General features: G+C 73.0%; 52 protein-coding genes (2 of these 52 only partly in view). 17 read left to right on the top strand and 35 right to left on the bottom strand.

Annotation, left to right across the window (positions count from 1 at the left end):
- The 7 genes from pheT to infC all read right to left on the bottom strand — a co-directional run.
- Positions 1 to 31 carry the start of a phenylalanine--tRNA ligase subunit beta gene (pheT, locus tag ACIQ87_RS11470; protein ID WP_402404985.1) on the bottom strand. Its footprint begins 2,471 nt before the window's first position, so the window shows 31 of its 2,502 coding nt (coding positions 1-31); its start codon is at positions 29 to 31; its stop codon lies off the left edge, out of view.
- Positions 31 to 1,152: a phenylalanine--tRNA ligase subunit alpha gene (pheS, locus tag ACIQ87_RS11465; protein WP_380700496.1), complete on the bottom strand. Its 1,122-nt coding sequence runs from the start codon at positions 1,150 to 1,152 to the stop codon at positions 31 to 33. Before pheS ends, pheT begins: the two co-directional genes overlap by 1 nt.
- 127 nt (positions 1,153 to 1,279) lie before the next feature.
- Positions 1,280 to 2,383 carry an ATP-binding protein gene (locus ACIQ87_RS11460; RefSeq protein ID WP_402404981.1) on the bottom strand — a complete coding sequence of 368 codons (1,104 nt, stop codon included), beginning with the start codon at positions 2,381 to 2,383 and terminating at the stop codon, positions 1,280 to 1,282.
- Positions 2,384 to 2,501: 118 nt separating this feature from the next.
- Positions 2,502 to 3,368, bottom strand: coding sequence for a TrmH family RNA methyltransferase (locus ACIQ87_RS11455; RefSeq protein WP_402404978.1), 867 nt, complete (start codon positions 3,366 to 3,368; stop codon positions 2,502 to 2,504).
- A gap of 98 nt (positions 3,369 to 3,466) precedes the next feature.
- The gene (gene rplT / locus ACIQ87_RS11450; protein ID WP_030055649.1) at positions 3,467 to 3,862 is read right to left on the bottom strand and encodes a 50S ribosomal protein L20; all 396 of its coding nucleotides are present in this window, start codon (positions 3,860 to 3,862) and stop codon (positions 3,467 to 3,469) included.
- 109 nt (positions 3,863 to 3,971) lie between these two features.
- Complete coding sequence (gene rpmI, locus ACIQ87_RS11445) at positions 3,972 to 4,166, bottom strand: 50S ribosomal protein L35 (protein ID WP_030055648.1); 195 nt, start codon at positions 4,164 to 4,166, stop codon at positions 3,972 to 3,974.
- Between the two features lie 143 nt (positions 4,167 to 4,309).
- A complete protein-coding gene (gene infC / locus ACIQ87_RS11440) occupies positions 4,310 to 5,065 on the bottom strand; it encodes a translation initiation factor IF-3 (protein ID WP_402405147.1) in 756 nt (251 codons plus the stop codon).
- A gap of 465 nt (positions 5,066 to 5,530) precedes the next feature.
- Here infC and ACIQ87_RS11435 point away from each other — a divergent pair, with 465 nt between their 5' ends.
- Positions 5,531 to 5,908 (top strand): DUF1844 domain-containing protein, encoded by a 378-nt coding sequence (locus tag ACIQ87_RS11435; protein ID WP_224281591.1) that lies wholly within the window; start codon positions 5,531 to 5,533, stop codon positions 5,906 to 5,908.
- 55 nt (positions 5,909 to 5,963) lie between these two features.
- Here ACIQ87_RS11435 and ACIQ87_RS11430 read toward each other — a convergent pair whose 3' ends face one another.
- Positions 5,964 to 6,737, bottom strand: a complete 774-nt coding sequence (locus ACIQ87_RS11430; protein ID WP_402404975.1) for an SseB family protein — start codon at positions 6,735 to 6,737, stop codon at positions 5,964 to 5,966.
- Positions 6,738 to 6,828: 91 nt separating this feature from the next.
- Here ACIQ87_RS11430 and ACIQ87_RS11425 point away from each other — a divergent pair, with 91 nt between their 5' ends.
- From ACIQ87_RS11425 to ACIQ87_RS11415, 3 genes are all read left to right on the top strand, one after another.
- Positions 6,829 to 8,052 carry an amino acid deaminase/aldolase gene (locus tag ACIQ87_RS11425; RefSeq protein WP_402404972.1) on the top strand — a complete coding sequence of 408 codons (1,224 nt, stop codon included), beginning with the start codon at positions 6,829 to 6,831 and terminating at the stop codon, positions 8,050 to 8,052.
- Positions 8,053 to 8,111: 59 nt separating this feature from the next.
- Entirely contained in the window at positions 8,112 to 8,543 is a 432-nt protein-coding gene (locus ACIQ87_RS11420) for a hypothetical protein (protein WP_402404969.1), read from the top strand.
- Between the two features lie 243 nt (positions 8,544 to 8,786).
- Positions 8,787 to 9,701 (top strand): lytic polysaccharide monooxygenase, encoded by a 915-nt coding sequence (locus ACIQ87_RS11415; RefSeq protein ID WP_402404966.1) that lies wholly within the window; start codon positions 8,787 to 8,789, stop codon positions 9,699 to 9,701.
- Between the two features lie 132 nt (positions 9,702 to 9,833).
- On the opposite strand, the gene ACIQ87_RS11410 is transcribed toward ACIQ87_RS11415, so the two are convergent.
- The 4 genes from ACIQ87_RS11410 to ACIQ87_RS11395 form a co-directional block, all read right to left on the bottom strand.
- A complete protein-coding gene (locus ACIQ87_RS11410; RefSeq protein WP_402404963.1) occupies positions 9,834 to 10,991 on the bottom strand; it encodes a DUF2510 domain-containing protein in 1,158 nt (385 codons plus the stop codon).
- A gap of 110 nt (positions 10,992 to 11,101) precedes the next feature.
- Positions 11,102 to 11,902, bottom strand: coding sequence for a 3-oxoacyl-ACP reductase (locus tag ACIQ87_RS11405; protein WP_402404960.1), 801 nt, complete (start codon positions 11,900 to 11,902; stop codon positions 11,102 to 11,104).
- Between the two features lie 7 nt (positions 11,903 to 11,909).
- Positions 11,910 to 13,229, bottom strand: a complete 1,320-nt coding sequence (locus tag ACIQ87_RS11400; RefSeq protein WP_402405146.1) for an aldehyde dehydrogenase family protein — start codon at positions 13,227 to 13,229, stop codon at positions 11,910 to 11,912.
- Positions 13,230 to 13,337: 108 nt separating this feature from the next.
- Entirely contained in the window at positions 13,338 to 14,741 is a 1,404-nt protein-coding gene (locus ACIQ87_RS11395) for a glutamine synthetase family protein (protein WP_402404957.1), read from the bottom strand.
- Positions 14,742 to 14,952: 211 nt separating this feature from the next.
- Here ACIQ87_RS11395 and ACIQ87_RS11390 point away from each other — a divergent pair, with 211 nt between their 5' ends.
- The 3 genes from ACIQ87_RS11390 (at position 14,953) to ACIQ87_RS11380 (ending at position 17,908) form a co-directional block, all read left to right on the top strand.
- Positions 14,953 to 15,681 carry a gamma-glutamyl-gamma-aminobutyrate hydrolase family protein gene (locus ACIQ87_RS11390; RefSeq protein WP_402404954.1) on the top strand — a complete coding sequence of 243 codons (729 nt, stop codon included), beginning with the start codon at positions 14,953 to 14,955 and terminating at the stop codon, positions 15,679 to 15,681.
- Between the two features lie 194 nt (positions 15,682 to 15,875).
- The gene (locus ACIQ87_RS11385; protein ID WP_402404952.1) at positions 15,876 to 16,946 is read left to right on the top strand and encodes a cation diffusion facilitator family transporter; all 1,071 of its coding nucleotides are present in this window, start codon (positions 15,876 to 15,878) and stop codon (positions 16,944 to 16,946) included.
- Between the two features lie 59 nt (positions 16,947 to 17,005).
- Positions 17,006 to 17,908 carry a 5'-3' exonuclease H3TH domain-containing protein gene (locus ACIQ87_RS11380; RefSeq protein WP_402405144.1) on the top strand — a complete coding sequence of 301 codons (903 nt, stop codon included), beginning with the start codon at positions 17,006 to 17,008 and terminating at the stop codon, positions 17,906 to 17,908.
- 59 nt (positions 17,909 to 17,967) lie between these two features.
- Here ACIQ87_RS11380 and ACIQ87_RS11375 read toward each other — a convergent pair whose 3' ends face one another.
- From ACIQ87_RS11375 to ACIQ87_RS11360, 4 genes are read right to left on the bottom strand one after another with little or no spacing between them, the layout of a single operon-like run.
- Positions 17,968 to 19,062 (bottom strand): radical SAM protein, encoded by a 1,095-nt coding sequence (locus ACIQ87_RS11375; protein WP_402404949.1) that lies wholly within the window; start codon positions 19,060 to 19,062, stop codon positions 17,968 to 17,970.
- A gap of 13 nt (positions 19,063 to 19,075) precedes the next feature.
- A complete protein-coding gene (locus ACIQ87_RS11370; protein ID WP_402404946.1) occupies positions 19,076 to 19,609 on the bottom strand; it encodes a class IV adenylate cyclase in 534 nt (177 codons plus the stop codon).
- On the bottom strand, positions 19,596 to 20,204 hold the full coding sequence (locus ACIQ87_RS11365; RefSeq protein WP_402404943.1) for a hypothetical protein: 609 nt from the start codon (positions 20,202 to 20,204) through the stop codon (positions 19,596 to 19,598). The genes ACIQ87_RS11370 and ACIQ87_RS11365 overlap by 14 nt, the downstream gene beginning before the upstream one ends.
- A complete protein-coding gene (locus ACIQ87_RS11360) occupies positions 20,201 to 21,625 on the bottom strand; it encodes an ATP-binding protein (RefSeq protein ID WP_402404941.1) in 1,425 nt (474 codons plus the stop codon). The genes ACIQ87_RS11365 and ACIQ87_RS11360 overlap by 4 nt, the downstream gene beginning before the upstream one ends.
- Before the next feature lie 280 nt (positions 21,626 to 21,905).
- Here ACIQ87_RS11360 and ACIQ87_RS11355 point away from each other — a divergent pair, with 280 nt between their 5' ends.
- A complete protein-coding gene (locus ACIQ87_RS11355) occupies positions 21,906 to 23,282 on the top strand; it encodes a Tat pathway signal protein (RefSeq protein WP_402404939.1) in 1,377 nt (458 codons plus the stop codon).
- Between the two features lie 41 nt (positions 23,283 to 23,323).
- Positions 23,324 to 23,812 (top strand): SAM-dependent methyltransferase, encoded by a 489-nt coding sequence (locus tag ACIQ87_RS11350; protein ID WP_402404936.1) that lies wholly within the window; start codon positions 23,324 to 23,326, stop codon positions 23,810 to 23,812.
- 390 nt (positions 23,813 to 24,202) lie between these two features.
- On the opposite strand, the gene ACIQ87_RS11345 is transcribed toward ACIQ87_RS11350, so the two are convergent.
- Both ACIQ87_RS11345 and ACIQ87_RS11340 read right to left on the bottom strand, forming a co-directional pair.
- A complete protein-coding gene (locus ACIQ87_RS11345; RefSeq protein WP_402405142.1) occupies positions 24,203 to 27,058 on the bottom strand; it encodes a DEAD/DEAH box helicase in 2,856 nt (951 codons plus the stop codon).
- A 163-nt stretch (positions 27,059 to 27,221) separates the two neighbouring features.
- Positions 27,222 to 28,394 (bottom strand): aminotransferase class V-fold PLP-dependent enzyme, encoded by a 1,173-nt coding sequence (locus ACIQ87_RS11340; RefSeq protein ID WP_402404933.1) that lies wholly within the window; start codon positions 28,392 to 28,394, stop codon positions 27,222 to 27,224.
- 104 nt (positions 28,395 to 28,498) lie between these two features.
- On the opposite strand from ACIQ87_RS11340, the gene ACIQ87_RS11335 reads away from it, so the two are divergent.
- Both ACIQ87_RS11335 and ACIQ87_RS11330 read left to right on the top strand, forming a co-directional pair.
- Positions 28,499 to 30,565, top strand: coding sequence for a prolyl oligopeptidase family serine peptidase (locus ACIQ87_RS11335; RefSeq protein ID WP_402404930.1), 2,067 nt, complete (start codon positions 28,499 to 28,501; stop codon positions 30,563 to 30,565).
- 182 nt (positions 30,566 to 30,747) lie between these two features.
- A complete protein-coding gene (locus ACIQ87_RS11330) occupies positions 30,748 to 33,114 on the top strand; it encodes an immune inhibitor A domain-containing protein (RefSeq protein ID WP_402404927.1) in 2,367 nt (788 codons plus the stop codon).
- 68 nt (positions 33,115 to 33,182) lie between these two features.
- On the opposite strand, the gene ACIQ87_RS11325 is transcribed toward ACIQ87_RS11330, so the two are convergent.
- Entirely contained in the window at positions 33,183 to 34,640 is a 1,458-nt protein-coding gene (locus ACIQ87_RS11325; RefSeq protein ID WP_402404925.1) for an MFS transporter, read from the bottom strand.
- Positions 34,641 to 34,700: 60 nt separating this feature from the next.
- Here ACIQ87_RS11325 and soxR point away from each other — a divergent pair, with 60 nt between their 5' ends.
- Entirely contained in the window at positions 34,701 to 35,174 is a 474-nt protein-coding gene (gene soxR / locus ACIQ87_RS11320) for a redox-sensitive transcriptional activator SoxR (RefSeq protein WP_402404923.1), read from the top strand.
- Positions 35,175 to 35,416: 242 nt separating this feature from the next.
- Here the strand turns inward: soxR and ACIQ87_RS11315 are convergent, their stop codons facing one another.
- The 5 genes from ACIQ87_RS11315 to ACIQ87_RS11295 are packed head-to-tail and all read right to left on the bottom strand — an operon-like array spanning position 35,417 to position 41,099.
- Positions 35,417 to 36,394 carry an ABC transporter ATP-binding protein gene (locus tag ACIQ87_RS11315; RefSeq protein ID WP_402404920.1) on the bottom strand — a complete coding sequence of 326 codons (978 nt, stop codon included), beginning with the start codon at positions 36,392 to 36,394 and terminating at the stop codon, positions 35,417 to 35,419.
- Positions 36,391 to 37,392: an ABC transporter ATP-binding protein gene (locus ACIQ87_RS11310; protein ID WP_402404917.1), complete on the bottom strand. Its 1,002-nt coding sequence runs from the start codon at positions 37,390 to 37,392 to the stop codon at positions 36,391 to 36,393. The genes ACIQ87_RS11315 and ACIQ87_RS11310 overlap by 4 nt, the downstream gene beginning before the upstream one ends.
- Positions 37,392 to 38,378, bottom strand: coding sequence for an ABC transporter permease (locus ACIQ87_RS11305; protein ID WP_402404914.1), 987 nt, complete (start codon positions 38,376 to 38,378; stop codon positions 37,392 to 37,394). The genes ACIQ87_RS11310 and ACIQ87_RS11305 overlap by 1 nt, the downstream gene beginning before the upstream one ends.
- Entirely contained in the window at positions 38,375 to 39,337 is a 963-nt protein-coding gene (locus ACIQ87_RS11300; protein WP_402404911.1) for an ABC transporter permease, read from the bottom strand. The genes ACIQ87_RS11305 and ACIQ87_RS11300 overlap by 4 nt, the downstream gene beginning before the upstream one ends.
- Before the next feature lie 13 nt (positions 39,338 to 39,350).
- The gene (locus ACIQ87_RS11295) at positions 39,351 to 41,099 is read right to left on the bottom strand and encodes an ABC transporter substrate-binding protein (RefSeq protein WP_402404909.1); all 1,749 of its coding nucleotides are present in this window, start codon (positions 41,097 to 41,099) and stop codon (positions 39,351 to 39,353) included.
- Positions 41,100 to 41,259: 160 nt separating this feature from the next.
- Here ACIQ87_RS11295 and ACIQ87_RS11290 point away from each other — a divergent pair, with 160 nt between their 5' ends.
- Positions 41,260 to 42,711 (top strand): aminopeptidase P family protein, encoded by a 1,452-nt coding sequence (locus ACIQ87_RS11290; RefSeq protein WP_402404906.1) that lies wholly within the window; start codon positions 41,260 to 41,262, stop codon positions 42,709 to 42,711.
- Positions 42,712 to 42,714: 3 nt separating this feature from the next.
- On the opposite strand, the gene ACIQ87_RS11285 is transcribed toward ACIQ87_RS11290, so the two are convergent.
- Genes ACIQ87_RS11285 through ACIQ87_RS11275 form a run of 3 tightly spaced genes read right to left on the bottom strand, consistent with a single transcriptional unit; the run spans position 42,715 to position 45,614 of the window.
- Positions 42,715 to 43,737, bottom strand: a complete 1,023-nt coding sequence (locus ACIQ87_RS11285; RefSeq protein ID WP_402404903.1) for a nitronate monooxygenase — start codon at positions 43,735 to 43,737, stop codon at positions 42,715 to 42,717.
- A 48-nt stretch (positions 43,738 to 43,785) separates the two neighbouring features.
- Positions 43,786 to 44,412, bottom strand: a complete 627-nt coding sequence (locus ACIQ87_RS11280) for a response regulator (RefSeq protein ID WP_402404900.1) — start codon at positions 44,410 to 44,412, stop codon at positions 43,786 to 43,788.
- The gene (locus ACIQ87_RS11275; RefSeq protein WP_402404898.1) at positions 44,409 to 45,614 is read right to left on the bottom strand and encodes a sensor histidine kinase; all 1,206 of its coding nucleotides are present in this window, start codon (positions 45,612 to 45,614) and stop codon (positions 44,409 to 44,411) included. The genes ACIQ87_RS11280 and ACIQ87_RS11275 overlap by 4 nt, the downstream gene beginning before the upstream one ends.
- Positions 45,615 to 45,777: 163 nt before the next feature.
- Here ACIQ87_RS11275 and ACIQ87_RS11270 point away from each other — a divergent pair, with 163 nt between their 5' ends.
- Both ACIQ87_RS11270 and ACIQ87_RS11265 read left to right on the top strand, forming a co-directional pair.
- Positions 45,778 to 46,854, top strand: coding sequence for an ABC transporter permease (locus ACIQ87_RS11270; protein WP_402404895.1), 1,077 nt, complete (start codon positions 45,778 to 45,780; stop codon positions 46,852 to 46,854).
- A complete protein-coding gene (locus tag ACIQ87_RS11265) occupies positions 46,851 to 47,534 on the top strand; it encodes an ABC transporter ATP-binding protein (protein WP_402404892.1) in 684 nt (227 codons plus the stop codon). Before ACIQ87_RS11270 ends, ACIQ87_RS11265 begins: the two co-directional genes overlap by 4 nt.
- Position 47,535: 1 nt before the next feature.
- Here the strand turns inward: ACIQ87_RS11265 and ACIQ87_RS11260 are convergent, their stop codons facing one another.
- From ACIQ87_RS11260 to ACIQ87_RS11250, 3 genes are all read right to left on the bottom strand, one after another.
- Positions 47,536 to 47,721 (bottom strand): hypothetical protein, encoded by a 186-nt coding sequence (locus tag ACIQ87_RS11260; RefSeq protein WP_402404889.1) that lies wholly within the window; start codon positions 47,719 to 47,721, stop codon positions 47,536 to 47,538.
- Between the two features lie 48 nt (positions 47,722 to 47,769).
- Positions 47,770 to 48,480, bottom strand: coding sequence for a GntR family transcriptional regulator (locus ACIQ87_RS11255; RefSeq protein ID WP_402404886.1), 711 nt, complete (start codon positions 48,478 to 48,480; stop codon positions 47,770 to 47,772).
- A 204-nt stretch (positions 48,481 to 48,684) separates the two neighbouring features.
- Entirely contained in the window at positions 48,685 to 49,566 is an 882-nt protein-coding gene (locus tag ACIQ87_RS11250) for an NAD(P)-dependent oxidoreductase (RefSeq protein WP_402404884.1), read from the bottom strand.
- Positions 49,567 to 49,686: 120 nt separating this feature from the next.
- Here ACIQ87_RS11250 and ACIQ87_RS11245 point away from each other — a divergent pair, with 120 nt between their 5' ends.
- A complete protein-coding gene (locus ACIQ87_RS11245; protein WP_402404881.1) occupies positions 49,687 to 50,322 on the top strand; it encodes a TetR/AcrR family transcriptional regulator in 636 nt (211 codons plus the stop codon).
- 179 nt (positions 50,323 to 50,501) lie between these two features.
- Positions 50,502 to 50,831, top strand: a complete 330-nt coding sequence (locus ACIQ87_RS11240) for a hypothetical protein (RefSeq protein WP_402404878.1) — start codon at positions 50,502 to 50,504, stop codon at positions 50,829 to 50,831.
- A gap of 4 nt (positions 50,832 to 50,835) precedes the next feature.
- Here ACIQ87_RS11240 and ACIQ87_RS11235 read toward each other — a convergent pair whose 3' ends face one another.
- From ACIQ87_RS11235 to ACIQ87_RS11215, 5 genes are all read right to left on the bottom strand, one after another.
- Complete coding sequence (locus tag ACIQ87_RS11235; protein WP_402404875.1) at positions 50,836 to 51,768, bottom strand: ornithine cyclodeaminase family protein; 933 nt, start codon at positions 51,766 to 51,768, stop codon at positions 50,836 to 50,838.
- Positions 51,765 to 52,793 (bottom strand): proline racemase family protein, encoded by a 1,029-nt coding sequence (locus ACIQ87_RS11230; RefSeq protein WP_402404873.1) that lies wholly within the window; start codon positions 52,791 to 52,793, stop codon positions 51,765 to 51,767. Before ACIQ87_RS11230 ends, ACIQ87_RS11235 begins: the two co-directional genes overlap by 4 nt.
- Positions 52,793 to 54,148: an aldehyde dehydrogenase family protein gene (locus tag ACIQ87_RS11225; protein WP_402404870.1), complete on the bottom strand. Its 1,356-nt coding sequence runs from the start codon at positions 54,146 to 54,148 to the stop codon at positions 52,793 to 52,795. The genes ACIQ87_RS11230 and ACIQ87_RS11225 overlap by 1 nt, the downstream gene beginning before the upstream one ends.
- Positions 54,149 to 54,197: 49 nt before the next feature.
- Positions 54,198 to 55,202, bottom strand: coding sequence for a proline racemase family protein (locus ACIQ87_RS11220; RefSeq protein ID WP_402404867.1), 1,005 nt, complete (start codon positions 55,200 to 55,202; stop codon positions 54,198 to 54,200).
- A gap of 104 nt (positions 55,203 to 55,306) precedes the next feature.
- Positions 55,307 to 56,079 carry the 3' portion of a dihydrodipicolinate synthase family protein gene (locus ACIQ87_RS11215; RefSeq protein ID WP_402405141.1) on the bottom strand. Its footprint extends 91 nt past the window's final position, so the window shows 773 of its 864 coding nt (coding positions 92-864); the start codon falls outside the window, past its right edge; the stop codon is at positions 55,307 to 55,309.

The raw sequence follows: 56,079 nt of genomic DNA, 5'->3' as shown, positions 1-56,079 counted from the left end.
ACTCGCGCAGCCAGGAAAGCGGGACGCGCATCAGATCTCCATCCCGAACGGGAGGGTGAAGCGGACGTCACCCTCGACCATGTCGCGCATGTCGGCGACGTTGTGACGATTCATCAGGATCCGCTCCAGGCCCAGGCCGAAGGCGAAGCCGCTGTAGCGGTTGGGGTCGACACCGCAGGCGACCAGCACCCGCGGGTTGACCACGCCGCAGCCGCCGAGCTCGATCCAGCCCTCGGAGGAGCAGGTCCGGCACGGCCGGTCCGGGTTGCCGACGCTCTCGCCGCGGCACACGAAGCACTGGAGGTCGATCTCCGCGCTCGGCTCGGTGAACGGGAAGTACGAGGGGCGCCAGCGCAGCTCCAGGCCGCCGCCGATCAGCTTCTCGACCAGCACCTCGATGGTGCCCTTGAGGTCGGCGAAGGTGATGCCCTCGTCCACCGCGAGGCCCTCGACCTGGCGGAAGACCGGGGTGTGGGTGGCGTCCAGCTCGTCGGTCCGGTAGACCCGGCCCGGGCAGACCACGTAGACAGGGGGCTCGCGGTCGAGCATGGTGCGGGCCTGGACCGGGGAGGTCTGGGTGCGCAGCACCACGCCGGAGTCGGCGGAGCCGTCCGGGGCCTGGACGAAGAACGTGTCCTGCATCGAGCGGGCCGGGTGGTCCGGGCCCAGGTTGAGGGCGTCGAAGTTGAGCCACTCGGCCTCGACCTCGGGGCCCTCCGCGACCTGGTAGCCCATCGCGACGAAGGTGTCCTCGATGCGCTCGGCCATGGTGGTCAGCGGGTGCCGGGCGCCGCGCGGGGCGCGGTCGTACGGCAGCGTGACGTCCACCGCCTCCTCGACCAGCACGCGGGCGTCCCGCTCGGCCTCCAGCTCGGCCTGCCGCTTGGCGAGGGCCTGGTTGACGGCCCCGCGGGCCTGGCCGATCAGCTTTCCGGCGGCCGCCTTGGCATGCGGGGGCAGGGCGCCGATCTCGCGGTTCGCGAGCGAGAGCGCGGAGCGGTCGCCGGTGTGGGCGACCTTGGCCTGCTTCAGCTCGTCCAGGGAACCGGCGGCGGCGAACGCGGCGATCGCCTCGTCCCGCGCCTGCTCCACCACCTCGGGCTTGAGAGCCTCGACCTCGACCGGGTCGTACGACTTGTTGGGTGCCGACATCTCTATCTTTCCCGTGCTCCTGCTCGTCCGTGCTCAAGGTCTTGGGGTCAACGCCAAAGGTCGAGTGTAGTCGCAGCGTGTAGCGCCGCTCGGCGCCGCTTCCCCACAGCCCGCCCCCGCGGAGTCCCTAGAGCATGAAGTCCGGGATCCCGGCGGGCAGGATGAATCGGAACCGGGCGCCGGCACCCGGGGCCCGGTCGACGCGGATCGAGCCGCCGTGGGCTTCCACGATGCCCTTGACGATGTAGAGGCCCAGGCCGGTGCCGCCGCGCTTGGAGCCGCGCCAGAAGCGGGTGAAGACGCGGGGCACCGACTCCTCGGGGATCCCGCCGCCTTCGTCGCTCACGGTGACCGCTGTGCCCTCCACGATGCGGGGTGGGGTGCCGTCGCGCTCCCAGAGGGGCGCCTCGACGACCTCCTTGGCCGGTGCCACCTCGATGGTGACAGTTCCGTCACCGTGCCGCACCGCGTTTTCCAGCAGGTTGGCGAGCACCTGGTCGACCTTGTCCGGGTCGGCCCACAGGACGGTCAGCGGCTCGCTGATCCGGATGTCGAAGCGGTCCTCGGGGATGCCGGTGGCGACCTTGCGCTCGACGTGCCGGCGCACCGCCGCGGCCAGGTCGACCACCTGCTTGCGCAGCTCCAGCCGGCCGGAGTCGATCCGGGAGATGTCCAGCAGTTCGGCGATCAGCCGGGTGACCCGGTCGGCGTCGGCGTCGACGGTCTCCAGCATCAACCGCTTCTGCCCGTCGGTGAACCGCTCCCACTTGGCCAGCAGCGTCGCCGTGAAGCCCTTGACGCTGGTGAGCGGGGAGCGCAGCTCGTGCGCCACGGTGGCGATCAGCTCGGCGTGGCTGCGCTCGGTGCGGCGCCGGGCCTCGGTGCCGCGCAGGGCGATCACCAGGCGCTCCAGCGGCCCGCCCGGCGCGCTGCGCACGTACCGGGCGGAGACCAGCACCTCGCGCCCCCCGGGCAGCAGCAGGTTGCGCTCCGGCTGGCGGGTACGGATGGCCAGGCCGCCGTACGGGTCGGTCAGCTGCCACCAGCGGCGGCCGTCCAGGTCCTCCAGCGGGAGGACGTCCTCCAGCTCACTGCCGAGCGCGGCCTGCGGGAGCACGCCGGTGAGCCGGGCCGCGACCCGGTTGAAGCAGACCACCCGGCCCAGCGCGTCGGCGACCACCAGGCCGTCCGGCAGGTCGTCCGGGTCGAGCTCGGGTCCGCTGCCGACCATGGGTTGCCTCCCCGATTACCCACCGTGCCGTTCCCCCCACAGAGGCAGACCCTAGCGCCTCCCGAGCCCGTGCAGTAGGGCTTGCAAGGGGGTGATCCGGACGCGCCCCCGGGGTGCGTCAGGCGTTCGAACGGCAGCCGCCGGGCGAACGCTGGGCGCGGGCCGAGGCGTACAGGCAGACGGCCGCCGCCGTGGCCAGGTTGAGGCTCTCGGCGTGGCCGTGGATCGGGACGCGCACGACCTCGTCGGTGAGCGCGCGGGTCTCCTCCGGAAGCCCCCACGCCTCGTTGCCGAACACCCATGCGCCGGGCGCGCCCAGGGTGCCCTCGTCCAGCTCCCGGTCCAGGTCGCGCTCCCCGGCGCCGTCCGCGGCGAGCACCCGGACGCCGGCCTCGCGCAGCCTGCCGACGGCCTCCTCGACCGGCACGCCGACCGCCACCGGCAGGTGGAACAGGCTGCCCACGGAGGCCCGGACGGCCTTCGGGTTGTAGAGGTCCACCGAGGCGTCGGTGAGCACCACGGCGTCCGCGCCGGCCGCGTCGGCGGTGCGCAGCACGGTGCCGGCGTTCCCGGGGTCGCGCACGTGGGCGAGGATCGCGACCAGCTTGGGACGGGCCTGGAGCACCTCGTCGAACGGGGTGTCGATGAAGCGGCAGAGCGCCACGATGCCCTGCGGGGTCACCGTGTCGCAGATCCCGGCGATCACCTCGTCGGTGGCGGTCAGCACCGGCAGCCCCTCGGCCAGGGCGGCCTCGACGATGCCGGCGTGCCGCTCGGCGGCCTCCACGGTCGTGTAGACCTCGACCACGGCGTGCTCACCGGTGCCCGGCAGCCTGCCGAAGGCGATGGCCTCCCGGACGGCCTGCGGGCCCTCGGCCAGGAAGCGGCGCTCCTTGGTGCGCTGGTTGCGCTTGGCCAGCCGGCGGGCGGCCACGACGCGCGGCGAGCGCAGGGAGGTCAGCAGGGGGGTGTCGGTGCTCGGCATGGTCTCGTTCTCCGGAGGCGCTGAAGGAGGGGGCAAAGCAGGACCGGACCCGCAGGCGAGCCTGCGGGTCCGGTCAGAGCTCAACCGATCTCGGAAGATCAGGCGGCGTCGGCGGCGGCCTTCGGGGCGTTCACGTCGGCCGGCAGCGCCTTCTGGGCGACCTCGACCAGGGAGGCGAACGCACCCGGGTCGTTGACGGCCAGGTCGGCCAGCATCTTGCGGTCGATCTCGACGCTGGCGGCCTTCAGGCCCTGCACGAAGCGGTTGTAGGTGATGCCGTTGGCACGGGCCGCAGCGTTGATGCGCTGGATCCACAGCTGACGGAAGTCGCCCTTGCGCTTCTTGCGGTCGTTGAAGTTGTAGACCAGCGAGTGGGTGACCTGCTCCTTGGCCTTGCGGTACAGGCGCGAACGCTGGCCACGGTAGCCGCTGGCGCGCTCCAGGATGACCCGGCGCTTCTTGTGGGCGTTGACTGCCCGCTTGACGCGTGCCACTTGATTACTCCTTGGGTTGGACCACGGACTACTTCACGTGGTCCGTCATTCGAATGGGTCGGGAAGGATCAGCTGCCCCGCTCGCGGCTCGCGCCGGGCGGGAGGGCGATCACTTGCCGAGAAGCTTCTTGATCTTCTTGGCGTCAGCGGGGGCCAGCTCGACGGTCCCGGCCAGCTTGCGGGTCAGCGTCGAGGGCTTGTGCTCCAGGAGGTGGCGGCGGCCGGCGCGCTCGCGCAGCACCTTGCCAGAGCCACTGATCTTGAAGCGCTTGCTGGCGCCACTGTGCGTCTTCTGCTTCGGCATTTCGCCGTATCTCCTCGTCGGTCCCGTCCACGCCCGCGCGGCGGTTGCCACGCGGGCGTGAACTGGATGGATCTGCGGTGACCGGGCGGGCCGCCCCGTCACCCTGTGGGCCGGTCTCCCGGGCCCTCCTGGCCGGTGAAGGCTCAGGCGCCCTGGGAGGCGGCCGGCTGCTCGACCGGAGCGTCGGCCTCGACGGCCGGCGCCTCGGCCGGGGCGTCCTGCGCCTCGGTCACGGCGTCCTCGGTCACGGCGTCCTCGACCTCGGCGTCCTCGGTCACGACGTCCTCGACCTCGGCGTCCGCAGCGGCGTCGGAGCCGGGGGTGCGGCCCTGACGCTCGGCCTTGCGGGCGTCCGCGAGGGCGCGGGCCTCGGCCATGGCCTCGGTCTTCTTCTTGTGCGGGCCAAGGACCATGATCATGTTACGGCCGTCCTGCTTGGGCGAGGACTCGACGAAGCCCAGGTCCTGGACGTCGTCGGCGAGCCGCTGAAGCAGACGGAAGCCCAGCTCGGGGCGGGACTGCTCACGACCGCGGAACATGATCGTGATCTTGACCTTGTCGCCCTGCTTGAGGAACCGGACGACGTGACCCTTCTTGGTGTCATAGTCGTGCGGGTCGATCTTCGGCCGGAGCTTCATCTCCTTGATGACCGTGTGCGCCTGGTTCTTGCGCGCCTCACGGGCCTTCATGGCCGACTCGTACTTGAACTTGCCGTAGTCCATGAGCTTGCACACCGGCGGCCGGGCGGTCGCCGCGACCTCGACCAGGTCGAGGTCGTACTCCTGCGCGAGCTCCAGCGCCTTGGCAAGCGGCACGATGCCGACCTGCTCGCCGCTGGGACCGACGAGTCGCACCTCGGGGACGCGAATCCGGTCGTTGATGCGGGGCTCGGTGCTGATGGGGCCTCCTCGGTTGCACCTTCTGCGATGCGGCCGTCGGACGGCGGTCGCACGTAGTGGACTCGACCACTGGGCGGGGCTTCATTCGTGCTGCGCTGTCCGGTACGTACACCGCCACACGAAAAAAGCCCCGCTCGGTACAAGCGGGGCTCCACACAACCGGGGGCTGCGCCCGGTGAGGGGCGCTGCGGCGACTCGGCACCAGGGGCGCCCGTCGCGGACCGGGACCCGTCGACCCGGAAGCCGATCGGGTGGGAGACTTTCGCGGTTGCCCTCTCGGGCCTCCTCAGTGGAGCCTCCACTTGCTGGCCGAGCGCCCATGCGGGATCCCGGCCGGTCAGTCTCGAAGCTTACAGCGTCGGGGGGTCGAACGCTATTCCGCCCCGGCATACTGCCTCGTCCGCGTCCTCCGGGGCCCTTGTACGCTCCACGTGTACCCACACGGCACGAAGGAACGAGCCCCCCTTGAGCAGCGAGCCCACCCAGACCCCCGGCGCGGACGACGACGCGATCGGCTTCGACGACCTCACCCGCGACATCGCCGAGGTCCCGGCCGTCGAGGTGATCACCACCGTCGCGGTGCACCTGATGAGCGCCGCCGCCGTCAAGTGCGGTCTCGCCGAGGGCGGCGAGAAGGACAAGGACCTGGACGAGGCCCGCAAGCTGATCACCGCGCTCGCCGGGCTCGTCACCGCCGGCGCCCCGGAGATCAGCAACTTCCACGCCGCGCCGCTGCGGGACGGGCTGCGCTCGCTGCAGCTCGCCTTCCGCGAGGCGTCCATCGTCCCGGACGCCCCGGGCGCCGGGCCGGGCGAGAAGTTCACCGGGCCGGTCTACTCCTGAGACCGGACCCCGAAGGGAGAACCTACTGGGCCGGTAGGTTCTCCCTTCGGCGTTCTCAACGCCTGTAGAGCGGCTCCCCCGGCAGCTCCGCGCTCGCCGGCAGCACCGCGAGGTCCAGCCCCCGGTCCAGCCGCACCCGCAGCACCGGGTCGGCGGCCACCGCCTGCCCGACGCGCTGCGCGGCCGCCTGCAGCCCGGACTGGTCCAGCGCCGGGTCGAACACCACCGCGAGCACCCCGTCCGAGCCCTCCGAGGCCGCCAGCAGCCCGCTGACCACCTGCGGCTCGGCCGCCAGCAGCGCACGGACCGCCTCGCGCACCTCCGGGTCGCGGACCGGCGGCAGGAACGGGCGGTTCTCCGCGAGCGCCCGCAGCCGGGCGCCGCTCAGCTGGAACGCCACCGGCCCGGCCGGGTCGATCAGCAGGGTGTCGGCGCGCTCCGAGTAGGCGACCATCGCGGCCTGCGGGGCCGCCGTCGGCGCCGGGCGGGCGTCGGCCCGCCAGCGGGTGAGCGCCTCGAGCGACGTGAAGGCCGGCAGCGCGCGGCGCCCGTCCGGGGCCTCCAGCACCGGGACGGCCATGTCGCTGGTCTTCTCGTGCCGGTGCCCGTCCGGGCTCACCTCGACCTCGCCGAGGATCGCGACGATCGGGACCATCAGCCGGGTGGGGGGCAGCGCCGCCAGCACCTCCGGCTCGGCCGCGCGGTCCTGCGACCAGCGGACGAGGGCCTCGGCGAGCGCCGGGTCGGCGCTGCCGTCGTCGTCGGAGAAGCCGGGGTTCGGGATGCTCTTGCCGACGAACGCCGGGTTGGAGAAGTCTTTGCGGTCCACCCGCCCGACCCTATGCCACCGCGCGCGGACGGCCCCATTTCCCTGCACGCGGCCCCTACCCACCGGTAGCGCGCTGTGGCACCCTGCGCCCATGGTGATCCTCGACGCGCCCGCGACCGCACCCGCCCCGGTTTCCGACCGCCTCCGGTACGACCGCGCCACCGCCCACCTGGACGGCCCTGTGGCCGTCGTGGACCTCGCCGCGTTCGACGCGAACGCCGCCGACCTGGTCCGCCGGGCCGGCGGCAAGCCGATCCGGCTGGCCAGCAAGTCGATCCGCTGCCGGGCCCTGCTGGACCGGGCGCTGGCCGTGGACGGCTTCCTCGGGGTGATGAGCTTCACCCTGGACGAGTCGCTCTGGCTGGCCCGCACCGGCGTCCGCGACATCCTGCTCGCCTACCCCTCCGCCGACCGGGCCGGCTTCGCCGAGCTGACCGCCGACCCGGAGGCCGCCCGCGAGATCACCGTCGTGCTGGACGACCCGGCCCAGCTGGACCTGATCGACGAGGCCCGCGGCGGCGACGCCGAGGTGCGGGTCTGCCTGGAGCTGGACACCTCGCTGCAACTGCTCGGCGGCCGGGTCCGGGTCGGCGCCCGCCGCTCGCCGCTGCGCACCCCCGAGGACCTCGGCGCCTTCGCCGAACTCGTCCAGCGCCGCCGGGGCTTCCGGGTGGTCGGCCTGATGGCGTACGAGGGGCACGTCGCCGGAGTGGGAGACCGGGTGCCCGGGCGGCCGGTGCGCTCCGGGCTGATCCGGCTGATGCAGGCCAGGGCCAGGACGGAGCTGGCCGAGCGGCGCGCGGCGGCGGTCCGGCGGCTGCGGCGGGTGGCCGACCTGGAGTTCGTCAACGGCGGCGGCACCGGCAGCGTGGAGTCCACCGTGGCCGAGCGCGCCGTCACCGAGGTGGCGGCCGGCTCCGGGCTGTACCAGCCGCAGCTCTTCGACAACTACCGCGCCTTCCGGGGCCGCCCGGCCGCGCTGTTCGGCCAGCCGGTGGTGCGCCGCCCCGGCCTCGGCGTGGTGACCGTCCTCGGCGGCGGCTACCCGGCCTCCGGCGCGGCCGGCCCTGACCGCTCCCCCGTGCCGTACCTGCCGGCCGGGCTGCGCTACGACCCGATGGAGGGCGCCGGGGAGGTACAGACGCCGCTGCTCGGCTCGGCGGCGGACGACCTGCTGATCGGCGACCGGGTCTGGTTCCGGCACGCCAAGGCGGGTGAGCTGTGCGAACGCTTCGCCGAGCTGCACCTGGTCGAGGGCGACCGGATCGTACGGACCGTGCCGACGTACCGCGGCGAGGGGAAGACGTTCCTCTGACGCCTTGTCCGCCTTTGCCCTACCGTGGTGCCGACACTGCGGTACGACAAGGGAGCAGCATGGACCCCGAACTCACGGACATTGCCACGAGGGGCGCGGCCGCCCTGGCCGGGCTCATGGTCACCTCGGCCTGGGACCGGGTGAAGCCGCGCGTTGCCGCGATGTTCGGCCACAGGGCGGATTCGATCTCCGAAGAACTGGACGAGACCCAGGCCGAGTTGGCCGCAGCTCCGGACAACGGCCGCGAGTCCGCCCTCCAGAGCGCCGAGGGCGAGTGGCAGCCGAAGCTGCGCCGACTGCTGGTCAACGACCCGGCCATGGCCGCCGAACTCCGTTCCATCCTCGACGAGTTCGCTCCCAAGGCGACCGAGCAGGCGCCCATCGTGTACCACAACGAGCTCAAGGACATGACGGTCCACGGCACCGTCCTCCAGGTCGGCCACGGCAAGGTCGTCCAGGCCGACACGATCAACGGCGACCTGAACTTCTGAACCTTTCCGGAGCCTTAACGGGGCCCGATGGAACGGCTAACCCCAGCCGTCCGTCGGGCCTTTGCGCTGCTCGGGGGCCTACAGTCCGTCAACAGGCGCAGCACGCGCGGCTATTGCCTTCTGGTCCAGACCAATCCTACGCTTCGGCCCGGGGGCCGCGCGCCGGGCCGGCGGCTCCCGAACGGGCAGGCGTGCCCGTTCCCCCACGCACGCCCGGAACGACGGTCAAGGAGTCCCCACCCCATGTCCATCAAGCGAAGTGCCCTGTCCGTCGGCGTGATCGGCGCCGCGGTCGTCGCGGTGGCCGGTGCCACCGCCGGCACCGCCAGCGCCCACGGCACGATGACCAACCCCGTGAGCCGCGTCGCCGCCTGCTACGCCGAGGGCCCCGAGCACCCGGTGTCCCAGGTCTGCAAGGACCTCGTCGCCGCCAGTGGCACCCAGCCGCTGTACGACTGGAACGAGGTCAACATCGCCAACGCCAACGGCAACTCCCAGGCGCTGATCCCGGACGGCAAGCTCTGCTCGGCCAACCGGGACAAGTACGCGGCGCTGGACTGGCCGCGCACCGACTGGCCGGCCACCGCGGTGAAGGCCGGCGCCTTCACCTTCCAGTTCCGCACCACCGCGCCGCACGTCGGCACCCAGACCGTCTACATCACCAAGCCGAGCTACGACCCCACCAAGCCGCTGAAGTGGTCGGACCTCGACCCGGCCCCGGTCGCCCAGGTGCAGGTCGACCGCAACGCCGTCAACGGCTTCTACACCTACTCCGGCACCCTGCCGCAGCGCACCGGCCGTCAGGTCCTCTACACGGTGTGGCAGCGCAGCGACAGCCCGGAGGCCTTCTACTCCTGCTCCGACGTCGACTTCGGCGCCTCCACCACCGCCGTGTCGGCGCTCGCCGCCCAGGCTCCGGCCGCGCCCAGCGACGCCCAGATCGCGGCCGACGCCTCCAAGTCCACGGTCGCCCACCACGGCCACGGCGGGGACCCGGACTCCCCGGCCGGCCGGGTGATCCCGACCGCCTCCGCGGCCGTGGGCGGCACCTCGGCCACCGGTCCGCTGCTGCTCGCCGGCGCCGCCGCGATCAGTGTCGGCTGGGCCGGCATGGTGCTCCGGCGCCGTCGCGTCGAGGCTGTTCGACGCGACTCCTGAGGCCGGGCACGGGACCGGGCCGGCCACTCCCCCGTCCGGCCCGGTCCCGTGACACCACCCCGCGCGACGACGAACGGCGGCCCACCCGGTCTTCCCTCCGGGTGGGCCGCCGCCGTGTGAGGAGCGAGGGGCTCAGGTGGTGGTGCCGCCGGTGCCGCCGCCCGCGCCGGCCCCGCCGGAGCCCGTACCGGGCAGGCCGGGGATGGCCGGGAGCTTGCCCTTGTAGGTGGTGATGCCCTGGACGATGGTGTCCATCACCGCGACGTCCGGCGACTTGTCGGCGATGTCGAAGCCGAAGTGCACCGAGACCAGCGACTTCCCGTCGGCGGACGGGAAGACCACGGTCTGCACGTAGCCGCTGTTGCCCTTGGCCACGTCCACCTTCCAGCGGACCAGGTAGCCGTCCTGGCCGTTGACCTTCACGGCCTCGGACTTGAGCTCCTGGTGACCGGTGACGTCGCCGTACGAGTCCTTGGCCGCCGACGCGATGTCGGCCTTGGCCGCCGCCTGGGCGTCGGTGCCGCCGCCGGTGATCCGGCCGGTGTTGGCGCCGCCGAGGGAGCACTCGCTCTTGCCGTCCACGCAGGTGTACGAGCCGACGGTGAGCATGGCGTAGCCCTTGTCGGTGGTGCCGGCCTGCCAGCCGTCCGGGACCGGCAGGACGATCCGGTTGACCACGTCGATCGCCTGGTCGGCGCTCGGGCGGGTCCGGCCGCCGCCGTTGCCACCCCCGCCGCCGTTGCCGCCCTTGCCGTTCCCACTCCCGCTCCCGCCGTCGCCGGGGTCGCCGAAGCCCGGGATGCCGCCCCACGGGCCGGAGCCGTCCTGCGGGGCCGGGCGGGCGCTGCGCGGGGCGCGGTCCCGGTGGCCGTCCATCGCGAGGTAGGTGATCCCCGAGCCCGCGCCGAGGCCGAGCAGGGCGGCGAGGGTGGTCGCGACGACCAGCTTGGAGGGCTTGCGCCGGGGCTTGCGCGGGGGCCCGGCGGGCGAGCCGTAGGCGGTGCCGAAGGGCGGCGGCTCCGGGTAGCGGACGGTCGGGCCGCTGTCCAGCACCTCACCCTCCAGCACCCTGGGCTGCTCGGCCGTCCCCGGCTGCGGGGCCGCGGCGGCCGTCGGCTCCGCCTCCGGGGAGTCCGGAGTGCCCGCCGGGGCGCCCGGCGCCGGGGCGTCCGAGGGCGCGGGCCGGGTGTCGGCCGTCCAGCCCCTGCCGTCCCACCACCGCTGCGGCCTCGGGTCGCCGGAGGTGTCCTTCGGGTCCGGGTACCACCCGGCGGGAATCTGCTCGCTCACGGTAGAGAATCTAAAGCCAGCCGGATAAACGCGAAATCAGCGCAGCCGGGAATTCCCGCCGTTTTCGATGAGATTCCGGTGAGAACCCCGGTGTGCCGACGGGGAGGGGCCTACAGCGGGGTCACGTACGCCCCCGAGATACCGCCGTCCACCAGGAACTCGCTCGCCGTGATGAACGAGGAGTCGTCGCTGGCCAGGAACGCCACCGCGGCGGCGATCTCCTCGGCCCGGGCGAACCGGCCGAGCGGGATGTGCACCAGCCGGCGGGCGGCCCGCTCCGGGTCCGCGGCGAACAGCTCGCGCAGCAGCGGGGTGTCCACCGGCCCGGGCGAGAGCGCGTTGACCCGGATGCCCTCCCGGGCGAACTGCACGCCCAGCTCGCGGGACATCGCCAGCACCCCGCCCTTGGAGGCGGTGTAGGAGATCTGCGAGGTGGCCGCGCCCATCCGGGCCACGAAGCTGGCGGTGTTGACGATCGAGCCCCGCCCGTGCCGGCGCATGTACGGCAGCGCGGCCTTGCAGCACAGGTAGACGGAGGTCAGGTTGACCTCCTGGACCTTCCGCCAGGCGTCCAGTCCGGTGGTCAGGATCGAGTCGTCCTCGGGCGGCGAGATGCCCGCGTTGTTGAAGGCGACGTCCACGCTGCCGTAGGTCTCGTACGCCTCGTCGAACAGCGCCTCGACCATGTACGGGTCGGTGACGTCGGTGTGCACGAACAGCCCGCCGACCTCCTTGGCGGCGGCCCGCCCGGTGTCCTCGTCGAGGTCGGCGCAGACCACCTTCGCCCCCTCCGAGGCGAGCCGGCGGGCTGCGGCCAGGCCGATCCCGCTGCCCGCGCCGGTGACCACGGCGGTGCGGCCGACCAGCCGGCGGCAGACGGCGTCGTCCCGCGCGGCGTGCTTCTCGCTCATCGGGCTGTCACTCCTCGCTGTGGATGAAGACGTTCTTGGTCTCGGTGAAGTGGCGCAGCGCGTCCGGCCCCAGCTCGCGGCCCACCCCGGACTCGCCGTAGCCGCCGAAGGGCGTCCAGTAGCGCACCGAGGAGTGCGAGTTGACCGACAGGTTGCCCGCCCGCACGCCCCGGGCCAGGCGCAGCGCCCGGCCGACGTCCCGGGTCCAGATCGAGCCGGACAGCCCGTAGCGGGTGGCGTTGGCCAGCCGCAGCGCGTCGGCCTCGTCGGTGAACGGCAGGACGGCGGCGACCGGGCCGAAGATCTCCTCGGTGACGGCCGGGACCTCCGGGTCCTCGGGGGCGATCACCGTCGGCGGGTACCAGTAGCCGGGCCCGTCCGGGACCTTTCCCCGGGCCAGCACCGGCAGGTCGGGGGTGACGTAGGAGGACACCCGGCGGACCTGGGCGGCCGAGATCAGCGGGCCGAGCTGGGCCTGCGGGTCGGCCGGGTCGCCGGTGCGCAGGGACTCGACGGCGGGCAGCAGCAGGGCGAGGAAGTCCTCGTACACCTCACGCTGGACCAGGATCCGGCTGCGGGCGCAGCAGTCCTGGCCGCTGTTGTCGGCGAAGGACATCGGGTCGGCGGCGCGGGCCAGATCGGCGTCGGCGAAGACGATGTTGGGGCTCTTGCCCCCGAGTTCCAGGGTGACCCGCTTGGCGTGGGCGGCGCAGCGGGCGGCGACCTCCTTGCCGACGACGGTCGAGCCGGTGAAGACGATCTTGCGGACGGCCGGGTGGTCCACCAGGGCCCGGCCGGTGGTGGCGCCCGCGCCGGGGACGGTCTGGAACAGGCCCTCGGGCAGGCCTGCCGCGAGGGCGAGTTCGGCCAGCCGCAGGGCGGTCAGCGGGGTGGCCTCGGCGGGCTTGAGCAGGACGGCGTTGCCGGCCGCCAGGGCGGGGGCGAAGCCCCAGGCGGCGATCGGCATCGGGAAGTTCCACGGCGCGATCACCCCGACCACGCCCACCGGCTCGTGGAAGGTCACGTCCAGGCCGCCGGGGACGGGGATCTGCCGGCCGGTCAGCCGTTCCACTCCCCCGGCCGCGTACTCCAGGAGGTCCCGGACGTTGCCGGCCTCCCAGTGGGCGTTGGCCAGGAGGTGGCCCGCCTCCGCCACCTCCAGGGCGGCCAGTTCGGGGACGTGCACCTCGACCTGGTCGGCGAACCGGCGCAGCAGCCGGGCACGTTCGCCGGGGGCCAGCGCGGCCCAGCCGGCCTGGGCCTTCAGCGCGCGCCGGACGGCCGCGTCCAGCTGCCCGGGGGTGGTGTCGGGGACGGTGGCGAGCACCTCGCCGGTGGCGGGGTTGCGGACGGTGCTGCTGCTCTCGGCGTCCGCGGACGCGGACGCGGACGCGGTCGTCTTCGCGGTCGTCTTCGCGGTCGGCTCGGTCACGGGTCACATCCGTTCGAAGGATCGGTAGCGCTCCCAGTCGGTGACCGCCCCGTCGTAGGCGGCCTGCTCGACCCGGGCCATGTTCAGGTAGTGATCGACCACGTCGTCGCCGAAGGCCTCCCGGGCCAGGGCGCTCTGCGCCCACAGGTCCGCCGCCTCGCGCAGCGATCCGGGCACCCGGGCGTACTCCTCGACCGCGTAGGCGTTGCCGAGGCAGGGAGCGGGCAGTTCCAGCTTGCGCTGCACCCCGTGCAGGCCGGCCGCGATCATCCCGGCCACCGCGAGGTACGGGTTGACGTCGCCGCCCGGCACCCGGTTCTCCATCCGCAGGCCGGGGCCGTGGCCGACCACCCGGTAGGCGCAGGTGCGGTTGTCCCGGCCCCAGGCGACGGCGGTCGGGGCGAAGGAGCCCGGGCGGTAGCGCTTGTAGGAGTTGATGTTCGGCGCGTACAGCAGGCTGAACTCGCGCAGCGCGACCAGCTGGCCGGCCAGGAAGTGCCGCATGGTGTCGGTCATCCGGCCGTCCCGGTCGGCGAAGGCGGGGGCGCCGACGGCGTCGCGCAGCGAGAGGTGGATGTGGCAGCTGTTGCCCTCGCGCTCGTCGTACTTGGCCATGAAGGTGAGCGCGCAGCCGAGTTGGGCGGCGATCTCCTTCGCGCCGGTCTTGTAGACGCTGTGCTGGTCGCAGGTGGTGAGGGCGTCGGCGTAGCGGAAGGCGATCTCGTGCTGGCCGAGGTTGCACTCGCCCTTGGCGGACTCCACCACCAGGCCGGCGCCGGCCATCTCGGTGCGGATCCGGGACAGCAGTGGCTCGACCCGGGCGGTGCCGAGCATCGAGTAGTCCACGTTGTAGAGGTTCGCCGGGGTCAGGCCGCGGTAGCCGTCCTGCCAGGCCTGCTCGTAGGTGTCGCGGAAGACCAGGAACTCCAGCTCGGTGCCGATGTCGGCGGCCAGGCCGTGCTCGGCGAGCCGGGCGATCTGGCGGCGCAGCAGCTGGCGCGGGGCGGCGTCCACCGGGTGGCCGCCGTGCCGGGCGAGGTCGGCGGTGACCTGGGCGGTGCCGGGCTGCCAGGGGGTCAGCCGCAGGGTGCCGAGGTCGGGGCGCATCGCGAAGTCGCCGTAGCCGGTGGCCCAGGAGGAGAAGGCGTAGCCGTCCACGGTGTTCAGGTCGACGTCGACGGCCAGCAGGTAGTCGCAGGCCTCGGCACCGTGCTCGGCGACCTCGTCGAGGAAGAACCGGGCGGCGAAGCGCTTGCCCTGGAGGCGGCCCTGCATGTCGGTGAAGGCGAGCGCGACGGTGTGCACCTCGCCGGCGTCCACCAGGGTGCGCAGGCCGTCCAGGGTCAGCGGCGGCCGGGACGGCGCGCCGGCGGCGGCCCGTTCGGACAGTTCGGGCGTGTCGGACATGGCCGAGCCCTCCTCCTCGATCACTCTTCGAGATCAAGCGGTCACAGCGAACCGTACGGCCTGCGGCTCGCGGGGCGGAAGAGGGCGGGCGGGTGTCGGAAGGGCCCCGAGGGGACGGGCCGGCGTCGGACCGGCGGACGCCGCCCGGCCGTGGCGCGCCGACGCGCGTGGCTGACGGTGGATCAGCCGCTTCGGGGGGAGAATGCGCGCCATGGATCGCAGGCCTTTGATCGGCGTCAGCACCTACCTGGTGGACGCGAGTTGGAGCGATTGGCGGGGCCGCCGGGTGGCCCTGTTGCCCGAGCGGTACACCGCGCAGGTCCGGGACTCCGGCGGGATCGCGGTCCTGCTGCCGCCGGACGCCCCGGAGCGCGCGCCGGAGGTGCTGACCCGGCTGGACGGTCTGGTGATCGCCGGCGGGCCGGACATCGACCCGGCCTACTACGGGGAGCCGGCCCACCCGGCGACGGAGGTGGACTCGCCGGAACGGGACGCCTGGGAGGTCGCGCTGCTGCGGTCGGCGCTGGCGGCGGGGATGCCGCTGCTGGCGGTCTGCCGGGGGATGCAGATCCTGAACGTGGTGTGCGGCGGGACGCTGGTGCAGCACCTGCCGGACGTGGTGCCGGTGGACGTGCACGGCGGCTCACCCGGCCACTACGGCTCGCACCCGGTGCGCCCGGTGCCGGGGACGCTGCTGGGCGGGCTGCTGCCGGAGAGCGAGCTGGAGGTGCCGACCTTCCACCACCAGGCCGTCGACCGGGTGGGGTCGGGTCTGCGGGTGAGTGCCCACGCGCCGGACGGGACGGTGGAGGCGGTGGAGGGGCCGGGGTTCACGCTCGGGGTGCAGTGGCACCCGGAGCAGGGGGACGACCTGCGGCTGATGCGGGCCCTGGTCCGGGCGGCCACCGCGGCGGTCCTCGACACGCTGGTGCTGGGGTAGCACAACTGGGCGCGGGGGCAGGGGATTTCGGCTGTTCGGCGGGGTGCGGAACGCACCGGGTGCGCCCCTCTGAACGGCAACGACAACGGTCACCAGTACAGCCTTTGGATCTTTGTCGATTCTGCGGTTCACTTCGGTTGCGGGACGGTCGCAACGCGCCCCCTTCCCCACCCGTGCGCCCAGAGAGGACTTCCATGGCCGGGCACGAGCATTCGCACGATGATCATGCGCATGACTACAAGCACTCGCATGCGCACGGCTCAGGCGGGCACGCGCACGGCTCCGGTGGGCACGGAGGCCACTCGCACGGTGTCTCCGCCGACGCGGACCGCCGCTGGCTGCTCGGCGCCCTCGCCCTGATCGTCGTCTTCATGGCCGGCGAGGTCGCGGTCGGCTTCGCCGCCCAGTCCCTGGCGCTGATCTCGGACGCCGCGCACATGCTCACCGACGCCGCCTCGATCGCGCTCGCGCTGGTCGCCATGCGGCTCGCCGCCCGCCCGGCCCGGGGCGGCTACACCTACGGCCTCAAGCGCGCCGAGATCCTCTCCGCCCAGGCCAACGGCGTCACCCTGCTGGTGCTGTCGGCCTGGCTGGGCTACGAGGCGATCACCCGGCTGTTCGAACCGCCGGAGGTCACCGGCTCACTGGTGCTGGTCACCGCGCTGGTCGGGATCGTGGTCAACCTCGCGGCGACCTGGTGCATGTCCAAGGCCAACCGCAGTTCGCTGAACGTCGAGGGCGCCTTCCAGCACGTGCTGACCGACCTGTACGCGTTCATCGCCACCGCCGTCGCCGGCGCCGTCGTCCTGACCACCGGCTTCGCCCGGGCCGACGCCATCGCCTCGCTGATCGTCGTCGCGCTGATGCTCAAGGCCGGCATCGCGCTGGTCCGGGACTCCGGACGGATCTTCCTGGAGGCCGCCCCGGCCGGGATCGACCCGGACACGGTGGCCGACCGGATGGTCACCGAGCCGCTGGTGGAGGAGATCCACGACCTGCACATCTGGGAGATCACCTCCGGCCAGCCCGCCCTGTCCGCGCACATCCTGGTCACCCCCGGCGGCGACTGCCACGCGGTGCGGCGGTCCCTGCAGCGCCGGCTCGCGGACGAGTACGGCATCACCCACTCCACCCTCCAGGTCGACCACGTCGGCGAGGACGAGGCCGGGGCGCTGCTGCAGATCGCCACCCCGTCCGACGCCGCCGCCGAACACTGCGCCGACGCCCACGGCCCGGTCCACCGGGCCGGCCCGCACGAGCACTGAGAACCGTCCGTCCGTCATCCCCGTACGGCATGATTCGACACGTGACCGCACCGCGACTGATGCTGCTCGACTCCGCCAGCCTCTACTTCCGGGCCTACTACGGCGTACCGGACACCCTGCGCTCGCCGCAGGGTGAGCCGGTCAACGCCGTCCGCGGCCTGCTGGACTTCATCGCCCGGCTGGTCCACGACCACCGGCCCGACCAGTTGGTGGCCTGCATGGACGCCGACTGGCGCCCGCAGTGGCGGGTCGACCTCGTCCCCTCCTACAAGACCCACCGGGTCGCCGAGGCGGCCGAGGACGGCGAGGAGGAGGTGCCCGACACCCTGGCCCCGCAGGTGCCCGTGATCGAGCAGGTGCTGGACGCCCTCGGCATCGCCCGCGTCGGCTCCCCCGACTACGAGGCCGACGACGTCATCGGCACCCTCACCGCCCGCGCCACCGGGCCGGTGCAGATCGTCACCGGCGACCGCGACCTCTTCCAACTGGTCGACGACGCCCGCGGGATCACCGTGCTCTACCCGGTCAAGGGCATGGGCAACCTCCAGGTCACCGACGACGCGCTGCTGCTGGAGAAGTACGGCGTGCGCGGCGCCCAGTACACCGACATGGCCGCCCTGCGCGGGGACCCGTCCGACGGCCTGCCCGGCGTCAAGGGCATCGGCGAGAAGACCGCCGCCCAGCTGATCAACGAGTACGGCGACCTCGCGGCCATCCGCGCCGCCGCCCTCGACGTCGCCTCCAAGCTCACCCCCGCCCGCCGCCGCAACATCGTCGAGGGCGCCGCCTACCTCGACGTCGCCCCCAAGGTCGTCCGCGTCGCCGACGACGCCCCACTGCCGGACTTCGACCCGGTCCTCCCCCGCGAACCCCTCTACCCCATGACCCTCGAGGAACTCTCCACCCGCTGGGGCCTCGGCACCTCCCTCGACCGCCTCCTCGAATCCCTCGCCACCCGCTGAGCAGCCACGGCCGGCCCCGCCCGGGCCGGCCGCGGAGCGCCTCCTGGTTCGACCTCCTGTCAGGCGGCCGTGCCGTACTCACGCGTCAGCCGCAGGACTTCGGCGTCCTTGAAGGCCCGTACCTCCTCCACGATCCCGCTCCTCGGCAACTCGGCCACGGGAACGCAGAGGTCCATCCGCTGGATGCAGACACCCACCATGTACTCCCCCTGGTCGGTGAGGTACACGCGGATGCCGTAGTAGCCCTCCTCGCAGTCCGTGTCGTTGTTGAACCGGCACGACGCGCAGGTACCGGGGAGCCGTACGGGCAGCAGCCGCTTGACGTACACCGCCCGACCGCCGAGCGCCCGGTACAGGGTGCGCTCGTCGGAGGTCCCGGCGGTGAACGTCCGGAGCACCGGTTCCGCGCCGACCCGGGCCAGCACTTCGGAGATCGCCGCCACCGACTCCGGTCCGTGCTGGATGCTCGTGAGCATCCGCACGTCCGCGAACTGGCCGTACGACTCGACCAGGTTGACGACCCGGTCCACGTGCGCCGTCCCGGGAACGACGATGTTCACCGAGACCTTGACGCCGTTGGAGACGGCGGCCCGGACGGTCTGCTCCGCGGCACGGATCTTCGTCCCGGCCAGACCCGCCGACCTGAACCGCTCGGACTGCACGGCCCCGAGCTCCTCGGCGGTCGTGCCGAAAACCGAGACGTTGACCCGGTTGAGTCCGGCCGCCGAACACTGCGGCATCACCTGCCGACCGCGCTCCCCGTTGCTGGTCATCCCGACGCCCAGCCCCATGCCGGTGAGCGCCGCGACCAGCGCGGGCACCTCCGCGTGGAGGGTGGGTTCCCCTCCGGTGAGGTGGACCTCGTCGGCGTCGAACGCCCTCGCCACGGTTCGCACCGCCCGCCGGAAGGCCATGTCCGGGGCCATCCTGGCGGCCAGGAAGTCGACCCCGTTCGTCTCGCTGTAGATCGACACCCGCCCGGTCCTGCCAGGGCCCGCGGCGAAGGGCAGGAGCGTGCGGCCCCGGTTGTCGGCGGTGACCGGCGTCCCCTCGTTGTGGCAGAACGTGCAGGCCAGTCCGCAGTCGTCGATCACCTTGATGCGGATGGTCCTGTCCCGGACGACCCGGACCGCCGGACGTTGGGTAGCTGACAAGGTTCGTCTCCTGTCACTCGAACGTGAGCCGGGGAATCGTCTCGATGTCGATCCCGTACCGGCGGTAGACCTTGGTCGTGTTCTCGCTCGTCAGCTCCTCCGGCGAAAGCCCGAGCGTCAGAGCGGTGGCGTGGACGTGCTCGACGCTGACGCCCTCGATCTCCAAGTACGGGGGGATCAGCGGCCAGTGGTCGATCTCGACGGCCGCACCACCCAGCCTCCAGGAGGACCGACGGTTCTCCTGGTACGCCTTCGGCTTGTAGCCGAGCTTGCCGAGGAGCGTGTTCGTGGCATCGAAGTCGCCGACGGTCGTCTCCGTCTCCGTCACACCGTCGATCGCGTCGGAGTGGATCTCCTTGACGCACAGCGTGACGTCGGTACCGGTGTCACGCAGCCGGACCCATGCGCCGGTCCGCCCGGGGATGTCGTAGACGTAGCGGCGCTGGAAGCGGTCCCCCAGGTGCTCAGCCCCGGCCCCGGTCAGGAGCGCGCGCATCGCCTCCGGCTCGATGCCGAGGACCTTTGCCTCGAACTCAGTTACGGTCATGGAGATTTGCCTTCCTCGATGCGGTACGGACATGCGAGCGCACGACCTCGACGATGCCGCGCGCCACCTCCTCGGGCGTACGGGCGGTGCCGGACACCGGCAACAGGCCGAACGCCCGGTAGACGCGGGCGCTCTCTGCCACGTTCGGCTCCTCACGCTGGTGCCAGTAGGTCAGCGTCCCTTGCTCGGCCCTCCGGCGAAGTCGTTCCTGGCGCACGTGTTCGTCCGCTTCCAGGAGGATCGGCACGTCCGGGACGAGGGCCTCGGACGGATACGCCGGCGCGCAGCCGTACCCCATCGCCGTATGCGTGGCGATCGTGCGCGGGAAGTAGGACTCGACCACGACCGTTCGGCCGGTCTCGATGAGCGCGCGGGCGGTCTCGGACTTGATGTGGTTGGCCATCATCCACCAGTGGAAGCGCGCCGGCAGGATCCCCGTGGCGTCGACCTCCGCACGCGTGCGGGGGAACGTCGGCAATGTCCCGTCCGTGAGGTGAACGCCGTCGAGGAGGACGGCGACCAGCGGGACGACGGTGGTCTTCCCGCTCGCGCTGAGACCGTCAACGGTGATGAAGAGTCCTCGGGTCACATTCATGTGGACTCCATTCGCGGGCCCCAGTTCCAGGGGGCCTGGTGGGCTCCGCGCAGGCAGGCGACGCGGTGGGCGGCCTGTCGGCGGGTGTCGGTGTCGAGGTGGGCGCGGCGCGCCGTGTCCATCACGGTGGTGAGAACGACGAGGTCGCGAACGACCTGGTAGCCGGACCAGGCGCCGATGTAGGGGTGCGGTGGGAGCCGGTCCTCGCGTTCGTACGAGAGGTAGGTGTCGGCGTAGGTCCGGTGGTCATCACGGGGGCCGGTGAGCAGTTCGGAGCGCCAGCGGGCAGCGACGAGGTCCCATTCGCGGTGGCCGCGCTGGAGCGGGCGGCGCAGCAGGAGGCCGACGTGGACGCCGTCGTCATGGACCGGGGCCATGCCGAGGACGCCCAGGATGACGGTGTCCGGTGTCGGCCAGTCGAGGTAGTCCCACTCCTCGCGCAGCTGGGTCGCGCGCTCGCGCAGGAACCGGCGGGCGGCCACGTCCAGCGGGGCGTCGTCCAGGCCGTCCAGCACGCCGGAGAACGGGTCGTGCTCCCCCAGCCACGGCCTCGACGCGGCGTCGATGCGGTGAATGAGGGCGGTCACCCAGGCTGACAGCGACGTATCCGGGCTCCGCCGCCCCGGGCGGTGCCAAAAGGTGACGGCCTGGCCGTCGGCAGCCACCCGGACCTCGGCGTACTGGGGGGAAGTGACGGCGACCCGGTTCCTCTTCAGCAACTGCGCGCTCTTGACGAGCGCCCACGCCTCATCCACGTGCTGGTGCACGATGGCGAGCGCGTGCGAGCGCAATCCGAGCGACCACAGGTGGTTCGGGCTGTCGCTGACCAGCTCGGCCTTCGCAACGTCGTCGCCGGTGAACACGCAGGCTTGCGTCAGTGCCTCATAGGAGGCCGCGATGTCCAACCTGCGGGCCGGGGCGACGGTCTTGAGCAGCGCTCTGGTGCGCGGTCCGACACTCACGGCGCAGTCCTCGGGTACGGAGCGGGTGGATGGGAGAGAGGCGAGATCGGTCCGGTTCGACCCACGCCAGGTCGTGTGCCGAGACGGGCGAGCGAGCGACGATCTGCTCGACCGCACCGGACGAGGCAGCTCGATCTCGGCCCAGATCTCCTTGCCGCCCTCGGTGAGGCTCTCGACGCCGAAGCGGGACACGACCCCCATCACCAGCGTCAGACCACGGCCGCAGGTCGCCTCATCACTCGCCGACCGGTATTCGGGCGTACCCCCGCCCGGATCAGCCACGGACACCCGCAGCACACCCGGGGCGCACATCAGAGAAGCGGTCAGCTTCACGTCCGGCCGGTCGCCACCGCAGCCGTGCAGGACGGCGTTGGTGCCGAGTTCGGACAGGACGAGCTCGACGTCGTCCAGCACGTCACCGTGCTGCCGGGCGTCCAGGCCGAGATCGAGTACCGGCATGACCGTCCTGGCCCAGCAACGAAGCTCGCCGATCCGTTCCCGTTCGGCGGGGAACCTCGTCGTGATGATGCGTGATCCGGGATCCATGGGGCGCCTCACTCGCTCGGGGTCGGGACAGTTCGAAGACAGGCCTCACCGCCGCCCGGACATGACGGAACGTTCGCAGTACGAGCCCTGCAACTGCCTTGCACGAACAGCAAACCGTCCGAGTTGGCTGAGAGTAAGGTATTGGCGACCGTCCGTTGTTAAACCGGTTAAACGGCATCTCCAGGAGACCCCCATGGGGCGTACTCACCAACCCAATGAGCGGCTGGGCCGGCTCATTCGGGAAACCGGCCGGCCCAACGAAGCCCTCTTCCGGGCCTTGTGCGGCGTCGCGGCCCGCCACAACGATCCGGCACGCCCGAGCCGGGCATCCGTCACGCAGTGGGTCCGCCAAGGCGTGATGCCCTCCGGGAACATCCCTCAGTACCTCGCGGAGGTGCTCACCAGCTGGCTGAACCGTGACATCACCCTTGCGGCGATGGGGTTCGGGGACGAGCAAACGGATCTACGAGACTGGGACTTGGATACGCTGAAGGCTCTGGCGGCTCTTGGACGGATCGACGTTGACGTGGAACGCAGACAGCTCCTCCGCACGCTCACGTACTCGCTCGGGGCACTGAACATTCCCCCCGGCAGCTGGTGGGAACACATGGCCCGCACGGACAGCCGTGGCATCACCCACCGCCGTGCCGGTCAGGCCGACGTGGACGCCGTTCGGGAGATGACGGGGCTCTTCTCCCAGCTCGACCAGCGGCGCGGCGGCGGACACGGACGCACGGCGGTCGCGCAGTATCTCCTCACGGACGTCGGAGAGTTCCTCCAAGGCACCTTTTCGTCCGACCGAATCCGGCGTGACATGTTCTCCGCGGCATCCGAGCTCGCCTACCTGGCTGGATGGACGGCGTTCGACAACGGCGAGCACCCCACCGCTCAGCACTACTACACCGTCGCCGTGAAGCTGGCGGCCGAGGCCGACGACCCCGCGATGGCCGGCCACGTCCTGCGCGCCATGGCCCACCAAGCGGTCGACCTTCACAAGCCGCGCCACGCCGTCCGAGTTGCTGAGGCGTCCTTGGCCGGCGACCGATACCGGCTCGCCAGCTCGCGCGAGCGTTCCCTGCTCGGCGTCGTCCACGCGCGTGCCCTGGCCGCCGCGGGCCGCACCGCCGAAGCGAACGCCGCGCTGCTCCAGGCCGAACGCGACCTGTCAGCGGCTTCGGCCGGCGACGACGAACCGGCGCGGGTGTTCTTCTTCGGCGAGGCGTCCTTGGCACACGAGACGGCATCGGCGCTTCGTGACATCGGCGATCTGGAAGGTGCAGCAAGGGAGTTCGAACGCAGCGTCGTGACCCGCCGGGTCTCGTCCTTCACCCGGACCCACGCGGTCACCCTCGGCCACCTCGGCCTCGTGAAGGCCAAGCAGCATTCCATCGAGGAGGCCTGCACGATCTGGTCCCAGTCGCTCGACGCCATGCAGACCGTCCGCTCCGCCCGTACTCGAGACGTCGCATTGCAGATTCGCAGTGCTCTGTCCCCTTACCGCGGGCGGAAAGTGTCGACCATCGACACCGTCGACAGGCGCGCCGCCGAGTACTTGGCCGCCACCACCTGACCCGCTGTCCTGGCGCGGTCCGTTCAGAGGAGGGGAAGCACGTGGGTGATGTCTTCAGCGTGGAAGCGCTCGGACACGTTGTGGGAGGCCGCACGGAACCGACCGACGACTACTGGGGAGGAACCCGCGCCATCATCCGCCTCGACGGAGACAGGTTCCCGCTCGACGCAACGAAGGGGCTGGAGGAGTTCTCCCACCTCGACGTGATCTTCCGGTTCCACAGGACCGACCCGACCGACCTGAACTTCGGTGCGCGCCGCCCCCGGGACAACCCGGACTGGCCCGAAGTCGGTGTGTTCGGCCACCGGAACATGCGGCGGATCAACTGGCTCGGGTCTTCGCGCTGCCGTCTCGTGAAGGTCGATGGCCTGGACCTGCACGTCGAGGACCTGGACGCCATCGACGGCACTCCGGTCCTCGAAGTGAAGCCCTGGTTCAAGGAGTTCGGACCGCGCGGAGATGTGCGCCAACCCGCATGGACCACCGAGATGCTCCGCGACTACTTCGCCCCGATGCCTCCCACGTCCTGACGGTCCGGCATCACCTCGTTCGTTCCGGCTGCCTCTTCTCCGTGGGAAGTCGACCGTATCGACCTCCCGCACAACCCCTCACAATCCCGTTGCCGCTTCGGCCCCGCCGAAGCGGCAACGGAAAAATCCTCGCTTCTACCGTCACATGCCTCTGCCCCCGCCGTCGGCGGGGGCAGAGGCATTTTCTGCGCGGGAAGTCGGCTGGGCCGACTTCCCGCGCAACGGTGTGGAAGCTCCAGCGGCGAGGCGAAGCCGAAGCCGCACGGGGGGTGGGGGGTGGGGGGTGGGGGGCCGCTGGGGTACCGGCGGCCTCCCCTCCCTTTCGCCGTGTGGAAGCAAAGAGGCCCGGCACGTTCGGTGTGAACGTGCGGGCCCCTCTTGCCGGAAGGGTCAGCCGACGGAGGAGTAGGCGATGATGCCGCGGCGGAGGCCGTCGACGGCCTTGCGGGCCGTCCTGCGGAGTTCGGCGTCCTCGCCGGCGGCGTCCTGGATCTGGCCGAGGACGTCGATCAGCTGCTTGGTCCAGCGGACGAAGTCGCCCGCCGGCATGTCGGCGTCGCGCAGGACCTGGTCGAGGTTGTGGCCGAGCGCCCAGCGGTAGGCGACCCAGGCGAAGCCCAGGTCGGGCTCGCGCTGGCCGACCCCCTCGGCGGTGTTGATCCGGTGCTGCTCCTCCAGGGCGTCCAGGTGGCCCCAGATCCGGACCATCTTGCCGAGCGCCTCCTTGGCCGCGCCCTCCGGCACCCGGGGGGCGCCGGCGTCGTCGGACTGGCGGGCCTCGTACACCAGCGCCGAGGCGCAGGCGGCGAGTTCGGCGGCGGCCAGGCCGCTCCAGACGCCCTCGCGGATGCACTCGGAGGCGAGCAGGTCGAGTTCGCCGTAGAGCCGGCCGAGCCGCTTGCCGTCGTCGGTGACGGTGTCCCCGCTGAGGTAGCCGAGGTCGGTGAGCAGCGCGCAGACCCGGTCGAAGGTGCGGGCGATGGTGTGGGTGCGCGAGCGCATCCGGCGTTCCAGCAGGTCGGTGTCGCGGTGCAGCCGGTGGTAGCGCTCGGCCCAGCGGGCGTGGTCCTCACGGTCGGAGCAGCCGTGGCAGGGGTGCTGGCGCAGTTCGGTGCGCAGCCGGGTGATCTCCGGATCGTCGGCGGCGGCCGCGCGGCCGCGCCGGAAGCGCTCGGGCTCCAGGTGTCCGGCCTTGGTGCGCAGTGCCGAGGCGAGGTCGCGCCGGGACTGGGGGCTGCGCGGGTTGAAGGACTTGGGGATGCGCAGCCGTTCGATGGCGGCGACCGGGTGCGGGAAGTCGATCATGGCGAGCCGCTTGACCTGCCGCTCGGCGGTGAGCACCACCGGGCGCGGGCCGTCCTGGTAGTCGGGGTGGCGCGGGCCGCCCCGGCCGGAGCGGTTGACCGGCGGCAGGCCCGGGTCGAGGACCAGGGCGAGGCCGGCGAACTTGCCGGTGGGCACGTGGATGACGTCACCGGGCTTCAGCTGCTCGATGGACTCGACGGCGGCCGCGCGGCGCTGGCTGGTGCCCTCGCGGGCCATCTCGTTCTCGCGGTCCTTGAGCCGGCGGCGCAGCTCCATGTACTCGTCGAAGTCGCCGAGGTGGCAGGTCATCGACTCGCGGTAGCCCGCCAGCCCCTCCTCGTTGCGCTGCACCTGGCGGGCGATGCCGACCACCGAGCGGTCCGCCTGGAACTGGGCGAAGGACGTCTCCAGCAGTTCGCGCGAGCGGTGCCGCCCGAACTGGGAGACCAGGTTGACGGCCATGTTGTACGAGGGCCGGAACGAGGACTTCAGCGGGTAGGTGCGGGTGCCGGCCAGGCCGGCCAGCGCCTCCGGGTCGAGGCCGCGCTGCCAGAGGACCACGGCGTGGCCCTCGATGTCGATGCCGCGCCGCCCGGCCCGGCCGGTGAGCTGGGTGTACTCGCCGGGGGTGATGTCGGCGTGGGTCTCGCCGTTCCACTTGACCAGCTTCTCCATGACCACCGAGCGGGCGGGCATGTTGATGCCGAGCGCGAGGGTCTCGGTCGCGAAGACGGCCTTGACCAGGCCCTTCACGAAGAGCTCCTCGACGACCTCCTTGAACCGGGGCAGCATCCCGGCGTGGTGGGCGGCGATGCCGCGCTCCAGCCCGTCCAGCCACTCGAAGTAGCCGAGGACGTGCAGGTCCTCGTCGGGGATGTCGGCGCAGCGCTCCTCGACGACGGCCCGGACCTGGGCGCGCTCGGAGTCCTTGTTGAGCCGCAGCCCGGAGCTGAGGCACTGCTGGACGGCGGCCTCGCAGCCGGCCCGGCTGAAGATGAAGGTGATCGCGGGCAGCAGGCCCTCGGCGTCGAGCCGGTCGATGACGTCCACCCGGCCCGGCGTCCAGACCCGGCCGGGACGGCCGTTGGGCATCGAGCGGCCCCGGCCGCGGCCGAAGCGGTCGCGCGGGTTGCGGTCGAGCTCGGAGCGGGCGAGCCGGACCAGCTCGGGGTTGACGGCCTTGCCGGGGTTCTTCAGGTTGTTCTTGGGGCGGCCGTCCCGGTCGGGGTCGGCGAACAGGTCGTACATCCGGTTGCCGGCCATCACGTGCTGCCACAGCGGCACGGGGCGGGTCTCGGAGACGATCACCTTGGTGCCGCCGCGCACGGTGTCCAGCCAGTCGCCGAACTCCTCCGCGTTGGAGACGGTCGCGGAGAGCGAGACGAGGGTGACCGACTCGGGGAGGTGGATGATGACCTCCTCCCAGACGGCGCCGCGGAAGCGGTCGGCGAGGTAGTGCACCTCGTCCATCACGACGTAGCCGAGCCCGTCGAGGGTGCTGGAGCCCGCGTAGAGCATGTTGCGCAGCACCTCGGTGGTCATGACTACCACGGGTGCGTCGCCGTTGACGCTGTTGTCGCCGGTGAGCAGGCCGACCTTGGCGGCGCCGTAGCGCTTGACCAGGTCCCCGTACTTCTGGTTGGAGAGCGCCTTGATGGGCGTGGTGTAGAAGCACTTGCGGCCCGAGGCCAGGGCCAGGTGCACGGCGAACTCGCCGACGATGGTCTTCCCGGAGCCGGTGGGGGCGGCGACCAGGACGCCGGATCCGGCCTCCAGCGTCTCGCAGGCCTCCAGCTGGAAGTCGTCCAGCGGGAAGTCGTACAGCTGCTGGAAGCCGTACAGGGCGGTGGCCTGCTCCTGGGCCCGGCGACGGCTGGCCGCGTACGCCTCGGCGGGGCTGAGCTCCTGGTCGTCCTGGGGCTCTGGATCGGGGGTGTTCATCGCCGTCCGGGTGTGGTTGGTGTGATCTCGCATCTCAGCGAGAGGTTACCCGGGAGGACTGACATCGATAGCACCGTTTTTCCGTGCGACCGGATCACTCCTCTCCCGGTTCCATGGTCGCAAATGTCTCCGGGTGATCGGGAAGGCGTCGGATTCGAACCGACTAGCCCTTCAGCAGCTCCACCAGCCCGTCCGCCAGCCGCTCGTACTCCCGCGGCCGGTTGTAGAGCTGCGCGCTGACCCGCAGCACCCCTCCGCCCTCCCAGGGGCGGACGGCGATCCGGGCGCCGAGCCGGTGCCACACCTCGGCCATCAGCGCCTTCACCTGCGGCTCGCTCTCGCCGTACCCGGCGGGCAGCCGGACGGTGCTCATCCACACCCCGGGCGTCACGGGCAGCGGGGCCAGGCCGGCCCGCTCGGCCAGCACCCGGCGGCCGTACCCGGCGAGGGCGGCGTTGTGGGCGGCCACCGCCGCGTGGCCGAGTCCGCGCAGCAGCTCGAAGCCGGCCGGGGCGGCCAGCCAGGGCGTGTAGTCGCAGGTGCCGCGCCACTCGACGTTGCCGGGGAAGCCCTTGTCGTGCTCCCAGGACAGCGCCAGCGGGCGGATCCGGGCGGTCCACTCGGGGCGGACGGCGAGCACCCCGGTGGCGCGCGGGGCGAAGGCCCACTTGTGCAGGTTGCCGAACCAGAAGTCGGCGTTCGGGTCGATCGGGGCGGGCAGCATGCCGGGTGCGTGGGCGCCGTCCACCACGGTGGTGACGCCGCGGGCACGCAGGTCGGCGAGCAGCGCCGGGCCGGCCACCAGGCGGGCGGTGGGCGAGCTGAGCTGGTCGAGGATCGCGACGGTGGTGCGGTCGTCCACGGCGGCGAGCACGGCCTCCCGGACGGCCTGTTCGTCCGGGGCGTCCAGGGGGACGGGGGCCACCACGACCTCCGCGCCCGTCTCGGCGGCCTTGCGGGCCGCGGCCCGGGTCACCGCGCCGTAGCCGTGGTCGGTGACCAGGATCCGGTCACCGGGCGCGAAGGGGATGCTGTCGAGGGCGATCGCGACCGCCTCGGTGACGTTGGAGACCAGCGCGAGCCGGTCCGGGTCGGTGGCCAGCTCGGCGGCGAGCAGGCTCCTGGCCGCGGCGATCCGGGCCGGGAGGTCGGCGAAGAAGCCGTCCGGGTCCTGCTCGTGCTCGACGCGCAGGCGTTCCTGCGCCCGCTGCACCGGGACGGGCACGGCCCCGAACGAGCCGTGGTTCAGGTGCGCCGCCCCCGGCGACACGCTGAACAGCCCGTCGGAGGCGGGCAACGGGGCCGGGGGTTCGGCGGTCCGCAGGTCCTCGATCACGGTTTCCTCCGCTGGCTGACGCTGGCTGACACTCACACTGATGTGTGACATTTCACATGACAGACTACTGGTCGGGGCGCGCACCTCGCGACCACCATCGGGCCGTGACCATCACCGACGCCTTCCTTGCCCTCAGCGCCCGTACCGGCCGGTTCACCTTCGGCGCGCCGCGTGCGTACACCTTCGCCGAGGACGGTACCCGGCTGCTGCTGCTCCGCTCCACCGGTCCGGAGGACCCGGTCGACCGCCTCCACCTGCTCGACGCCACCACGGGCGAGGAGCGGCTGGTCGCCGACCCGGCCGCACTGCTGCCCGGCCGCACCGGCCGGCGCGACGACCTGCCCGCCGTCGAGCGCCGGCTGCGCGAGCGCACCCGGCTGGTCGCCGCCGGGATCGGCACGTACGCCGCCACCGCCGACCTCTCCACCGCCGTCTTCACCCTGGACGGCCGGCTGTTCCGCACCGACACCGCAGCCGGCACCAGCGACGAACTCCCGGTCGCCGGGCCCGCGTTCGACCCCCGGCCGGACGCCACCGGGCAGCGCGTCGCCTACGTCGCCGGGGACGCCCTGTTCGTCACCCCCGCCCTCGAACCGCTCTCCCCCGCCGACGGCGCCCGCTGGGGCGTCGCCGAGTTCGCCGCCGCCGAGGAGCTCGGCCGCCACCGGGGCCACTGGTGGCGGCCGGACGGCCGCGCGCTGCTGGCCGCCCGGGTCGACGAATCCGCCGTCCCCCGGCGGTACTTCGCCGACCCGGCGAACCCCGGCAAGGCACCCGAGGACTTCGCCTACCCGCAGGCCGGCGGCCCCAACGCGGACGTCCAGCTCTGGGTGCTCGGCCTCGACGGCACCCGGGTCCGACTGCACTGGGACGCCGAGGAGTTCCCGTACGTCTGCGCCGCCTCCTGGGCCTCCGACGGGGAGGTGCTGCTCACCGTCGCCGACCGCCTGCAGCAGAACGTGCTGCTGCTGAGCGCCGACCCGGAGACCGGCAGGACCGACGAACTCTCCCGCACCACCGACGAGTTCTGGGTGGACGACCTGCCCGGCACCCCCGCCCGGCTGGCCGACGGCCGGCTGCTCACCGTCCACGACACCCCGCAGGCCCGCGGCCTCGCGCTGGACGGCAAGCCGCTGGACACCACCGGCCTGCAGATCCGCCGGGTCGTCGGCCGGCTGCGCGGCCGACTGCTCTGCGAGACCGGCGAGGGCGACCCCTTCGACCAGTACGTCCACCTGATCGACCCGGACGGCGGCGCACCCGAGCCGCTCACCTCCGGCCCCGGCCTGCACTCGGCGCTCGCCGCCGCCGACACCCTGCTGCTCACCTCGGCCGACGCCGGCGGCGTCCGGCGCGTCGTCAGCCTCGACGGCCACGAGCTGGCGCTCACCGACCTCAGCGCGCCGCTGCCCCACCGGGTGGAGCCGCAGCGCTCCCGGGTCACCGAACGCGCCCTGCCCGCCGCCGTGGTGTACCCGCGCGACCACGTCCCCGGCCGGCGGCTGCCCGTCCTGCTGGACGTCTACGGCGGGCCCGGCTACCAGGCGGTGGCCAACGAGCCGCGCCGCTGGCAGCTCAAGCAGTGGTGGGCCGACCAGGGCTTCGCGGTGGTCACCGTCGACAACGGCGGCACCCCGTTCGTCTCCCCGGACTTCTCCCGCACCATCTTCCGGCGGATGTCCCAGGTGGCGCTGGACGACCAGGTCGACGCCTTGCACGCGCTCGCCGAGCAGCACCCGGACCTCGACCTCGGCCGGGTCGGCGTGCGCGGCTGGTCGTACGGCGGCTACTTCGCGGCGCTCGCCGTACTGCGCCGCCCGGATGTCTTCCACGCCGCCTGCGCGGGCGCCCCGCCCACCGACTTCCGGCTCTACGACACCGCGTACACCGAGCGCTACCTCGGCCTGCCGCAGGAGAACCCGGAGGGCTACGCCGACGACTGCCTGCTCCCCGACGCGCCCGGCCTGAGCAGGCCGCTGCTGCTGATCCACGGGCTGGCCGACGACAACGTCCACCCCTCGCACACCCTGCTGCTCTCCCAGGCGCTCACCCGGGCCGGCCGCCCGCACAACGTGCTGCCGCTGCCCGGCGCCACCCACATGACCCCGGGCGGGCTGCTGGAGCAGCTGGCCCAGGCCGAACTCGCCTTCCTGCGAGCCTCCTTGGGCTGATCCACCACGGCGCCGGGGCCGCCGACCGACGGTCCGGCAGTCGAAGGGCGCCGCACCTCCGGGTGCGGCGCCCTTCCGCTTGCCGCACACCTCTTTCACGTAACCCGTGACATGTGAAATATTACCTGCGCTTCACCCACCGATGACCGAGGCACCCCCATCCCCCGGAAAGGACCGGTCAGTTGCGCAGACTGTCCGCGGCCCTCGCCGCCGCACTCACCACGAGTGCGATAGCGGCCACCCTGCTGGGCACCCCCGCCCAGGCCGCACCCCCGACCCCCGCCACCCTCGCCGCCGCGTCCGCCGACGCCCAGCAGGGCGCCGAGGCCCCGCCGGCTCCGCTCGCGCCCCAGGAGCGCGAGCGCCAGGCGCTGCGCGGCAAGGCCCTGGAGCAGCTCAACAAGGGCACCGTCGCCAAGGCCGCCGGCAAGCGGGCCCCGGCGAAGGTGAAGGTGGGCAACGACTACGTCCAGCTCGCGCACCAGCGCACGGACAAGGTCTTCGTGATCCTCGCCCAGTTCGGCGACCAGGTGGACGGCACCACCCAGTGGAACGGCCAGCCGCGCTACGGCGGCACCCCCGGCCCGCGCCACAACCAGATCCCCAAGCCGGGCCAGGACGACAACCACACCCTGTGGTCGGCGGACTTCGACCGCGCGTACTACCAGAAGATGTTCTTCGACGACACGCCCGGCGCGGTGTCGATGCGCAACTACTACCGCACCCAGTCCTCCGGCCGGTACGACGTCGAGGGCACCGTCAGCGACTGGGTCACCGTCCCGTACAACGAGGCCCGCTACGGCAGCAACAAGGGCCCGCAGGGCTCCGGCGCCTGGACCCAGGGCCAGGAGTTCATCCGGGACGCCGTCAAGGCCTGGTACGACGGCGAGATCGCCAAGGGCCGCTCCGCCGCCGACATCAAGGCGCAGCTCGCCCAGTACGACGTCTACGACCGCTACGACCACGACAAGGACGGCGAGTTCGCCCAGCCGGACGGCTACCTGGACAACGTCGTGGTGGTGCACGCGGGCGTGGACGAGACCTGGGGCGGCGGCGCCCAGGGCGCCGACGCGCTGTGGGCGCACCGCAGCTGGACCTTCCCGGACGCGACCGGGCAGACCGGCCCGGAGGGCAACAGGATCGGCGGCGCCCCCGTCGGCGACACCGGCCTGTACGTCTACGACTACGTCCAGGCGGGCGAGAACAGCGGCGTCGGCCTGTTCGCCCACGAGTACGGCCACAACCTCGGCCTGCCCGACCTGTACCCCACCAGCGGCGGCGACAACAGCGTCAACTTCTGGTCGCTGATGTCCTCCGGCTCCTACCTGGGCAAGGGCCCGAACACCACCGGCGGCTACCCCGGCGACCTCGACGCCTGGAGCAAGCTGCAGTTCGGCTGGCTCGACTACGACGAGGCGCAGGCCGCCACCCGCTCCACCCACGCCCTCGGGGTGAGCAGCTACAACACCGACCAGGCCCAGGCGGTCCTCGTCCACCTGCCGGACGGCACCACCAGCACCGACCTCGCCGACCCGTACGAGGGCGGCCGGCAGTGGTGGAGCGACACCGGCGACAACCTCGACAACTCCCTCGCCCGGGACGTCGACCTGCGCACCGCCGCCGGCCCGGCCGCCCTGGACGCGGCGGTCTGGTACGACACCGAGCAGGACTACGACTTCCTGACCGTCGAGGCCTCCACCGACCAGGGCAAGCACTGGACCGCCCTCGGCGGCACCGTGGACGGCGCCCCGATCGGCAACACCAGCGCCAACACCCCCGGGCTGAGCGGCAGTTCCGGCGGCTACAAGCAGCTGCACATCCCGCTGGACGGCTACCTCGGGCAGCAGGTGCGGCTGCGCTTCCACGTCACCTCGGACAGCAACACCCACGGCCGGGGCGTGCTGGTGGACGCCGTGAAGGCCACCGCCGGCGCCGCCGTGCTGTTCGCCGACGGCGCCGAGAACGGCACCGGCGGCTGGACGGCCGGCGGCTTCACGGTCATCACCGGCCGCACCGCCGTCAAGCAGCACCCGCGCGCGTACCTCGCCGAGAACCGCCGCTACACCGGCTACGGGGCGTTCCTGAAGACCGGCCCGTACAACTTCGGCTACGGCGGCGTCGCGGGCAAGGCCAACGTGGTGGACAACTACCCGTACCAGGAGGGCGTCCTGGTCTGGCTGTGGGACACCTCGTACGGTGACAACAACACCAAGGACCACCCCGGCGGCGGGCTGATCCTGCCGGTCGACGCCCACCCGGCGCCGGTCCGCTTCGCCGACGGCAGCCTGGTCAACGGGCGGGCGCAGACGTACGACGCGCCCTTCTCGCTCAAGCCGACCACGCCGTTCACCCTGCACAAGGGCGGCGTCGCGGTGCGCGTCCCGGCGAAGCCGGCCGTGCCGGTGTTCAACGACCACACCGGGGTGTACGGCGACCCGGCGACGCCGCAGCTGACGGTGAAGGTGCCGGACACCAACACCAAGATCGAGGTCGTCCGGGAGTCCCAGGGCGGGAAGATCACCACCGTCCGGGTCGGCCCGGCCTCCTGACCCGCGCAACCGTGTGAAAGCGGCCCCGGATCCCCCCGACGAAAGGGATCCGGGGCCGGTCCGTGTCCTCACCTCCCCAGGCTGCGGGCGGTGCGGGCCGCGGTCGCCACCCCGAGGACGGTGATCGCGGCTGTCCCGAAGGTCATGTACCGAGCCGAGTCGACCGGGGTGTCGCCGCCCAGGTTGACCAGCGTGCCGGCCAGCGCCGAGGTCACCGAGAAGGCGATCAGCTGGGTGGTGTTGATCGCCGCGGCCGCCTTGCCGCCCTCGGCCGGGTCGCTACTGCTGCGCATCGCGGCCACGCTCAGGTGCGGGAAGGCCAGCCCGATCCCGGTACCGGCGCCGAACAGCGCCACCGCCCACAGCAGGACCCGCGGCCCGGAGGCGTGCCCGGTCTGCGACAGCCCGTAGACCAGCAGACCGGCGACCAGCACCAGCGGCGCGGTGCGGATCGCCAGCGCCCGGCCGCGGGCCGACTCGATGCCGACGCTGAACAGCTGGGCGGTGGTCCAGCCGGCCGAGGTCGTGGCGCCGAGGAACCCGGCCACCAGCGGGGAGAGCCCGCCCAGCTCCTGGCCGAACAGCGGGATGAAGTTCTCCGTCACCACGCCCGCGCAGAGCACCGCGACGGTCAGGTAGAGCCACTTCAGCGGGTTGCCGGCCCGATAGGTCTGCTGCGGCAGCACCGTCACCGCCGCGCGCCGCTCGACCGCGACGAAGCCCGCCAGCAGCGCCAGTCCGGCGAGCAGGCAGAACGCCGTCGGCCAGCCGCTCGGCACGGTCGAGCTGACGCTGAAGACGGCCGCCGCCAGGGTGAGCAGCAGCAGCGAGGGCAGCGGCACCGGGCCGCCGCCGTGCCCCGCCCCGGAGCGCCCGGGCAGCACCCGGCGGGCCAGCACCGCCAGCACCAGCGCGGCGGCCAGCAGCAGGACGTACGCCCCGCGCCAGACGCCGAGCTGGGCGAAGAGTCCGCCCAGCGACGGGCCGACCAGGGTGCCGACGCCCCACATCGCGGAGACCAGCCCGGCCGCGCGGGTCCACAGCCGCTCCGGCAGGGCGCTGCGGATCACGGCGTAGCCGAGCCCGGCGACCAGGCCGCCGCCGAGGCCCTGCACCACCCGGCCGGCGATCAGCGCCGCCATCGACGGGCTGAGCGCGTTGACCACCGCGCCGGCGCCGAAGACCAGGAAGCCCAGCACGTAGGCCCGGGCGGCGCCGAGCCGGTCCAGCAGCCGGCTGACCAGCATCGAGGCGATGACGGCGGCCGTCAGGAAGCCGGTGGCCACCCAGGCGTAGTACCGCTCGCCGCCGATGTCGGCCACGATCGAGGGCATCAGGGCGGCGGTGAAGTAGAGGTTCATCGCGTACAGCGCGACGCCGCCGGCCAGGATCGAGGCGGGGGCGGCGTAGCGGCGGGAGAAGAGTTCGCGCCACCCACCGGTGGCTCCCGCGGACGGCGACTCCGTAGGGTAACTTCCCAGCTCTGGCCGGGTCGTGTCGTTCTTGGCGGCAACTGATTCGGTCACGTCCGGTACGCTAGGACTTCAACAAAACTTGAAGTCAAGACCGACCGCCGAGGAGCCGCCATGACCACCGCACCGGTCGATCTGCTGAGCGTCGGCGAGGTGGCCCGGCGGGCCGGGATCGCCACCTCGGCGGTGCGCTTCTACGAGGACCAGGGGCTGATCTCCTCCGAGCGCACGGCGGGCAACCAGCGCCGCTACCGGCGGCACGTGCTGCGCCGGATCTCGCTCATCCTGGTCGCCAAACGGCTCGGCATCCCGCTCTCCGAGGTCGCCGAGGTGTTCACCGGACTGCCCGAGGACCGGATGCCCGGCAAGCACGACTGGGAGCGGATCTCCCGGCGCTGGACCGAGCAGCTGCGCGCCCGCCGGGCCGAGCTGGAACGGCTGGAGGAGGAACTGACCGGCTGCATCGGCTGCGGCTGCGTGTCGCTGCGCCGCTGCCGGGTGCTCAACCCGGGGGACGAGCTGGCCGCCGAGGGGCCGGGCCCGCGCCGGCTGCTGCCTGGGGACGGCCTGCTGCCTGTCGAGGACTGAGACCAAAGGGCTGGGACGGGAGAGGCCCGGGACGGGAGAGGCCCGGGACGGGAGAGGCCCGGGACGGGAGAGGCCCGGGACGGGAGAGGCCCGGGACGGGAGAGGCCCGGGACGGAAAGGGTGGAGCCCGGTCGGACGCGGCCCTCGCAGGGTTCCCCGCCGCGTCCGACCGGGGGTCATGGGTGCCCCGGGCCGTGTCCCGCGGATCCGGGCCGGGGCCGACGGGATCCGCGGGACACGCCTCAGGCCTCCGGGAAGTGGCAGGCCGCCTGCCGCTCGCCGGCCCCGGCGATCCTCAGCAGCGGCCGCTCGGTCCGGCACAGGTCCTGGGCCTTCGGGCAGCGCGGGTGGAAGGTGCAGCCGGGCGGCGGGTCGGCCGGGCTCGGCGGGTCGCCGAGCAGCACGATCCGCTCCCTGGTCCGCTCCGCCTCCGGGTCGGGCAGCGGGACGGCGGACAGCAGCGCCCTGGTGTACGGGTGCGCGGGGTTGTCGTACACCTCGGCCTTGTCGCCGATCTCCACGATCCGGCCCAGGTACATCACCGCGACCCGGTCGCAGACCCGCTTGACCACCGAGAGGTCGTGGGCGATGAACACGTACGCCAGCCCCAGCTCCTTCTGGAGCCGCTCCATCAGGTTGACCACCTGGGCCTGGATGGAGACGTCCAGCGCGGAGACCGGCTCGTCGGCGATCACCAGCCGCGGCGAGGTGGCCAGCGAGCGGGCGATGCCGATGCGCTGGGCCTGGCCTCCGGAGAACTCGTGCGGGTAGCGGTCCAGGTGCTCGGGGATCAGCCCGACCAGCTCCATCAGCTCGGCGGCCCGCTTGCGCGCGGCCGTCGCGCTCTCGCCCTGGACCAGCAGCGGCTCGGAGATGATCCGGGCCACCGTCTGCCGGGGGTTGAGCGAGGAGTACGGGTCCTGGAAGACCATCTGGAGGTCGCGCCGGTGCGGCCGCAGCCGCGCCTGGGAGAGCCCGCCGATCTCGGTGCCGTCGAAGGTGACGGTGCCCGAGGTCGGGTCGAGCAGCCGGACGATCATCCGCCCGGTGGTGGACTTGCCGCAGCCGGACTCGCCGACCAGGCCGAGCGTCTCGCCCGCGCCGACGTCGAAGCTCACTCCATCCACCGCCCGGACCGGCGCACCGGGCCGCCCGGTGCGCCCGCGCCGGCCGGGAAAGGTCTTCACCAGGTCCCGTACCGAGAGCAACGGCTGAGTCATCGCGACACCCCTTCCGGCACCAGCGGCAGGTGGCAGGCGGCCTGGTGGCCGGGGGCGAACAGGCCGAGCAGGGGGCGCTCGGCCAGGCAGCGGGCATGCTCCTCGGCGGACGCGGCGGTGGTGCGGGCGCAGCGCGGGGCGAAGGAGCAGCCGGGGGCGGGGGCGATCAGCGACGGCGGGCTGCCGGGGATGGCCCGCAGCGGGGCGTCGTCGGTGTCGTCCAGGCGCGGCAGCGAGTCCAGCAGGCCGCGCGTGTACGGATGCGCGGGCTGCGCGAACAGCCGGTCCACCGGGGCCTGTTCGGCGGCCCGGCCGCCGTACATGACCAGGACCTCGTGGGCGACCCGGGCGACCACGCCGAGGTCGTGGGTGATCATCACGACGCCGAGGCCGCGCTCCTGCTGGATCCGGGCGATCAGGTCGAGGATCTGCGCCTGGACGGTGACGTCGAGCGCCGTGGTGGGCTCGTCGGCGATCAGCAGCTCGGGCTCGCAGGCGAGCGCCATGGCGATCATGACGCGCTGGCGCATGCCGCCGGAGAACTGGTGCGGGTACTCGTCGACCCGGCGGGCCGGCTCCGGGATGCCGACCTCGGCCAGCATCTCCACCGCCTTGGCCCGCCCGGCCTTGCGGTTGGCCTTGAAGTGCACCCGGTAGTGCTCGGCGATCTGCTCCCCGACGGTGTAGAAGGGGTGCAGGCTGGACAGCGGGTCCTGGAAGATCATCGCGATCCGGCGGCCCCGGACGGTGCCCAGCTCCCGCTCCCCCAGACCGTTCAGCTCCTGCCCGTTCAGCCGGATCGAGCCGCTGACGGCGGCGCCGCGGTGCAGGCCCATGACGGCGAGCGAGGTGACGGACTTCCCGCTGCCCGACTCGCCGACCAGCCCGAGGGTGCGCCCGGCCTCGACGGTGAAGGAGATCCCGTCCACCGCGCGGACGGTGCCGCGCGGGGTGTCGAAGGCGACCTTGAGGTCCTCGACCTCCAACAGCTCGGCCATCAGTACCTCACTCTCGGGTCGACGAACGCGTACAGCAGGTCGACCAGCAGGTTCGCCGCGACGATGAAGAAGGCCGCGAGCAGGGTGACGCCGAGGATGACGGGCTGGTCGGATCGGGCCAGGCCGTCGTAGAAGAGCCGGCCGACGCCGGGCAGGCCGAAGATCGACTCGGTGATGACCGCCCCGGCCAGCAGCCCGCCGAGGTCCATCCCGAAGATGGTCAGGATCGGCGTCATCCCGGAGCGCAGTCCGTGCTTGACGGTGACCGTCCGCGACGGCAGGCCCTTGGCCCGGGCGGTGCGGATGTACGGCTCGGCCATCGTCTCGATCATCGAGTTGCGGCTCTGCCTGGCGTACATCGCCGCGTACAGCAGGGCCAGCGCGATCCACGGCAGCAGCAGGTTGGAGCCCCATTCGAAGGGGTTCTCGGTGAACTTGTGGTACGAGGGGTAGGGCAGCACGCCGGCCGTCCTGACCAGGCCCCAGATCAGCATGATCGAGGTGAAGTAGACCGGCAGCGAGGCGGTGCCGACGGAGAGCACCATCAGCGCCTTGTCGATCGGCCGGCCCTTGCGCAGCGCCGAGGTGACGCCCGCGCCGAGGCCGAGGACCAGCCAGAGCACGGCCGCGCCGAGGGCCAGCGAGATGGAGACCGGCAGCCGGTCGGTGAGCAGGTCCCAGACCGGCAGCCCGTATTCGTAGGAGTAGCCGAGGCAGGGGAAGCCGCAGTGCACCGCGCTGGGGCCGGAGCCGTAGTCGCGGCCGGCGAAGATGCCGCCGAGGTAGGCGAGGAACTGGTCCCAGACCGGCTTGTCCAGGCCCATCGCCGCCTTGACGTCCGCGAGCCGCTCGGGGCTGCAGGTCTTGCCGCAGGCGGCCGCGGCAGGGTCGTTGGGCAGCAGGTAGAAGATGGTGAAGGTGATGGCGCAGATGGCGAGCAGGATGCCCGCCACGCCGAGCAGCCGGCGGCCGAGGTAGAGGATCACGACCGGCCTCCCCGGGGGTCGAGGATGTCGCGCAGCGCGTCCCCGAGCAGGGTGAACGCGAGCACGGCGACGAACAGGAAGGCGGTCGGGATCAGGAAGTAAGTCGGGTCGGTCTCGTAGTGCACGATGCTCTCGGCGATCATCTGGCCCCAGGACGCGGTCGGCGGGCGGACTCCCACGCCGAGGTAGCTGAGCGCGGCCTCGGTCGCGATCATGCCGGGGACGAGCAGGGTGGTGTAGGCGATGATCGGGCCGGAGACGTTCGGCAGGATCTCCCGGGTGAGGATCCGCCAGGAGCGCGCCCCGCCGACCTTCGCGGCCTCGACGTACTCGCGGTGCTTGAGCGAGAGGGTCTGGCCGCGCACCACCCGGGCGATGCCGGGCCAGGTGAACAGACCGATCACGAGGGTGATCAGCAGGATCCGGTTGACGTCCTTGGCCACCGACATCATCGCGATCATGAAGATCAGCGAGGGGAAGGACATCGTGAGGTCCATCAGCCGGGACAGCAGGGTGTCGACGCGCCCGCCGAAGTAGCCCGCCGCGATGCCTGCCAGGGTGCCGACGACCACGACGACGGCCGTCGCGGTGAAGGCGATCAGCAGGGAGACCTGCCCGCCGTGCAACACCCGGGCGAACAGGTCGCGGCCGCTGCCCGGCTCGACGCCCAGCCAGTGCCGGGCGCTGATGCCGCCGAAGTCGCCCCGGGGCACGCCGCCCAGGTACGGGTCGACGGCGCGCTTGTCGAACTCCTCGGGGGTCCAGCCGCCGAGCGCGCTGAGCGGTCCGGCCAGCGCCGTGATCAGGATCAGCACGCCGACGGTGATCAGCCCGAACCGGGCCGAGCCCTTGGCCCACAGCTGGTCCCAGACCAGCCGCCAGGGCCCGCGCCCGGCGCTCTTCTTGGCGCCCCCCGCCGTGGCGTCGGCCACGGCGGCGGGCTCAGTGGTGGTACTCATCGCTGCCGGCCCCTCACTTGCCCTTGGCGGGGTCCTTGAGGCCGATGGCACCCAGGTCGAGCATTCCGGCGTAGCCCTGGTTGCCGAAGGCGCCGGCCACGTTGGTGCCGACCAGCAGCGGGCGGCGCTGCCAGATCAGCGGGACGGCCGGGGCCTTCTTCGCCAGGTCCTGGTCCAGCTGCTGCCAGGCCTTGTTGGCCTCGTTGACGTCCGTCATGGCCGCGATCTGGTCCATCCGGTCCATCGTGGCCTGGTCCTTGAACTGGCTCAGGTTGCCCTGGTTGCCCTTCTCCTTGATGGTGCGGCCGTCGAACTGGAACGGCAGGAAGGTCGCACCGGAGGGGTAGTCGGGACACCAGCCGCTGATGGTCAGGTCGGGGGCGTTCTTGATGTCGCCGACGGTGTCCTGGAAGGCGGACGGGTCGGTGGTGTTGATGGTGACCTGGACGCCGGCCTTGGACAGCGACTGCTGGATCGCCTCGGCACGGCTCTTGTCGCCGAGCGAGACGGTGAGCGAGACCTTGAGGTCGCTCTTGCCCGCCTCCTGGAGCAGCTTCTTGGCCTTCTCCGGGTCACCGGCCACCGGGACCTTCAGCGGGTCGGACTTGACGCCGCCGGTCAGCGAGGGCGGCAGGTAGGAGGTCGCCACGTCGGCCATCGCCGGGCCGCCGAAGGCCGTCACCTGCCCCTCGCGGTCGACCGCCCACATCATCGCCTCGCGCACCTTCGGGTCGTCGAAGGGGGCCTTGGCGGTGTTCATGTACAGCATGTCGGTGCAGCCGGTGACCTCGGCGGCCATGCGGGCCTTGACGTCCGGCTTGGGCAGCACCTTGGCGACGGTCTCGTGCGCCATCCACGGCATGTTGATCGCGTTGGCGTCGGCGCCGTCGCTGGCGATGATCCGGTCGTCGGCCTGGCCGCCCTTGATGCCCTCGGTGACCACGACCTTGTCCGGGTAGGCCTTGCGGACGGTGTCGGTGGCCGGGTCCCAGTTGGTGTTGCGGACCAGCACCAGCTGCTTGCCGCGGTCGTAGGTCTCGATCTTGTACGGACCGGAGGAGAACGGCCGGGCGTCGTACTGGGTGCCCTTCTCCTGGGACTGCGGCACCGGGGAGAAGGTCGGCAGCGAGACGGTGGAGGAGAACTCGGCGACCGGGCGCTTCAGGTGGAAGACGATCGTCTTGTCGTCCGGGGTCTCGATGCTGGCCAGGTGCTCGCCGCCCAGCGGGCCCTTGTAGCTCTCGCCGCCGGCCAGGTACTGGATCGCGTAGTCGGGGCCGCCGGTGAGGTCCGGGGAGAAGGAGCGCTCGACGTTGTACTTGATGTCGGCGGACTTGATCGGCGAGCCGTCCTCGTACTTGAGGCCGTCCTTGAGGGTGAAGGTCCACACCTTGCCGCCCTCGGAGGACTTGCCGAGGTCGGTGGCGAGGTCCGGGACGATCTCACTGCCCGCCGGGCCCGGCTCGGCCTTGAAGGTGGTCAGGGTGCGGTAGATCAGCCGGGTGCCGAAGTCCATGTGCGGCACCACCCAGCTGCGGGCCGGGTCGAGGTGGGCGAAGTCCTGGTTGGTCAGGACGGTCAGGGTGCCGCCCTTGACGGGGGTGCCGCCGATGACCGAGCCGGACGCGGCGCCCGGGCCCTTGCTGTCGGAGGGGGCGGCGTCGGCGCCGCTGTCGCTCTTGTCGTTGGAGCAGGCCCCGAGGCCGAGGGTGAGGGTCGCCGCGAGGGCCGCCGCGAGGGCGGCGTGGGTGCGCCTGGTCATGTGCAACTCCGCTGTGGGGGGCCCGATCCGCGATCTGGCCGGCTGCGCTGTGTGACCCGTAACATAGTAATGTGAAATTGCACTGCACAAGAGGTGACGCCCTCCGTTACCGAGCTGTGTCCGTGCCCGCATCTCCCCAGCCCCGTCTAGGAGTTCACCGGTGACCTTCCCCACGACCGGCCTCAACACCGGGAGCCACGACCTCCCGGTCTCCCCCGCGCTCGCCTCGTTCATGGCCACCAGCTGGTCCGCCACCCCCCTCCCCGCCGACCGGCGCGTCCCCGGCTACGACCGCTTCCCCGGCCGCCGCACCCGGCTCTCCGCCGCCTTCCCCGGCGAGCGGCTGATCGTCCCGGCCGGCCGGCTCAAGGTCCGCTGCAACGACCTCGACTACCGCTTCCGCCCGCACAGCGCGTACGTCTGGCTCACCGGCCTCACCGGCGAGGACCAGGCCGACCACGTCCTCGTCCTCGAACCGGCCGGCCCCGAGGGCCACGAGCCGATCCTCTACCTGCGCCCGCGCTCCCCCCGCTCCGGCGGCGAGTTCTACCGCGACCGCCGCTACGGCGAGTTCTGGGTCGGCTCCCGGCCCGACCTCGCCGAGGCGGCCCGGCTCACCGGGGTGCGCACCGAACACCTCGACGACCTCGGCAAGCTGCTCACCGGCCCCCAGCCGCCCACCCGAGTGCTGGCCGGCACCGACCCGCTGGTCGACGAGGCCACCGGACGGCCGGACGACGGACTCCGCGACGGCGAACTGGCCGCCGTCCTCTCCGAGTTGCGCCTGGTCAAGGACGCCTGGGAGATCGGCCAGCTGCAACTGGCCGTCGACCACACCACCACCGGCTTCGAGGACGTCGTCCGCGCCCTGCCCACCGCCCTGCGCCACCACCGCGGCGAACGCTGGATCGAGGGCGTCTTCGACCTGCGCGCCCGCGCCGAGGGCAACGGCACCTCGTACACCACCATCGCCGCCTCCGGCGCCCACGCCTGCGTGCTGCACTGGATCCGCAACGACGGCGCCCTCGACCCGAACTCCCTGCTGCTGCTGGACGCGGGCGTCGAGACCGACACCCTCTACGCCGCCGACATCACCCGCACCCTCCCGCTCAGCGGCACCTTCACCCCGGTCCAGCGCCAGGCCTACGACCTCGTCCTCGCCGCCCAGAGCGCCGGCATCGCCGCCCTGCGCCCGGGAGCGCGGTTCCGCGACTTCCACCGCGCCGCCATGCGCGTCATCGCCGAAGGCCTCGCCGACTGGGGCGTCCTGCCCGTCTCCGCCGAGGAGGCCCTCGCCGAGGACAACGGCCTCTACCGCCGCTACACCCTCTGCGGCAGCGGCCACATGCTCGGCCTCGACTACCACGACTGCGCCAAGTCCCGCGCCGACCGCTACCTGGACGGCACCCTGGAGGAGGGCATGGTCCTCACCGTCGAACCCGGCCTCTACCTCCAGCCCGACGACGAGACCCTCCCCGCCGAACTCCGCGGCCTCGGCATCCGCATCGAGGACGACCTGGTCATCACCGCCGACGGCGCGCACCTGATGTCCGGCGCCCTCCCCCGCACCGCCGACGCCGTCGAGTCCTGGATGGCCGACCTGCTGAGCTGAGGACTATCCCCGCGCCGCGCGCCACAGCTCGGTGACGATCGCCTCCGCGGGGCCGGTGCGGGCGAGGAGGTGGGCCGTGCCGGCCCAGAGGTGCATCGCGGCGGTGTCGCCGCGGCGGGCGGCGGCGGCGCGGATGGGGGTGGTGAGGCGGTTGACCTCGGGATAGGCGGGCGGGGCGTAGGGGCCGTAGCGGTCGATGAAGGCGTTGCGCAGACCGCGGGCGGGACGGCCGGTGAAGGCCCGGGTGACGGCCGTCTCCGGGAGTTCGACGAGCGCGGCCCGGTGGGCGGCCGGGGCACCGGACTCGTCGGAGCGCAGCAGCGCCGTACCCAGTTGCACCGCCACCGCCCCCGCCCGCAGGGCCGCCGCGACGGCCGGACCGTCACCGAGCCCGCCCGCGGCGACCAGCGGCAGCGCCGTCACCTCCCGTACGGCGGGCAGCAGTCGGAGCAGCGGCAGGTCCCCCGGCACGTCCGCCACCCGGTGGGTGCCCCGGTGGCCGCCCGCCTCCGGGCCCTGCACGCACAGCACGTCCATCCCGACGGCCTCCGCCGCCCGCGCCTCCTGCGGCGTGGTGACGGTGCCGACCTGGGTCGTCCCGACCGCCCGCAGCGCCGCCGCCTCCTCGGCCGTCGGCAGCCCGAAGGTGTACGAGACCACCGGCACCGGGTCCGCGACCAGCGCGGCGAGCTTGGCCTCCCAGTCGTCCCGGTCCGGCTCGGCCTCCTCCGGCAGCGTCACGTCCCACCGCTCGGCCTCGGGCCGCAGCCGCTCCCGGTAGGCGGCGACGGCCGCCCGGTCCCCGGGCGGGCCCGGCACGAAGAGGTTCACCCCGAACGGCCGGTCGCCGGCCTTCCGTACCGCGGCGATCTGTTCGGACATCCCGGCGGCGCTCTTCATCCCGGCGGCCAGGAATCCCAGCCCGCCGGCCCGGTTCACCGCCGCCACCAGCTCGGGCGTCGAGGGCCCGCCCGCCATCGGGGCGGCGATCACGGGGACGGCGAGGTCATGGATACCGACGGCCATCGGGTCTCCTCACACTGCGGGCGGGCACGGACCGCTCCCACCCTACGCTCAGCGGATCAGCCCCCGCCGGCGCGCCTCGCGCACCGCCGCCGTACGCGAGTCCACCCCCAACTTGGTGTAGATGTGCACCAGATGGGACTTCACCGTGGCCTGGCTCAGGTGCAGCCGCTGGCTGATCCCCTGGTTGGCCAGCCCGTCCGCGACCAGCCCCAGCACCTCGGTCTCTCGGGCGCTGAGCGCCGCCGCCGGCGTCCGCATCCGCTCCAGCAGCCGGTCCGCGACGCTGGGCGCCAGCGCGCTGCGCCCGGCCGCGGCGGCCCGTACGGCCTGGGCCAGCTCCTCCGGCGGCGCGTCCTTCAGCAGGTAGCCGGTGGCGCCGGCCTCCAGGGCCGGCAGGGTGTCCGCGTCGGTGTCGTACGTGGTGACCACCAGGACCCGGGGCGCGCCCGGCCTGGCGGTGATCGCCGCGGTGGCCTGCGCCCCGTTCATCGCCGACCCCGGCCCGAACTGGAGGTCCATCAGCACCACGTCCACGCCCGGCTCCGCGGCCAGCTCGACGGCCCGCTCGGCGGTGGCCGCCTCCGCGACGATGGCGAAGTCCGGCTCGGACTCCAGCACCGCCCGCAGTCCGGCCCGCACCACCGGGTGGTCGTCCGCGATGAGCAGCCCGATCACGAGGCGGCCTCCGCGGTGACCGGCAGCTGCACCGCCACGGCCGTGCCCTCGCCGGGCACCGACTCCACCGTGAAGCTGCCGCCGAGCGCCCGCGCCCGGGCCCGCATCGAGGGCAGCCCGAAGCCGCCCTCCTCACTGGTGCGGCCCGCGACCGCCGCCGGATCGAAACCGGCCCCGTCGTCGACCACGTCCAACGCCACCTCGCCCTCCATGTAGCTGAGTGTCACCTCGGCGCGGGTCGCCTCCGCGTGCCGGACGGTGTTGCCGAGCGCCGACTGCGCGATCCGCAGCAGCGCGACCTCCTGTGCGGCCGGCAGCCGGACCGGGTCGCCGGAGACGTGCAGGTGGACGGGCAGCGTGCCGTGCGCCGTCGTCGTCGCGCACAGCCGCTCCAGCGCGACCGGCAGCGGATCGCCGTCCAGCGCGGGCGGGGTGAGCGCCCGGACGAACCTGCGGGCCTCGTCCAGGTTGTCCTGCGCGGCCTGGCGCGCCTGCTCGACGTACCCGGCGGCGGCCTCGGTGCGCTCCGGCAGGGCCCGCTGGGCGGCCCGCAGCAGCAGCTGGATGGAGCTGAGGCTCTGCGCGAGGGTGTCGTGGATCTCCCGGGCGAGCCGCTCGCGCTCGGCCAGCACCCCGGCCGCGTGGTGCGCGGCGGCGGCGTCGGCGCGGGCGGCGGTGAGGTCGTCGATCAGCCGGCGCCGCTCCTCGCTCTCCCGGTACAGCGCCTGGTAGCCGAGCACGGTCGCGGTGGCGACGGCCGCGCCGAGCGCGGGCCCGATCGTGGCGGCGAAGCTGAAGCTGTGCTGGTGCCAGGACCACGCGGCGATCGACGCGGCGGCGGTCAGCCCGACGGCGACCAGCCCGCCGCGCCGCCCGAGCAGGTGCAGCTCCAGGAAGTACAGCGGGAAGGCCAGCCAGACCCCGTCCTGGGTGGCGATCAGCACACCCGCCCAGGTGACGCCGAGCAGCACCAGCCAGAGCGCGGCGGCCCGGCGCGACCGGCGCACGGCGGCCAGCTGCGGCCCGACGGTGTAGACGGCCGCCATCGCGGTGGCCGCCGCGGCGACGGCCGCGGGATCGCCGCCCCGGTCGACGAAGACGGCCCGGGTGACGGCGAGCAGGAGCAGGCCCGCCACGAGCAGGTGCAGGCAGACCTGGAGGACGCGGGCGACGGGGGTGGTTCTGGATCGTTCGGTCGCCATCCGTCCAGCCTAAGTCGGCACCATCGGTCCGGCATCAATCAAAAGGTTGAACTCGGCGTCTTCCCTTTGATGCCCAGGATGCAATCCCCGGCGCGATGCCCCGAGGCCCCGCCGTCCGGGACGGTGGAAGGGTCGAAAACACCCGCGCAGAGGAAGGCCCAACGTGTTCGTCGCCTGGAGGGACCTGAGGTTCGCCAAGGGGCGGTTCGCCCTGATGGGGACCGTCATCGTGCTGATCACCGTCCTGGTCGGCCTGCTGTCCGGGCTGACCGCCGGGCTCGGCCGGCAGAACATCTCCGCCATCACCGGCCTGCCCGCCGACCACCTGGTCTTCGGCAAGCCCGCCGACGGGCAGAAACTCTCCTTCACCGACTCCCAGGTCACCCCCGAACAGTGGCAGGCCTGGGCCCGCGAGCCCGGCGTCACCTCCGCCCAGCCGCTCGGCATCACCACCACCAAGGCCGCCGCCGGGCAGCGCACCGCCGCACTGTCCGCCTTCGGCGTCCCGGAGGGCTCCGGCCTCGCCCCGCAGGGCGGCCGGATCGCCGCCGGCCAGGCCGTGCTGTCCAAGACCGCCGCGGAGAACCTGGGCGGCCTCACCGCCGGCGCCGGGTTCACCCTGGCCGGGCACCCGCTGCGGGTCGCCGCCGTCGAGGGCGACGCCGCGTACAGCCACACCCCGGTGATCTGGACCAGCCTCACCGACTGGCAGCAGTTCGCCCCCGGCGGCGCCGGCCACGCCACCGTCATCGCGCTCGACACGGCGAAGGGCGCCGACCTGGCCACCGCCGACGCCCGCCACGGCACCGAGACCCACACCCGCGACGACGCCCTCGCCGCGATCGGCTCCTACACCTCGGAGAACGGCTCCCTCCAGCTGATGCGCGGCTTCCTGTTCGCCATCTCCGCCCTGGTGATCGGCGCGTTCTTCACCGTCTGGACGATCCAGCGCAGCGGCGACATCGCCGTCCTCAAGGCCCTCGGCGCCTCCACCCGCTACCTGCTGCGCGACGCCCTCGGCCAGGCCGTCCTGCTGCTGGTGCTCGGCACCCTGCTGGGCACCGCGATCGCCTCCGGCTTCGGCGCGCTGATCGGCTCCGCCGTCCCCTTCGTGCTGGACGCCCCGACCGTCCTGCTGCCCGCCGGCGTCATGATCGCCCTCGGCGCGATCGGCGCGGCCCTGTCCATCCGCCGGATCACCTCCGTCGACCCGCTGACCGCCCTGGGGAGCGCCCGATGAGCCTCGTACTCGACCGCATCACCCTGACCTACCCGGACGGCGACGGCCGGCTGACCGCCCTCGACGAGGTCTCGCTGACCGTCCCCAAGGGCTCGCTCACCGCCGTCGTCGGCCCCTCCGGCTCCGGCAAGTCCAGCCTGCTGGCGGTGGCCGCCACCCTGATCAGCCCGGACTCCGGGCAGGTCGTCATCGACGGCACCGACACCACGGGCCTCAGCCGGGCGGACCTCACCGCGCTGCGCCGCAGCAGGATCGGCATCGTCTTCCAGCAGGCCAACCTGCTGCCCTCGCTCACCGCCGCGGAGCAGCTGCAGGTGATGGCCCACCTCGACGGCCGCTCCCCGCGCAGCGCCCTGCCCCGCGCCCTGGAACTCCTGGACGCCGTCGGCCTGCGCGACCAGGCCGCCCGCCGCCCCCACCAGCTCTCCGGCGGCCAGCGCCAGCGGGTCAACATCGCCCGCGCGCTGATGAACGACCCCACGGTGCTCCTGGTGGACGAACCCACCAGCGCCCTCGACCACGAACGCGGCGCCGCCGTCCTCGACCTGATTACCGACCTCACCCACCGCCGGGCCACCGCCACCGTCCTGGTCACCCACGACCGCACCCACCTGACGGCCGTCGACCAGATCGCCGAGGTCCACGACGGCAGGCTGACCCTGCCCGCGGCGGCGGTCTGACCTAGTTCTTGGCCGTCAGCACGTCGTCCACCGAGAGCGTCACCGACGCTCCGATCGACTCCGGCAGGATGAACGACTGCCCGGGGTGGTGGACGGCGTGCACGCGGTACTCGCCGTCCCGCGGGTCGGTCAGGGCCATGACCTCCTGGCTGCCGATGTCGAGAGCATCATCGTAGAACCCGGGCATCTCCCGACGCCCGATCCTCGCTCCTCACCCGAACGAGCGGTTCGGCCCCTACCGGGACCGCAGCCGCAGGGCCGAGGGCTCCGGCTCGGCGGGCTTCTCCTCGCCGGCCCACAGGGAGCGGACGTGGCTGAGGTGGCGGGTCATGCAGGCCTCCGCCCCGGCCGAGTCACCGGCCAGCAGCAGGTCCAGCAGCTCCAGGTGCTCCTGGGCCGAGGAGACCAGCTCGCCGCGCTCGTCGAGCCGGTTGAGGCCGTACAGGCGCGAGCGCTTGCGCAGGTCGCCGACGACCTCGACCAGCCGGGTGTTGCCGGCCAGGCCCAGGAGGTCCAGGTGGAACTGGCGGTCGGCCTCCAGGTAGCCGATCAGGTCGTGCTTGCGGGCCGCCGCGACGATCGCCTCGGCCTGCGGGCGCAGCCGCTCCAGCTGCTCCTCGGTGGCGGTGCGGGCCACCCGGCCGACGGTCGGGACCTCGATCAGGGCGCGGATCTCGGTGAAGTCGTCGAGGTCGCGGTCGGTCAGCTCGGTGACCCGGAAGCCCTTGTTGCGGACGGCCTCGACCAGGCCCTCGCGGGCGAGGTCGAGCATGGCCTCGCGGACCGGGGTCGCGGAGACGCCGAAATCGGCGGCGAGCGCGGGCGCGGAGTAGACCACGCCGGGGCGCAGCTCGCCGGAGATCAGGGCCGCCCGGAGTGCGTGGGCGACCTGGTCGCGAAGCCGCTCCTGTACGGAGATCAGGGTGCGGGATTTGAGGTCGGCCATGGTGTTCCTCCGGGTGGGTGCAGAACACCAGCGTACAATGTCACGTTACGTTGCGTGCGCAACAGCCAGTGATTCGAACACCCTTCACGGGCCCGCCGCGACGCCCCCTCGTACCCCCGAAAGCCATGGTGGCAGCGGCCGCCGGCCGTGACAACGGCCGACGGCACACGATCTTCGGGCCCGCCTCCGGGCCCGCACGGAGGGCTACGCCCGACGGAACTGCCCCACCAGCGTGCTCAGGCTCGCCGCGCCGTTCCCGGCCTCGACGCCCCGCCGAACCGCCTCCGCCAGGACGGCCGGCAGCGCGCCGTCCACTCCGGAGGCCTCCGCGGTGTGCCGGACGTGCTCGATGCTCGCCAGCGCCATCGCCAGCCGGTCGACGTCCCCGCGGTGGTCCCCGGCGGTGATCCGCGGCGCGTAGAACGCCTGGAAGCCGGGCATCGAGGCGGCGGTCGAGTTCAGGTACGGAAGGAACTCCTCGGCCGGGATCCCGTTGGCCTCGGCGATCGCCGTGGCGTGCAGGTAGCCGACCATCGAGGTCCAGAACAGGTCCATCTGGATCTGGTAGTACAGCTGCGCCAGCCCGGGGTCGTCGCCCCGGTAGTCGGCCCCGGTGAGCACCTCCAGGGCGGCCCGGTGCCGCCGGAACGGCTCGACCGGGCCACTGTAGAAGGTGGACGACCCGGGGCTGCCGATGCCCGACGGCGGCACCTGCACCCCTCCGGTCAGGTGGACGGCGCCGTGCTCGGCCAGCCGGCGGGCGGCCTCGCGGGCCCGCCCGGGGGTGTCGGAGCTGAGGTTGGCGACGACCTTCCCGCGCAGTGCCGGCTCGACCGACTCCAGCACCTCGAACACCGCGTCGTAGTCGGTGAGGCTGAGCACCACCAGTTCGTTCGCCGCCACCGCCGCCTCGGCGCCGGGCGCCAACCGCGCGCCCCGGGCGACGAGTTCCCCGGCCCGCGCGGCCGTGCGGTTCCACACCGTGACGTCGTACCCGGCGTCCAGGTACGCCCCGGCCATGGCCTGCCCCATCGGACCGAGCCCGATCACCGTCACGGACCGCTTCGACTGCCGCTCAACGGACATGAGTCTTCCCCTCCACTGGACCAAACCTTCTGGAACGAACGCTCTATTCAGAGCGCCGGGCCGACGCTAGCACAGGACTGGAACGAACGCTCTACTCAGAATCTCGGCTAGGATCGCGGCGTGAAGACGCCCGAGAGAGCCGACGCGAAGACCGGGACCGGCCCGAAGACCGGGGCGAAACCCGGCACCCGCGAGCGGATCGTCCGGTCCACCGCCCGGCTGCTGCAGCGCCAGGGGTACGAGGGCACCGGGATCAAGCAGATCTCCCGCGAGGCCGAGGCCACCCTCGGCTCCGTCTACCACTTCTTCCCCGGCGGCAAGCAGGAGCTGGCCGCCGAGGCGATCCGGCACGGCGACGAGGAGTTCGCCGTCCTGCTGCGCGCCGGGCTCGGCTCCTCGCCGGACCTGGGCACCGCGATGACCTCCTGCACCCGGCTGCTCGCCACCGAACTGCGCGAGTCCGACTGGCAGGACGGCTGCCCGATCACCAGCACCGCCCTGGAGACGATCGGCCGGGTGCCGGTGATCGAGGAGGCGGTCGCCGAGGCCTTCGCCAACTGGCGGGCCCTCGTGACGGACCGGCTGCGCGCCGCCGGCATCGGCGAGGAGGACGCCCGCGAGCTGGCCGGCACGGTGATCAGCGCCCTGGAGGGCGCCGAGCTCGCCGCCCAGGTCGCCCGCAGCGAGGAGCCGTTGCTGGTCACCGGCAAGCACCTGGCCCGGCTGGTCACCGCCTACGCCGACGACCGGGCCTGACACCGGGGCACCGAGGCAGCGGGGCACCGAGGCACCGGGGTACCGAGGCAGCGGGAGACCGGGAGACCGCAGCAGCGAACCCGGCCGGGAAAACGCGAGGAGCCGGCGCAGCGGGGGATCCCTTCCCGCTGCGCCGGCTCCGGTTCCACAACTCCCGACCACCGACAGGAGTAACGGACTTGGGAATCGACATGGCGCTGTACGACGGCCGCCCGAACGACGGCCGCCGCACCCGCCCCCGGATGCTGCACCTTTCGAGCCCCGGCGAGGCCCTCACCATCGCCCTGGCCCGGCACACCGATCCGGCGCACCACCGGCTCGGCCGGATCGACCCGTACGGCGACACCCTGTTCAACGAGCAGGACGCCGGCGCCGCCTTCGAGGAGGCCACCGCACTGCTCGCCCGCTGCACCACCGAGGAGCAGCGGGCGGCCGTCCGCGACCTGCGCAACCTGCTCGCCAACTGCACAGCCATCCCGGGGAGTTGGCTGGCCTTCCACGGAGACTGAGCGGCTACTGCCGCCGGTGCACCTCCGCCGCGACGGCCAGGTCCTGCCAGGCCATCCCGACGCTCTTGAAGAACCGCGGCCGCCCGTCCGGCACCAGCGCGTCGCCGCGCACCAGCTCGGCGAGGTTCCACAGCTGCCGCCCGGACACGCCCGCCATCAGCAGGTCCCCGGCCTCCCGGGCCGCGACGCCGCGCGCCTCCACGTACAGCTCGGCCCGCCGGACCAGCAGCTCGTCCACCTCCCGGGCGTCCGGCTCGTGCGAGCCGACCGCCGCCACCGCCGCGTGCGCCGGCACCAGGGCGCCGTCGAACAGCGGGGTGCGCGCGGTGGTGCAGCAGACCACCAGGTCCGCGTCGCGGACCGCCCGCGGGCCGCCGACCTCGGCCGCCAGTCCGAGCCCCCGCCCGTACTCCGCCAGGGCCTGCGCCCGTTCGGCGTTGCGCGCCACCACGGTGAGCCGGCGCAGCGGGCGGACGGCGAGCAGGGCGTCCAGGTGTCCGTACGCCTGCGGCCCGGAGCCGAACAGCACCAGGTGTTCGGCCTCCGGCACGGCCAGCCGGCGCAGCGCGGCCGCGGTGACGGCGGGCGTGCGCAGCGCGGTGAGCGCGGCACCGTCCAGCAGGGCGAGCGGCTGCAGGGTGGGCCCGTCCAGCAGCAGGTAGCTGCCGGTGATCCGGGGCAGCCCCCGCTCGGGATTGGCGGGCGCGACCCCGGCGATCTTCACTCCGGCGTACGGCCCGGCGGCGGCCGGCATCAGCAGCAGTTCCCCGGCGGGGACGGGTACGGCCGACCGGGCGGGTGCCGCCTCCGGGTCGAACCCGTCCAGCAGCACCCGCTCGATCGCCTCCACCGCCTCGGCGGGCCCGACCCCGCCGGTGCCCGCCACGGCGTACCGGAGCGGCACGACGGCCGTACCGGGCAGTGCGGTCGGGCTCACAGCAGGAACCCCGCTCCCAGTTCGTCGCCCGGCTCCAGGACGAAGCCGTGCTCGCCGGTGCGGTGGGCCGTCCCGCCGACCTCGGTGACCACGCCCTCGCCGTGCGGGTCGCCGCCCGCGAGGAAGCGGCCGGTGAAGACCGTGCCGATGATCGACTCGTGCCGCAGCGGCTCGCCGGGGGCCAGCCGGCCCTCGGCGGCGAGCACCGCGAGCCGGGCGGAGGTGCCGGAGCCGCAGGGCGAGCGGTCGATCTGGCCGTCGGCGAAGACGGTGACGTTCCGCTGGTTCAACACTCCGTCCGCCGAGGGGAGTTCGTCGTACAGCACCACCCCGTACACGCCCGAAAGCCGGGGGTCCGTCGGGTGCGCGACCGCCTGGGCATCGGCCAGCGCCGCCCTGATCTCCCGCCCCACGGCGGTGAGTTCGGGCAGCTGGGCCGGTTCCACGGCGAGCCCGAGGGCGGCGGCCGGCACCGAGGCGTAGCAGGCGCCGGAGTGCGCGACGGCGACCTCCACGGTGCCGCGCGAGGTCTCCACCGGCAGCTTCAGCGCGGTCACCCGGCTGGGCACGTTGCGGAAGGTCACCCCGGTGGTCCGCCCGCCGCTCCGGTGCACCAGGGCGGTGACCCGGCCGGACGGCACGTCGATCCGCACCCGCGCCACGCCGTCGGCGGGGGCCGGGACGAGCCCGGAGTCCACCGCCCAGGCGCCGAGCGCGATGGTGCCGTGCCCGCAGGCGGTGGAGTAGCCGTCCTTGTGCCAGAACAGCACGCCCAGGTGCGCCTCGTCGTCGTCCGGCGGCACCAGGAAGCCGCCGTACATCCCGGCGTGGCCGCGGGGTTCCCGGCTGAGCAGCTGCCGGACGTCGTCCAGCGCGCTCGGCCGGGGGGAGGTCGCGCTGCCGCCCGAGCCGATCGCGATGGCGCGGCGCTCGGCGACGCTGTCGCCGGGGATCGGCGGCACGCCGTCCAGCACGATCCGGAACGGCTCGCCGGCCGTGTGGTAGTCGACGGTGCGGACGAACATCAGGCGCCACCGCCCGGCAGCACGCTGACGGTCCGGCTGACGGTGTAGAAGTCCAGGGCCGCCTGCCCCTGCTCGCGGTCGCCGTGGCTCGCGCCCTTGGCCCCGCCGAAGGGCAGGTGGAAGTCGACGCCGCTGGACGGGGCGTTGACCCGGATCATGCCCGCGTCCAGCCGGTCGGCGGCGGCCAGCGCCACGTCCAGGCCGCGGGTGTGCACGGAGGTGGAGAGGCTGTGCGGGGTGTCGTTGGCCAGCGCGATGGCCTCGTCCAGGTCGGCCGCGGCGTGCAGCACCGCGACCGGGCCGAAGAACTCCTCGCGCGCCAGCGGGTGTTCGGCCGGCACCTCGGCGAGCAGGGTCGGCTCGACATACCAGCCGGCCCGCTCGGGCACCCCGCCGCCCGCCAGGACGACGGCCCCGGACTCGACCGCCGAGGCGACGGCCCCGGTCAGCCGCTCCCTGGCCGCGGCGTTGATCACCGGCCCGCAGACCGCGTCGTCGACCGCCGCCAGCGCCTTGACCAGCGCCTCGCGCAGCGGCTCGTACGCGGCGCCGACCGCGATCACCCGGCTGGTGGCGGTGCACTTCTGCCCGGCGTACCCGGCGATGGCCGCGGCGATGTGCCCGGCGGCCTGCGCGATGTCGGCGTCCGGCAGCACCAGCGCGGCGTTCAGCCCGCCGAGTTCGGCCTGCACCGGCACCCCGCGCTCGGTCGCGGCCCGCACCACGGCCCGGCCGACGCCGGTCGAGCCGGTGAAGGAGACCACGTCCACGGCGTCGACCAGCGCCGCGCCCTCCTCCGCCCCGCCGGGCAGCACGGTGAACACGTCCTCGGGCAGCCCGGCCAGCTCCGCCAGCCGCAGCGCGCAGGCGGTCGCCTCGGGCGCCGGCTTGAGCACCACCGCGTTGCCGACGGCGAGGGCCGGCGCGGCCTTCCAGGTCGGGATCGCCAGCGGGAAGTTCCACGGCGTGATCAGCCCGGCCACGCCGTACGGGCGGCGCCGGGTGAGCAGCAGCCCGGGCCCGGCGGCGGGCTCGTGCACGGCCCCGGAGGGCGCGTACGGGGCCTGCGCGTAGTAGCGCCAGATCGCCGCGGTGCGGGCGACCTCGCCGAGCGCCTCGGCCGACGGCTTGCCGACCTCGCGCACGATCAGCGCGGCCAGCTCGTGGGCGTGCGCCTCCACGGCGTCCGCGATCCGGCCGAGCGCCGCCGACCGGGCGCCCGCCCCGGCGGCGAGCCAGTCGCCCTGCGCCGCCCGGGCCCGCCCGACGGCGGCCCGCACGGCCTCGGCGCCGGGCTCCTCGACGGCGACGACGAGGTCGTCCGGGTCGGCGGGGTTGTACGAGGTGATGGTCACAGCCAGCAGCCCTTCGAGGGAGGTACGGGGACGAAGGAGGTAGGTGGGGTCAGAGCAGGAAGCCCGCCGGGAACGGGTCGCTCGGGTCGAGGAAGTACTGGGCGGTGCCGGTGACCCAGGCCCGCCCGGTGACGGTGGGCACCACGGCGGGCCGTCCGGCCACCTCGGTCTCCTCGACCAGCCGCCCGGTGAAGGTGGTCCCGATGAAGGAGTCGTTGCGGAAGTCCCGTCCGAGCGGCAGTTCGCCGCGCGCGTGCAGCTGGGCCATCCGCGCCGAGGTGCCGGTGCCGCAGGGCGAGCGGTCGAACCAGCCGGGGTGGATGGCCATCGCGTGCCGGGAGTGCTCGGCGGTGGAGCCGGGGGCGAGCAGCTGGACGTGGTGGCAGCTGTGGATGGACGGGTTCTCCGGGTGCACCGGCTTGTCCGGGCTCGCGTTGATCGCGTCCATCATCGCCAGGCCGGCGTCCAGGATCTCCTGCTTGCGCTCGCGCTCGAAGGGCAGTCCGAACTCGGCGAGCGGCAGGATGGCGTAGAAGTTGCCGCCGTACGCGAGGTCGTAGTTCACCGTGCCGTAGCCGGGCACCTCGATCTTGCGGTCCAGGGCGACGGAGTAGGAGGGCACGTTGCGGATGGTCACCGCCTTGGCGGCGCCGTCCTCGACGCGCACCTCGGCGACCACCAGCCCGGCCGGGGTGTCCAGCCGCACGGTGGTGACCGGCTCGACCACCGGGACCATCCCCGTCTCGACCAGCACGGTGGCGACCCCGATGGTGCCGTGCCCGCACATCGGCAGCAGCCCGGAGACCTCGATGTAGAGCACCCCGAAGTCGGCGTCCGGGCGGGTCGGCGGCTGGAGGATCGCGCCGCTCATCGCCGCGTGGCCGCGCGGCTCGTACATCAGCAGGGTGCGGAAGTGGTCCAGGTGCTGCTGGAAGTGCACCCGGCGCTCGGCCATGGTGGCGCCGGGGATGACGCCGAAGCCGCCGGTGATCACCCGGGTCGGCATGCCCTCGGTGTGCGAGTCGACGGCGTGGAACACGTGACGGCTCCGCATGGGTCACAACTCCCGTACAGGTTCGGATGGTGGGGGTGGGCCGGGCCGGCTGCCGCCGCAGCCGGCCCGGAGGCCCGGGGCCCGGAATCGTCCGGGCGGGGGGATCAGACCAGGCCGTCGGCCAGCGCCTTCTCGGTGGCCGCGCGGACGGCCGCCTCGATCTCGGGGGTGAGCGGCTGGCGCGGGGCGCGGACCGGGCCGCCGGGACGCCCGGCGATGTCCATGGAGAGCTTGATGGCCTGGACGAACTCGGTCTTGGAGTCCCAGCGCAGCAGCGAGTGCAGCGACTTGTAGAGCGGCAGCGCGTTCTCCAGGTCCTTGGAGACGGCGGCGTCGTAGAGCGCCACCGACGCGGCCGGCAGGGCGTTCGGGTAGCCGGCGATCCAGCCGACCGCGCCCGCGAGCGCCAGCTCCAGCAGCACGTCGTCGGCGCCGATCAGCAGGTCCAGCCCGGGGGCCAGCTCGGCGATCTCGTAGGCCCGGCGGACGTCGCCGCTGAACTCCTTGACGGCGACGATCGAGCCCTCGGCGTGCAGCTGGGCGAGCAGCGAGGGGACGAGGTCGACCTTGGTGTCGATCGGGTTGTTGTACGCCACGATCGGCAGGCCGGCCTTGGCGACCTCGGCGTAGTGGGCCCGCACCGAGGCGTGGTCGGCCCGGTAGGCGTTCGGCGGCAGCAGCAGGACGGAGCCGGCGCCGGCCTCGGCGGCCTGCTCGGCCCAGCGGCGGGACTCGGCGCTGCCGTAGGCGGCCACGCCGGGCATGACCCGGGAGCCGTCGCCGGCCGCCTCGACGGCGACCTCGACGACCTTGGCGCGCTCCTCGGCGGTGAGCGTCTGGTACTCGCCCAGCGAGCCGTTGGGGACGACGCCCTCGC

The sequence above is a fragment of the Kitasatospora sp. NPDC096204 genome (assembly GCF_044763205.1).
In the GTDB taxonomy this organism is placed as follows: Bacteria; Actinomycetota; Actinomycetes; order Streptomycetales; family Streptomycetaceae; genus Kitasatospora.
The sequence above is the reverse complement of the archived record's forward strand: the minus strand, read 5'-3'. Positions and strand labels throughout refer to the sequence as shown.

What these genes read in the sequence shown, in the direction of transcription:
- pheS (WP_380700496.1), bottom strand. Translation starts at nt 1,152, where the DNA reads ATGTCGGCACCCAACAAGTCGTACGACCCGGTCGAGGTCGAGGCTCTC.
- ACIQ87_RS11460 (WP_402404981.1), bottom strand. Translation starts at nt 2,383, where the DNA reads ATGGTCGGCAGCGGACCCGAGCTCGACCCGGACGACCTGCCGGACGGC.
- ACIQ87_RS11455 (WP_402404978.1), bottom strand. Translation starts at nt 3,368, where the DNA reads ATGCCGAGCACCGACACCCCCCTGCTGACCTCCCTGCGCTCGCCGCGC.
- rpmI (WP_030055648.1), bottom strand. Translation starts at nt 4,166, where the DNA reads ATGCCGAAGCAGAAGACGCACAGTGGCGCCAGCAAGCGCTTCAAGATC.
- ACIQ87_RS11425 (WP_402404972.1), top strand. Translation starts at nt 6,829, where the DNA reads ATGGTGATCCTCGACGCGCCCGCGACCGCACCCGCCCCGGTTTCCGAC.
- ACIQ87_RS11420 (WP_402404969.1), top strand. Translation starts at nt 8,112, where the DNA reads ATGGACCCCGAACTCACGGACATTGCCACGAGGGGCGCGGCCGCCCTG.
- ACIQ87_RS11415 (WP_402404966.1), top strand. Translation starts at nt 8,787, where the DNA reads ATGTCCATCAAGCGAAGTGCCCTGTCCGTCGGCGTGATCGGCGCCGCG.
- ACIQ87_RS11405 (WP_402404960.1), bottom strand. Translation starts at nt 11,902, where the DNA reads ATGAGCGAGAAGCACGCCGCGCGGGACGACGCCGTCTGCCGCCGGCTG.
- ACIQ87_RS11395 (WP_402404957.1), bottom strand. Translation starts at nt 14,741, where the DNA reads ATGTCCGACACGCCCGAACTGTCCGAACGGGCCGCCGCCGGCGCGCCG.
- ACIQ87_RS11390 (WP_402404954.1), top strand. Translation starts at nt 14,953, where the DNA reads ATGGATCGCAGGCCTTTGATCGGCGTCAGCACCTACCTGGTGGACGCG.
- ACIQ87_RS11385 (WP_402404952.1), top strand. Translation starts at nt 15,876, where the DNA reads ATGGCCGGGCACGAGCATTCGCACGATGATCATGCGCATGACTACAAG.
- ACIQ87_RS11380 (WP_402405144.1), top strand. Translation starts at nt 17,006, where the DNA reads ATGCTGCTCGACTCCGCCAGCCTCTACTTCCGGGCCTACTACGGCGTA.
- ACIQ87_RS11370 (WP_402404946.1), bottom strand. Translation starts at nt 19,609, where the DNA reads ATGACCGTAACTGAGTTCGAGGCAAAGGTCCTCGGCATCGAGCCGGAG.
- ACIQ87_RS11365 (WP_402404943.1), bottom strand. Translation starts at nt 20,204, where the DNA reads ATGAATGTGACCCGAGGACTCTTCATCACCGTTGACGGTCTCAGCGCG.
- ACIQ87_RS11360 (WP_402404941.1), bottom strand. Translation starts at nt 21,625, where the DNA reads ATGCCGGTACTCGATCTCGGCCTGGACGCCCGGCAGCACGGTGACGTG.
- ACIQ87_RS11355 (WP_402404939.1), top strand. Translation starts at nt 21,906, where the DNA reads ATGGGGCGTACTCACCAACCCAATGAGCGGCTGGGCCGGCTCATTCGG.
- ACIQ87_RS11345 (WP_402405142.1), bottom strand. Translation starts at nt 27,058, where the DNA reads ATGAACACCCCCGATCCAGAGCCCCAGGACGACCAGGAGCTCAGCCCC.
- soxR (WP_402404923.1), top strand. Translation starts at nt 34,701, where the DNA reads ATGACCACCGCACCGGTCGATCTGCTGAGCGTCGGCGAGGTGGCCCGG.
- ACIQ87_RS11315 (WP_402404920.1), bottom strand. Translation starts at nt 36,394, where the DNA reads ATGACTCAGCCGTTGCTCTCGGTACGGGACCTGGTGAAGACCTTTCCC.
- ACIQ87_RS11310 (WP_402404917.1), bottom strand. Translation starts at nt 37,392, where the DNA reads ATGGCCGAGCTGTTGGAGGTCGAGGACCTCAAGGTCGCCTTCGACACC.
- ACIQ87_RS11300 (WP_402404911.1), bottom strand. Translation starts at nt 39,337, where the DNA reads ATGAGTACCACCACTGAGCCCGCCGCCGTGGCCGACGCCACGGCGGGG.
- ACIQ87_RS11295 (WP_402404909.1), bottom strand. Translation starts at nt 41,099, where the DNA reads ATGACCAGGCGCACCCACGCCGCCCTCGCGGCGGCCCTCGCGGCGACC.
- ACIQ87_RS11285 (WP_402404903.1), bottom strand. Translation starts at nt 43,737, where the DNA reads ATGGCCGTCGGTATCCATGACCTCGCCGTCCCCGTGATCGCCGCCCCG.
- ACIQ87_RS11275 (WP_402404898.1), bottom strand. Translation starts at nt 45,614, where the DNA reads ATGGCGACCGAACGATCCAGAACCACCCCCGTCGCCCGCGTCCTCCAG.
- ACIQ87_RS11265 (WP_402404892.1), top strand. Translation starts at nt 46,851, where the DNA reads ATGAGCCTCGTACTCGACCGCATCACCCTGACCTACCCGGACGGCGAC.
- ACIQ87_RS11260 (WP_402404889.1), bottom strand. Translation starts at nt 47,721, where the DNA reads ATGCCCGGGTTCTACGATGATGCTCTCGACATCGGCAGCCAGGAGGTC.
- ACIQ87_RS11255 (WP_402404886.1), bottom strand. Translation starts at nt 48,480, where the DNA reads ATGGCCGACCTCAAATCCCGCACCCTGATCTCCGTACAGGAGCGGCTT.
- ACIQ87_RS11250 (WP_402404884.1), bottom strand. Translation starts at nt 49,566, where the DNA reads ATGTCCGTTGAGCGGCAGTCGAAGCGGTCCGTGACGGTGATCGGGCTC.
- ACIQ87_RS11230 (WP_402404873.1), bottom strand. Translation starts at nt 52,793, where the DNA reads ATGTTCGTCCGCACCGTCGACTACCACACGGCCGGCGAGCCGTTCCGG.
- ACIQ87_RS11220 (WP_402404867.1), bottom strand. Translation starts at nt 55,202, where the DNA reads ATGCGGAGCCGTCACGTGTTCCACGCCGTCGACTCGCACACCGAGGGC.